This window comes from Spiroplasma endosymbiont of Virgichneumon dumeticola (genome assembly GCF_964264745.1).
In the GTDB taxonomy this organism is placed as follows: Bacteria; Bacillota_I; Bacilli_A; order Mycoplasmatales; family VBWQ01; genus Spiroplasma_E.
Genome location: NZ_OZ183478.1, coordinates 692,057 through 749,727, shown reverse-complemented (window position 1 = coordinate 749,727; position 57,671 = coordinate 692,057). Strand labels below are relative to the sequence as shown.

86 protein-coding genes and 1 pseudogene (2 of these 87 running past the window's edge) are annotated in these 57,671 nt (G+C 25.7%); 37 read left to right on the top strand and 50 right to left on the bottom strand.

All coding sequences use genetic code 4. The features are described 5' to 3' along the window. From ptsP to ACFEL4_RS04840, 4 genes are all read left to right on the top strand, one after another. Positions 1–574 carry the final stretch of a phosphoenolpyruvate--protein phosphotransferase gene (gene ptsP, locus ACFEL4_RS04855; protein WP_375318365.1) on the top strand. It extends 1,148 nt beyond the left edge of the window, so 574 of the gene's 1,722 nt are visible here — the last part of the coding sequence; its start codon lies beyond the left edge, outside the window; the stop codon is at positions 572–574. Positions 575–581: 7 nt separating this feature from the next. Beyond that, positions 582–863, top strand: coding sequence for a hypothetical protein (locus ACFEL4_RS04850; protein WP_375318336.1), 282 nt, complete (start codon positions 582–584; stop codon positions 861–863). A 59-nt stretch (positions 864–922) separates the two neighbouring features. Beyond that, on the top strand, positions 923–1,441 hold the full coding sequence (locus ACFEL4_RS04845; RefSeq protein WP_375318335.1) for a PTS sugar transporter subunit IIA: 519 nt from the start codon (positions 923–925) through the stop codon (positions 1,439–1,441). A 170-nt stretch (positions 1,442–1,611) separates the two neighbouring features. After that, complete coding sequence (locus tag ACFEL4_RS04840) at positions 1,612–2,574, top strand: alpha/beta hydrolase (RefSeq protein ID WP_375318334.1); 963 nt, start codon at positions 1,612–1,614, stop codon at positions 2,572–2,574. 201 nt (positions 2,575–2,775) lie between these two features. Here the strand turns inward: ACFEL4_RS04840 and ACFEL4_RS04835 are convergent, their stop codons facing one another. Then, the gene (locus ACFEL4_RS04835; RefSeq protein ID WP_375318333.1) at positions 2,776–3,918 is read right to left on the bottom strand and encodes an Mbov_0401 family ICE element transposase-like protein; all 1,143 of its coding nucleotides are present in this window, start codon (positions 3,916–3,918) and stop codon (positions 2,776–2,778) included. Between the two features lie 125 nt (positions 3,919–4,043). On the opposite strand from ACFEL4_RS04835, the gene ACFEL4_RS04830 reads away from it, so the two are divergent. The 12 genes from ACFEL4_RS04830 (at position 4,044) to ACFEL4_RS04775 (ending at position 16,944) form a co-directional block, all read left to right on the top strand. Further along, positions 4,044–4,427, top strand: a complete 384-nt coding sequence (locus ACFEL4_RS04830) for a hypothetical protein (RefSeq protein WP_375318332.1) — start codon at positions 4,044–4,046, stop codon at positions 4,425–4,427. A gap of 138 nt (positions 4,428–4,565) precedes the next feature. Beyond that, positions 4,566–5,096, top strand: coding sequence for a hypothetical protein (locus tag ACFEL4_RS04825; RefSeq protein ID WP_375316879.1), 531 nt, complete (start codon positions 4,566–4,568; stop codon positions 5,094–5,096). A gap of 12 nt (positions 5,097–5,108) precedes the next feature. Next, on the top strand, positions 5,109–6,428 hold the full coding sequence (locus ACFEL4_RS04820; RefSeq protein ID WP_375318331.1) for a hypothetical protein: 1,320 nt from the start codon (positions 5,109–5,111) through the stop codon (positions 6,426–6,428). 2 nt (positions 6,429–6,430) lie between these two features. Beyond that, positions 6,431–6,712, top strand: a complete 282-nt coding sequence (locus tag ACFEL4_RS04815; RefSeq protein WP_375316881.1) for a hypothetical protein — start codon at positions 6,431–6,433, stop codon at positions 6,710–6,712. Further along, positions 6,681–7,502, top strand: a complete 822-nt coding sequence (locus ACFEL4_RS04810; RefSeq protein ID WP_375318330.1) for a hypothetical protein — start codon at positions 6,681–6,683, stop codon at positions 7,500–7,502. The genes ACFEL4_RS04815 and ACFEL4_RS04810 overlap by 32 nt, the downstream gene beginning before the upstream one ends. Beyond that, the gene (locus tag ACFEL4_RS04805) at positions 7,502–8,407 is read left to right on the top strand and encodes a hypothetical protein (protein WP_375317700.1); all 906 of its coding nucleotides are present in this window, start codon (positions 7,502–7,504) and stop codon (positions 8,405–8,407) included. The genes ACFEL4_RS04810 and ACFEL4_RS04805 overlap by 1 nt, the downstream gene beginning before the upstream one ends. Next, complete coding sequence (locus tag ACFEL4_RS04800) at positions 8,408–8,932, top strand: hypothetical protein (RefSeq protein ID WP_375316884.1); 525 nt, start codon at positions 8,408–8,410, stop codon at positions 8,930–8,932. It begins immediately after the preceding gene. A gap of 3 nt (positions 8,933–8,935) precedes the next feature. Next, the gene (locus ACFEL4_RS04795) at positions 8,936–9,277 is read left to right on the top strand and encodes a hypothetical protein (protein ID WP_375318329.1); all 342 of its coding nucleotides are present in this window, start codon (positions 8,936–8,938) and stop codon (positions 9,275–9,277) included. 41 nt (positions 9,278–9,318) lie between these two features. After that, positions 9,319–11,229, top strand: coding sequence for a hypothetical protein (locus tag ACFEL4_RS04790; protein WP_375318328.1), 1,911 nt, complete (start codon positions 9,319–9,321; stop codon positions 11,227–11,229). Between the two features lie 346 nt (positions 11,230–11,575). After that, on the top strand, positions 11,576–12,706 hold the full coding sequence (locus tag ACFEL4_RS04785) for a hypothetical protein (RefSeq protein WP_375318327.1): 1,131 nt from the start codon (positions 11,576–11,578) through the stop codon (positions 12,704–12,706). A 1-nt stretch (position 12,707) separates the two neighbouring features. Beyond that, positions 12,708–14,063: a hypothetical protein gene (locus ACFEL4_RS04780; protein WP_375318326.1), complete on the top strand. Its 1,356-nt coding sequence runs from the start codon at positions 12,708–12,710 to the stop codon at positions 14,061–14,063. Continuing rightward, a complete protein-coding gene (locus tag ACFEL4_RS04775; protein ID WP_375318325.1) occupies positions 14,017–16,944 on the top strand; it encodes a hypothetical protein in 2,928 nt (975 codons plus the stop codon). The genes ACFEL4_RS04780 and ACFEL4_RS04775 overlap by 47 nt, the downstream gene beginning before the upstream one ends. Before the next feature lie 560 nt (positions 16,945–17,504). On the opposite strand, the gene ACFEL4_RS04770 is transcribed toward ACFEL4_RS04775, so the two are convergent. The 30 genes from ACFEL4_RS04770 to ACFEL4_RS04625 form a co-directional block, all read right to left on the bottom strand. Continuing rightward, on the bottom strand, positions 17,505–17,735 hold the full coding sequence (locus ACFEL4_RS04770) for a hypothetical protein (protein ID WP_375318324.1): 231 nt from the start codon (positions 17,733–17,735) through the stop codon (positions 17,505–17,507). 152 nt (positions 17,736–17,887) lie between these two features. Then, a complete protein-coding gene (locus ACFEL4_RS04765) occupies positions 17,888–18,100 on the bottom strand; it encodes a hypothetical protein (RefSeq protein ID WP_375318323.1) in 213 nt (70 codons plus the stop codon). Between the two features lie 115 nt (positions 18,101–18,215). Next, positions 18,216–18,356 (bottom strand): hypothetical protein, encoded by a 141-nt coding sequence (locus tag ACFEL4_RS04760; protein WP_375318322.1) that lies wholly within the window; start codon positions 18,354–18,356, stop codon positions 18,216–18,218. Between the two features lie 3 nt (positions 18,357–18,359). After that, positions 18,360–18,641 (bottom strand): hypothetical protein, encoded by a 282-nt coding sequence (locus ACFEL4_RS04755; RefSeq protein WP_375318321.1) that lies wholly within the window; start codon positions 18,639–18,641, stop codon positions 18,360–18,362. A 3-nt stretch (positions 18,642–18,644) separates the two neighbouring features. Then, positions 18,645–18,923, bottom strand: a complete 279-nt coding sequence (locus tag ACFEL4_RS04750) for a hypothetical protein (RefSeq protein ID WP_375318218.1) — start codon at positions 18,921–18,923, stop codon at positions 18,645–18,647. Between the two features lie 10 nt (positions 18,924–18,933). Continuing rightward, positions 18,934–19,134 carry a hypothetical protein gene (locus tag ACFEL4_RS04745; RefSeq protein ID WP_375318320.1) on the bottom strand — a complete coding sequence of 67 codons (201 nt, stop codon included), beginning with the start codon at positions 19,132–19,134 and terminating at the stop codon, positions 18,934–18,936. An 11-nt stretch (positions 19,135–19,145) separates the two neighbouring features. Further along, entirely contained in the window at positions 19,146–19,307 is a 162-nt protein-coding gene (locus tag ACFEL4_RS04740; RefSeq protein WP_375316897.1) for a hypothetical protein, read from the bottom strand. Then, positions 19,307–19,882 (bottom strand): hypothetical protein, encoded by a 576-nt coding sequence (locus ACFEL4_RS04735; RefSeq protein WP_375318319.1) that lies wholly within the window; start codon positions 19,880–19,882, stop codon positions 19,307–19,309. Before ACFEL4_RS04735 ends, ACFEL4_RS04740 begins: the two co-directional genes overlap by 1 nt. Next, on the bottom strand, positions 19,875–20,009 hold the full coding sequence (locus ACFEL4_RS04730; protein ID WP_375316899.1) for a hypothetical protein: 135 nt from the start codon (positions 20,007–20,009) through the stop codon (positions 19,875–19,877). Before ACFEL4_RS04730 ends, ACFEL4_RS04735 begins: the two co-directional genes overlap by 8 nt. Beyond that, a complete protein-coding gene (locus ACFEL4_RS04725) occupies positions 20,002–20,799 on the bottom strand; it encodes a recombinase RecT (RefSeq protein WP_375318318.1) in 798 nt (265 codons plus the stop codon). The genes ACFEL4_RS04730 and ACFEL4_RS04725 overlap by 8 nt, the downstream gene beginning before the upstream one ends. Beyond that, on the bottom strand, positions 20,777–21,448 hold the full coding sequence (locus ACFEL4_RS04720; RefSeq protein ID WP_375318317.1) for a PD-(D/E)XK nuclease family protein: 672 nt from the start codon (positions 21,446–21,448) through the stop codon (positions 20,777–20,779). Before ACFEL4_RS04720 ends, ACFEL4_RS04725 begins: the two co-directional genes overlap by 23 nt. Beyond that, positions 21,426–21,596: a hypothetical protein gene (locus tag ACFEL4_RS04715; protein WP_375316903.1), complete on the bottom strand. Its 171-nt coding sequence runs from the start codon at positions 21,594–21,596 to the stop codon at positions 21,426–21,428. Before ACFEL4_RS04715 ends, ACFEL4_RS04720 begins: the two co-directional genes overlap by 23 nt. Before the next feature lie 89 nt (positions 21,597–21,685). Further along, a complete protein-coding gene (locus ACFEL4_RS04710) occupies positions 21,686–21,910 on the bottom strand; it encodes a hypothetical protein (RefSeq protein ID WP_375318316.1) in 225 nt (74 codons plus the stop codon). A gap of 20 nt (positions 21,911–21,930) precedes the next feature. After that, positions 21,931–22,122, bottom strand: a complete 192-nt coding sequence (locus ACFEL4_RS04705; protein ID WP_375316822.1) for a hypothetical protein — start codon at positions 22,120–22,122, stop codon at positions 21,931–21,933. An 11-nt stretch (positions 22,123–22,133) separates the two neighbouring features. Then, positions 22,134–22,307: a hypothetical protein gene (locus ACFEL4_RS04700; protein WP_375316906.1), complete on the bottom strand. Its 174-nt coding sequence runs from the start codon at positions 22,305–22,307 to the stop codon at positions 22,134–22,136. Next, positions 22,297–22,452 carry a hypothetical protein gene (locus ACFEL4_RS04695; protein ID WP_375318315.1) on the bottom strand — a complete coding sequence of 52 codons (156 nt, stop codon included), beginning with the start codon at positions 22,450–22,452 and terminating at the stop codon, positions 22,297–22,299. Before ACFEL4_RS04695 ends, ACFEL4_RS04700 begins: the two co-directional genes overlap by 11 nt. Next, positions 22,445–22,963 carry a hypothetical protein gene (locus tag ACFEL4_RS04690; RefSeq protein WP_375318314.1) on the bottom strand — a complete coding sequence of 173 codons (519 nt, stop codon included), beginning with the start codon at positions 22,961–22,963 and terminating at the stop codon, positions 22,445–22,447. Before ACFEL4_RS04690 ends, ACFEL4_RS04695 begins: the two co-directional genes overlap by 8 nt. Positions 22,964–23,553: 590 nt before the next feature. Further along, positions 23,554–23,943 (bottom strand): IS1595 family transposase, encoded by a 390-nt coding sequence (locus tag ACFEL4_RS04685; protein WP_375316929.1) that lies wholly within the window; start codon positions 23,941–23,943, stop codon positions 23,554–23,556. After that, complete coding sequence (locus tag ACFEL4_RS04680) at positions 23,838–24,374, bottom strand: hypothetical protein (RefSeq protein ID WP_375318313.1); 537 nt, start codon at positions 24,372–24,374, stop codon at positions 23,838–23,840. The genes ACFEL4_RS04685 and ACFEL4_RS04680 overlap by 106 nt, the downstream gene beginning before the upstream one ends. A 132-nt stretch (positions 24,375–24,506) precedes the next feature. Next, entirely contained in the window at positions 24,507–24,665 is a 159-nt protein-coding gene (locus ACFEL4_RS04675) for a hypothetical protein (RefSeq protein ID WP_375318364.1), read from the bottom strand. A gap of 43 nt (positions 24,666–24,708) precedes the next feature. Next, on the bottom strand, positions 24,709–25,566 hold the full coding sequence (locus ACFEL4_RS04670) for an IS256 family transposase (RefSeq protein ID WP_375318363.1): 858 nt from the start codon (positions 25,564–25,566) through the stop codon (positions 24,709–24,711). Further along, positions 25,494–25,700: a hypothetical protein gene (locus tag ACFEL4_RS04665; protein WP_375318312.1), complete on the bottom strand. Its 207-nt coding sequence runs from the start codon at positions 25,698–25,700 to the stop codon at positions 25,494–25,496. Before ACFEL4_RS04665 ends, ACFEL4_RS04670 begins: the two co-directional genes overlap by 73 nt. A gap of 297 nt (positions 25,701–25,997) precedes the next feature. Continuing rightward, positions 25,998–26,387 (bottom strand): IS1595 family transposase, encoded by a 390-nt coding sequence (locus tag ACFEL4_RS04660; RefSeq protein WP_375318311.1) that lies wholly within the window; start codon positions 26,385–26,387, stop codon positions 25,998–26,000. After that, on the bottom strand, positions 26,282–26,818 hold the full coding sequence (locus tag ACFEL4_RS04655) for a hypothetical protein (protein ID WP_375318310.1): 537 nt from the start codon (positions 26,816–26,818) through the stop codon (positions 26,282–26,284). The genes ACFEL4_RS04660 and ACFEL4_RS04655 overlap by 106 nt, the downstream gene beginning before the upstream one ends. Continuing rightward, the gene (locus ACFEL4_RS04650; protein ID WP_375318309.1) at positions 26,796–26,978 is read right to left on the bottom strand and encodes a hypothetical protein; all 183 of its coding nucleotides are present in this window, start codon (positions 26,976–26,978) and stop codon (positions 26,796–26,798) included. The genes ACFEL4_RS04655 and ACFEL4_RS04650 overlap by 23 nt, the downstream gene beginning before the upstream one ends. Positions 26,979–27,067: 89 nt before the next feature. Further along, positions 27,068–28,444, bottom strand: coding sequence for an ABC transporter ATP-binding protein (locus ACFEL4_RS04645; protein ID WP_375318308.1), 1,377 nt, complete (start codon positions 28,442–28,444; stop codon positions 27,068–27,070). Continuing rightward, entirely contained in the window at positions 28,425–28,697 is a 273-nt protein-coding gene (locus tag ACFEL4_RS04640) for a hypothetical protein (protein WP_375318307.1), read from the bottom strand. Before ACFEL4_RS04640 ends, ACFEL4_RS04645 begins: the two co-directional genes overlap by 20 nt. A gap of 5 nt (positions 28,698–28,702) precedes the next feature. Then, positions 28,703–29,800, bottom strand: a complete 1,098-nt coding sequence (locus tag ACFEL4_RS04635) for a nicotinate-nucleotide adenylyltransferase (RefSeq protein WP_375318306.1) — start codon at positions 29,798–29,800, stop codon at positions 28,703–28,705. Between the two features lies 1 nt (position 29,801). After that, entirely contained in the window at positions 29,802–30,698 is an 897-nt protein-coding gene (locus ACFEL4_RS04630) for a deoxyribonuclease IV (protein WP_375318305.1), read from the bottom strand. A gap of 18 nt (positions 30,699–30,716) precedes the next feature. After that, positions 30,717–32,078 (bottom strand): DEAD/DEAH box helicase, encoded by a 1,362-nt coding sequence (locus ACFEL4_RS04625; protein ID WP_375318304.1) that lies wholly within the window; start codon positions 32,076–32,078, stop codon positions 30,717–30,719. Positions 32,079–32,886: 808 nt separating this feature from the next. Between ACFEL4_RS04625 and ACFEL4_RS04620 the strand changes: the two genes are divergently transcribed. From ACFEL4_RS04620 to glpK, 11 genes are all read left to right on the top strand, one after another. Continuing rightward, a complete protein-coding gene (locus ACFEL4_RS04620) occupies positions 32,887–33,423 on the top strand; it encodes a hypothetical protein (protein ID WP_375318303.1) in 537 nt (178 codons plus the stop codon). Beyond that, positions 33,318–33,707 carry an IS1595 family transposase gene (locus ACFEL4_RS04615; protein ID WP_375318302.1) on the top strand — a complete coding sequence of 130 codons (390 nt, stop codon included), beginning with the start codon at positions 33,318–33,320 and terminating at the stop codon, positions 33,705–33,707. The genes ACFEL4_RS04620 and ACFEL4_RS04615 overlap by 106 nt, the downstream gene beginning before the upstream one ends. Positions 33,708–33,813: 106 nt before the next feature. Beyond that, a complete protein-coding gene (locus tag ACFEL4_RS04610; protein ID WP_375318301.1) occupies positions 33,814–34,059 on the top strand; it encodes a hypothetical protein in 246 nt (81 codons plus the stop codon). Between the two features lie 664 nt (positions 34,060–34,723). Beyond that, a complete protein-coding gene (locus ACFEL4_RS04605) occupies positions 34,724–34,918 on the top strand; it encodes an ATP-binding cassette domain-containing protein (protein ID WP_375318300.1) in 195 nt (64 codons plus the stop codon). 38 nt (positions 34,919–34,956) lie between these two features. Further along, positions 34,957–35,574 (top strand): ATP-binding cassette domain-containing protein, encoded by a 618-nt coding sequence (locus tag ACFEL4_RS04600; protein WP_375318299.1) that lies wholly within the window; start codon positions 34,957–34,959, stop codon positions 35,572–35,574. A 353-nt stretch (positions 35,575–35,927) separates the two neighbouring features. Next, on the top strand, positions 35,928–36,131 hold the full coding sequence (locus ACFEL4_RS04595; RefSeq protein WP_375317022.1) for a hypothetical protein: 204 nt from the start codon (positions 35,928–35,930) through the stop codon (positions 36,129–36,131). Beyond that, positions 36,062–36,463, top strand: coding sequence for a hypothetical protein (locus tag ACFEL4_RS04590; RefSeq protein WP_375318298.1), 402 nt, complete (start codon positions 36,062–36,064; stop codon positions 36,461–36,463). Before ACFEL4_RS04595 ends, ACFEL4_RS04590 begins: the two co-directional genes overlap by 70 nt. Further along, the gene (locus ACFEL4_RS04585; RefSeq protein ID WP_375318297.1) at positions 36,358–36,741 is read left to right on the top strand and encodes an IS1595 family transposase; all 384 of its coding nucleotides are present in this window, start codon (positions 36,358–36,360) and stop codon (positions 36,739–36,741) included. The genes ACFEL4_RS04590 and ACFEL4_RS04585 overlap by 106 nt, the downstream gene beginning before the upstream one ends. A 301-nt stretch (positions 36,742–37,042) precedes the next feature. Then, positions 37,043–38,149 carry a type 2 glycerol-3-phosphate oxidase gene (gene glpO / locus ACFEL4_RS04580; RefSeq protein WP_308149582.1) on the top strand — a complete coding sequence of 369 codons (1,107 nt, stop codon included), beginning with the start codon at positions 37,043–37,045 and terminating at the stop codon, positions 38,147–38,149. A gap of 27 nt (positions 38,150–38,176) precedes the next feature. Next, on the top strand, positions 38,177–38,929 hold the full coding sequence (locus tag ACFEL4_RS04575; protein ID WP_375318296.1) for an MIP/aquaporin family protein: 753 nt from the start codon (positions 38,177–38,179) through the stop codon (positions 38,927–38,929). Positions 38,930–38,950: 21 nt separating this feature from the next. After that, positions 38,951–40,519 (top strand): glycerol kinase GlpK, encoded by a 1,569-nt coding sequence (gene glpK / locus ACFEL4_RS04570; protein WP_375318362.1) that lies wholly within the window; start codon positions 38,951–38,953, stop codon positions 40,517–40,519. A gap of 52 nt (positions 40,520–40,571) precedes the next feature. On the opposite strand, the gene ACFEL4_RS04565 is transcribed toward glpK, so the two are convergent. Next, a complete protein-coding gene (locus ACFEL4_RS04565; protein ID WP_375318295.1) occupies positions 40,572–40,751 on the bottom strand; it encodes a hypothetical protein in 180 nt (59 codons plus the stop codon). A 65-nt stretch (positions 40,752–40,816) separates the two neighbouring features. Here ACFEL4_RS04565 and ACFEL4_RS04560 point away from each other — a divergent pair, with 65 nt between their 5' ends. Then, positions 40,817–40,954 (top strand): hypothetical protein, encoded by a 138-nt coding sequence (locus ACFEL4_RS04560; RefSeq protein WP_375318294.1) that lies wholly within the window; start codon positions 40,817–40,819, stop codon positions 40,952–40,954. Next, complete coding sequence (locus ACFEL4_RS04555) at positions 40,891–41,571, top strand: IS1595 family transposase (RefSeq protein WP_375318293.1); 681 nt, start codon at positions 40,891–40,893, stop codon at positions 41,569–41,571. Before ACFEL4_RS04560 ends, ACFEL4_RS04555 begins: the two co-directional genes overlap by 64 nt. 658 nt (positions 41,572–42,229) lie before the next feature. Here ACFEL4_RS04555 and ACFEL4_RS04550 read toward each other — a convergent pair. Together ACFEL4_RS04550 and ACFEL4_RS04545 are read right to left on the bottom strand one after the other, a co-directional pair. After that, positions 42,230–42,562 (bottom strand): annotated as a pseudogene (locus ACFEL4_RS04550) (YbjQ family protein). 80 nt (positions 42,563–42,642) lie between these two features. After that, entirely contained in the window at positions 42,643–43,695 is a 1,053-nt protein-coding gene (locus ACFEL4_RS04545) for a hypothetical protein (RefSeq protein ID WP_375318292.1), read from the bottom strand. 88 nt (positions 43,696–43,783) lie between these two features. Between ACFEL4_RS04545 and ACFEL4_RS04540 the strand changes: the two genes are divergently transcribed. Then, on the top strand, positions 43,784–44,605 hold the full coding sequence (locus tag ACFEL4_RS04540; protein WP_375318291.1) for an IS1595 family transposase: 822 nt from the start codon (positions 43,784–43,786) through the stop codon (positions 44,603–44,605). Positions 44,606–44,804: 199 nt separating this feature from the next. Here ACFEL4_RS04540 and ACFEL4_RS04535 read toward each other — a convergent pair whose 3' ends face one another. From ACFEL4_RS04535 to ACFEL4_RS04520, 4 genes are all read right to left on the bottom strand, one after another. Next, positions 44,805–45,467, bottom strand: coding sequence for a lysophospholipid acyltransferase family protein (locus ACFEL4_RS04535; RefSeq protein WP_375318290.1), 663 nt, complete (start codon positions 45,465–45,467; stop codon positions 44,805–44,807). Positions 45,468–45,533: 66 nt separating this feature from the next. After that, positions 45,534–46,025, bottom strand: coding sequence for a dihydrofolate reductase (locus ACFEL4_RS04530; protein WP_308150119.1), 492 nt, complete (start codon positions 46,023–46,025; stop codon positions 45,534–45,536). After that, positions 46,025–46,894 carry a thymidylate synthase gene (thyA, locus tag ACFEL4_RS04525; RefSeq protein ID WP_308150120.1) on the bottom strand — a complete coding sequence of 290 codons (870 nt, stop codon included), beginning with the start codon at positions 46,892–46,894 and terminating at the stop codon, positions 46,025–46,027. The genes ACFEL4_RS04530 and thyA overlap by 1 nt, the downstream gene beginning before the upstream one ends. Positions 46,895–47,155: 261 nt before the next feature. Next, positions 47,156–47,338, bottom strand: coding sequence for a hypothetical protein (locus ACFEL4_RS04520; protein WP_375318289.1), 183 nt, complete (start codon positions 47,336–47,338; stop codon positions 47,156–47,158). Here ACFEL4_RS04520 and ACFEL4_RS04515 point away from each other — a divergent pair. The 4 genes from ACFEL4_RS04515 (at position 47,319) to ACFEL4_RS04500 (ending at position 49,107) form a co-directional block, all read left to right on the top strand. Further along, complete coding sequence (locus ACFEL4_RS04515) at positions 47,319–47,510, top strand: hypothetical protein (protein ID WP_375318288.1); 192 nt, start codon at positions 47,319–47,321, stop codon at positions 47,508–47,510. The two genes, ACFEL4_RS04520 and ACFEL4_RS04515, sit on opposite strands and share 20 nt — an antisense overlap. An 87-nt stretch (positions 47,511–47,597) precedes the next feature. Further along, positions 47,598–47,855 (top strand): hypothetical protein, encoded by a 258-nt coding sequence (locus tag ACFEL4_RS04510; RefSeq protein ID WP_375318287.1) that lies wholly within the window; start codon positions 47,598–47,600, stop codon positions 47,853–47,855. Beyond that, complete coding sequence (locus ACFEL4_RS04505) at positions 47,750–48,139, top strand: IS1595 family transposase (RefSeq protein ID WP_375318286.1); 390 nt, start codon at positions 47,750–47,752, stop codon at positions 48,137–48,139. Before ACFEL4_RS04510 ends, ACFEL4_RS04505 begins: the two co-directional genes overlap by 106 nt. Before the next feature lie 218 nt (positions 48,140–48,357). Further along, positions 48,358–49,107, top strand: coding sequence for an ABC transporter permease (locus tag ACFEL4_RS04500; RefSeq protein WP_375318285.1), 750 nt, complete (start codon positions 48,358–48,360; stop codon positions 49,105–49,107). A gap of 272 nt (positions 49,108–49,379) precedes the next feature. Here the strand turns inward: ACFEL4_RS04500 and ACFEL4_RS04495 are convergent, their stop codons facing one another. Then, positions 49,380–50,507 carry a hypothetical protein gene (locus ACFEL4_RS04495; protein ID WP_375318284.1) on the bottom strand — a complete coding sequence of 376 codons (1,128 nt, stop codon included), beginning with the start codon at positions 50,505–50,507 and terminating at the stop codon, positions 49,380–49,382. Here ACFEL4_RS04495 and ACFEL4_RS04490 point away from each other — a divergent pair. From ACFEL4_RS04490 to ACFEL4_RS04480, 3 genes are all read left to right on the top strand, one after another. After that, positions 50,488–51,024 (top strand): hypothetical protein, encoded by a 537-nt coding sequence (locus tag ACFEL4_RS04490; RefSeq protein ID WP_375318283.1) that lies wholly within the window; start codon positions 50,488–50,490, stop codon positions 51,022–51,024. The two genes, ACFEL4_RS04495 and ACFEL4_RS04490, sit on opposite strands and share 20 nt — an antisense overlap. Further along, positions 50,919–51,308: an IS1595 family transposase gene (locus ACFEL4_RS04485; RefSeq protein ID WP_375317056.1), complete on the top strand. Its 390-nt coding sequence runs from the start codon at positions 50,919–50,921 to the stop codon at positions 51,306–51,308. Before ACFEL4_RS04490 ends, ACFEL4_RS04485 begins: the two co-directional genes overlap by 106 nt. Before the next feature lie 245 nt (positions 51,309–51,553). Then, complete coding sequence (locus ACFEL4_RS04480) at positions 51,554–51,874, top strand: SemiSWEET family sugar transporter (protein WP_375318282.1); 321 nt, start codon at positions 51,554–51,556, stop codon at positions 51,872–51,874. Here ACFEL4_RS04480 and ACFEL4_RS04475 read toward each other — a convergent pair. From ACFEL4_RS04475 to ACFEL4_RS04425, 11 genes are all read right to left on the bottom strand, one after another. After that, the gene (locus ACFEL4_RS04475) at positions 51,837–52,610 is read right to left on the bottom strand and encodes an alpha/beta hydrolase-fold protein (RefSeq protein WP_375318281.1); all 774 of its coding nucleotides are present in this window, start codon (positions 52,608–52,610) and stop codon (positions 51,837–51,839) included. The genes ACFEL4_RS04480 and ACFEL4_RS04475 overlap by 38 nt on opposite strands. A gap of 125 nt (positions 52,611–52,735) precedes the next feature. Then, complete coding sequence (locus ACFEL4_RS04470) at positions 52,736–53,125, bottom strand: IS1595 family transposase (RefSeq protein WP_375318280.1); 390 nt, start codon at positions 53,123–53,125, stop codon at positions 52,736–52,738. After that, entirely contained in the window at positions 53,020–53,427 is a 408-nt protein-coding gene (locus ACFEL4_RS04465) for a hypothetical protein (protein WP_375318279.1), read from the bottom strand. The genes ACFEL4_RS04470 and ACFEL4_RS04465 overlap by 106 nt, the downstream gene beginning before the upstream one ends. Continuing rightward, positions 53,352–53,555: a hypothetical protein gene (locus ACFEL4_RS04460; RefSeq protein WP_375318278.1), complete on the bottom strand. Its 204-nt coding sequence runs from the start codon at positions 53,553–53,555 to the stop codon at positions 53,352–53,354. Before ACFEL4_RS04460 ends, ACFEL4_RS04465 begins: the two co-directional genes overlap by 76 nt. Before the next feature lie 487 nt (positions 53,556–54,042). Further along, the gene (locus ACFEL4_RS04455; protein WP_375318277.1) at positions 54,043–54,645 is read right to left on the bottom strand and encodes a hypothetical protein; all 603 of its coding nucleotides are present in this window, start codon (positions 54,643–54,645) and stop codon (positions 54,043–54,045) included. 234 nt (positions 54,646–54,879) lie between these two features. Further along, positions 54,880–55,284 (bottom strand): transcription antitermination factor NusB, encoded by a 405-nt coding sequence (gene nusB, locus ACFEL4_RS04450; RefSeq protein ID WP_375318276.1) that lies wholly within the window; start codon positions 55,282–55,284, stop codon positions 54,880–54,882. After that, the gene (locus ACFEL4_RS04445; RefSeq protein ID WP_375318275.1) at positions 55,284–55,598 is read right to left on the bottom strand and encodes a hypothetical protein; all 315 of its coding nucleotides are present in this window, start codon (positions 55,596–55,598) and stop codon (positions 55,284–55,286) included. Before ACFEL4_RS04445 ends, nusB begins: the two co-directional genes overlap by 1 nt. 16 nt (positions 55,599–55,614) lie before the next feature. Continuing rightward, entirely contained in the window at positions 55,615–56,181 is a 567-nt protein-coding gene (efp, locus tag ACFEL4_RS04440) for an elongation factor P (protein ID WP_375318274.1), read from the bottom strand. A 2-nt stretch (positions 56,182–56,183) separates the two neighbouring features. Continuing rightward, entirely contained in the window at positions 56,184–57,260 is a 1,077-nt protein-coding gene (locus ACFEL4_RS04435) for a M24 family metallopeptidase (RefSeq protein WP_375318273.1), read from the bottom strand. A gap of 85 nt (positions 57,261–57,345) precedes the next feature. Then, on the bottom strand, positions 57,346–57,495 hold the full coding sequence (rpmG, locus tag ACFEL4_RS04430) for a 50S ribosomal protein L33 (protein WP_308149806.1): 150 nt from the start codon (positions 57,493–57,495) through the stop codon (positions 57,346–57,348). Between the two features lie 164 nt (positions 57,496–57,659). After that, positions 57,660–57,671, bottom strand: the final stretch of a protein-coding gene (locus ACFEL4_RS04425) for a LemA family protein (RefSeq protein ID WP_308149807.1). Its footprint extends 597 nt past the window's final position; 12 of the gene's 609 nt are visible here — the last part of the coding sequence; its start codon lies off the right edge, out of view; the stop codon is at positions 57,660–57,662.

The following is a 57,671-nucleotide window of genomic DNA, read 5'->3' as shown; positions in this document are numbered from 1 at the left end:
CTTTGGTAAATTAGCTATTATGTTTCCAATGATTGCCACAGTTAAAGAGTTCAAAGCAGCCAAGGCATTAACTTTAGAATGTAAAGATGAATTAAAAAAAGCTAAGATTGCTGTTAGCGATGATATTAAAATTGGAATGATGATTGAAATTCCGGTTGCTGCTATTAATGCTGAAACATTCGCTAAATACGCTGATTTCTTTTCAATTGGTACAAATGATTTAATTCAATATAGTATTGCAGCTGACCGTATGTCAGAAAAAGTATCATATTTGTACCAACCATATCACCCTGCTATTTTACGTTTAATTAAAATGACAATTGATGGTGGTCATAAATATAATTGTCCTGTTGCCATGTGTGGTGAAATGGCTGGTGACCAAATTGCTGTCCCATTATTAGTAGGATTAGGGTTAGACGAATTTTCAATGTCAGCATCTAGTGTTTTAGAAACAAGAAAGATTATTAGTACTTTAAATAAAAAGGATATGGAACAATTAGTTGCCAAAGCCTTAGAATGTGAAACGAACGATGAAGTTAAATCATTAGTTGAAAAAATGTTAAAAACAAAATAAAAAGGATATGTATAAAATGTATTGAAATTTTCAAGCAGTAGAAACACCTCAAACTACAACAACTGTTGGATTTATTGTGTGAATAACTTCATCAGTAGTGCTAGGAATGATTTTTTTAGGGATTCATTTATGATGAAGTAAACGACCAAATAATCAAAAGTATTTGAAGATTAGCAAAGAAGAAGGTATTTTAGTATTCATTAAACGTAAAATTTTTTTAATGATTGCCTTTATGTTTTTAGTTTCGTTAATAAGTTCCATTATGGCATTAATTAGTTGGTTAAATTAATAAAAGTTATGCTAGAATTATAAAGTATACATATATTGTAATTAAAGAGGAGAATAAAAATGCGAAAATGATTTTCAAAAAATACGGGTCAAAGTAAGAAATTAGAAATTTATGCCCCAGTTTCTGGAAAAATTATTAATCTTAGTGAAGTGCAAGATCCTGTTTTTTCCCAAGAAATGTTAGGAACTGGTTTTGCCATTATTCCTCATTATAAAGAAAAAGCAGGAATTAGTTTTGTTGCACCATTTAGTGGAGTTTTAGCAACTGTTTTCAGTACAGGTCATGCCTATGGTATTAAAGATGATACTACTGGTATTGAATGTTTAGTTCATATTGGCATTGATACAGTTGAATTAGCAGGTAAAGGTTTTGACATTAAAGTTAAGCAAGGCAATAGAATTAATCAAAATGATGTTATGGTGATTGCAAATTTACAAGAAATCAAAGAAAAAGGTAAAAAAGAAGTTGTTACACCAATTTTATTTACTACTGAAACAATGTTAGACTATAAAGTTAATGTGTTAGTTAAAGGTGAAGTAACACAAGGACAATTAATTGCTGAGATTGTTAAAAAATAATAATTTTATAAAGAATAAATGCATCTAATAATTATCTAGATGCATTTTAAAACACTTTTTTAATTAAATATACTAGAATTGCTTTAGTTTGAATAAATTATTAATTAATTTGATAAAATATTAATAAGCAGTTTTATTCTTGTGCTATTTTTGGAGGTTATTAAATTATTATGGATAATTTTTGGCAACAGTATTGATGAACAGTAGTCATTGGTATTTTAGCAGTCTTACTATTAATTTATATTATTTATCGCATTTATCAAATTTTTCATATTGACTATTATTGAGAACGAAATCTCCATTTTCCTCAATGAAGTAATGAAGGAATCATAACCCGTGATAATTATTTTTTACATACTGAATTTAAATTTGTTGATAATAGTAAGTATATTATTATTGGTGTTCATGGCATGGGTGCTTCGTTAACTGATTTTAAAACATCAACTAAATATTTTACTAAAAATTGCATTTCTTTTTTAAGTTTTGATCAACGTGGTTTTGGCGAAAATGAAAAATGAAAATATCATACATTAGGAACAACTATTAATGATATTAAAGATATTATTAGTGTTTTAAATGAACGATATCCTGATAAAAAGATTATCTTAATGGGTGAGTCATTAGGTTCTGCTTTAACAGCATTAGCTGCTAAGAAATTAACTAAAATGATTGATGGTGCAATATTAACGAATTTTGTTACTAAAAAACAAGTACTTAAATTAAAACCATCATTGGTTTGTCAATCGTTATGAGGTTTTCTGTTTCATAAGCATCATAATTTACCGATTACTTTTGAAATGGAAGAAATATCAACTAATCCTAAATATATTAAAAATGGTAAAATGCGAGCAATGACTAATATGAAATTTACTTTGTTATTTTCCTTGCAAGCACAAAAGTTAAGTAAAAATGTTCCTAAAAATCTTAATAGTGCTAAATGTCCAGTTTTAATTGTGCAATCAGGTAAAGATGCATTTGCTGATTTCAATAAGATTAAAATTAATAATAAACATTGGCGAGATGGGATTACTTATAATTTCTACGAAAATGGCAAGCATGCAATTTTAAATGAGTCTAATATTATTGAAATTTTAGATGATGTTAAGAAGTGAATTGATTCTTCAAATGTTTAGCCATAAAACTTGTTAGGGTGAATAAAGTTAATAGTTATAATTTAATTTTCTTTAAATAAAAGACAACATTAAACTATTTAATTGTTGCTATAATTATATCATATTTTGTTAAATAAACAAAGTATTTTAATGTTTTATTTTATTATTTTATAACAAAAATTCCTAACTATTTAGGTAAAGATTTATTAAGTTTTTAAAATATTAAAGTAAAAGATTTAATTTATTAATTTTTGCTGAATTAATTAAAAGCATATTATTAAGTACTTTATCATTATAAATTTTAGCACCATAACCTTTTAATGATTTCACTAAATGTGAAACATCACTTTCAGCACAAACTCCTTGATTTCAATTTTCTTTTTGATTAATAATACCTTCTTTATTATTTTTAAAATATTTATATATTTTTTCATCAATATTATTTACTTTTAAAAAATCTAATAATAAATAATATTTACCATTAATAAATAAGTTATATGCATTTGTTAATTTTTTATTATCTACTTTTCTATTAAAAATAAAACCTTTTTTTAGTGCTTTAAAAACATGGTGTCTATCAATTACATAAGGAATGTTTTCTTTTTTAGCAGAAGTTTTAATTCAAGGTGCACCATCACCAATAAATACTAAACTACTTTTATTATAAATAAATTGTAAATCAAGAAATTCATAAATTTTATCAATTAATTCTTGTCTTTTAATTCTTTGACCATTTTTAGTTTTCATATAAGTTATTTTTTTATCTTTTAAAACATTTCTACTTTTAGTAGATTTTTCTAAATCTGTACCTTTATTTGCACTAATTGTACGAATACGATTTTTTTGTTTTTTATTATTAAATAATGAAGAAATAAAACAATCATCCATATTTACAAATAATTTTTCATTTGGTAATACTATCTTTTTCTCTTTTATTTTTTCAACACCTATTACTGCATTTTTCATTACATTAGTCATATATGTTTTAGAAAATTTAGCATTTTTTACTATATCTTGTACATCAGATTGTCTTTTACCATTACCTGAATTTTTTATTATTATATGTTCTAAATTAGTTAAGGTTCTTTTTCTTTTTTTAATTTTTATATAATTATCTAAAGGATAATAATATTCATTAGTTTCTAATATTAAATAACATCTACGATAAAAATTATCTATTTTACCATATTGAGTATTTGGACTTCTTGGAGCAGTTTTAACATATTTATATTTACTTTTATCATATTTATTTTTATGTCAAAAATCATCATATGCTAATCATATATTTCTGAAATAATTAATATCATTTTTATTAATTTCTTTATCACATTCTTCATAATCAAGTTCATCAGTAAGAAAATTCATAATATTTAATTCCTTTCTTAATTTATGAATTTGATTATAATAGTAATTAAAAAGAAAATGTTGTAATAATATTTCTGATACTAATGATATAATTAATATAAGAAATAATAAATTAAGGTGATAATATGCCAGCACAAAGAAAATATTTAGGAAATTATAAAGAAAAGATACAAGAATATTTAAGAACAAATAAAGATAATTTAAAAAAATGTACTAAACAAGAATTAAATTATATTTTAAATATTGATAATAAATATATATTTGATTGCCGAAGAAGGTCGACAAAATGGCAAAAAGATTTTATAGATGAATATGATAAGGCGTGCCTTAAAATAGGAATTGCGCGATTAAAAAATGTTACACAAGTATCTCAATATGAATGAGCTTATTTAAGGACTAATCATAGAGATATGTTTGATGATTTAATAGATAATCAAGATATAGAAGCAAATAATAGTAATATAATTATTAATATTATTGAACCAAGAAAAATAGAAAATAATGACTAGAAACCTATAATAAATATAGGTTTTTTTCTTTATTTTAAAGGTTAAAAATGATATAATATATTAAAGTGAATATGTTAAATAACATATATTAAAGTGATTTATTAATATAATAAAAATTCATAAAGGGAGATTAAAGGTATGAGTAATTTTACTTTTGATGAAAAAGAGAATTATAGTTTAGATGATGTTAAAGGTTTACTAAAACAACATAGAAATGTAGTATATGCTGAAAGTAAAAAAGATATTGAACCTAAATTAAGTGAATATGAAACTAAATTAAAAGAATATGAAAATAAAGTTAATAGTTATGAAGAGCAACAATTATTTTCTAATATTAAAGATACTAAAAAAGTAAATTTAATTAAAAATTTAATGAGTACTGATAATTATAAATCTTTATCTAAACAAGAAGCATTTAATAAAATAAATGAAGATTATAAAGAATTTCTTATTGATAAAACATCAGAATCTATTAAACAAGAAAATAAACCTAATTCAAATGATTTTAATCCTAAAACTCTTTTAGATTTACATACAAATAGTATTAATCCAGAAGAATTAGAAAGAAAATTAAATGAAAAAGCTAAAACTACAGGTATTACTGACCCTAACGAATTAGAAAAACTTGTAAATTTAGCAAGAGGAACTGCACTTAAATCTATTAAATAGAAAGAGGATAAAATGGCAATTCCAAAAATTCCAGAAGCATTTATTATTGGTGGTAATTCCCCTACTGAAAATGCTGTTTTAAGTGTACTTGAAGCCCAAGTTCGTGGTGAATTAACTGCTGAATTAAGTACTTTATTTATGAGAAATACTGTTACTGCTGACCAAATAGCAAATATTAGTGGTGTAGCAATGGCAATATATAGAGCAACTGTTCGTGTATTATGAGGCTCAACATGAGATGAATTTACAGGTACTAAAAGACAAAAAGGAACAGTTAAAACAACAACATTAATTATTAATAAAGAATTAACAATTGATTTTAATATTCCAGAATTTGATATTGAAAGATTTATGACTTCACCAGCAAATGTAGCAACTCAAATTGTTTCAAATTGAACAAGTTCATTTATGAGAAATTTAAGAGAAAATTTTGAATTAATATTTTTACAAGGTACAAAAGATTATGCAATTGCTAAATCATTAGTATTACCTTTAAATTTAAATAATATGACAAAAGAACAAGCATTAAATGCTTATTATACAATTGGAGAAAGAAATAATAAATTAATTAAAAAAGTAGATGATATTACAGTTGGTATTAATAAAGCAGATTTAACGGGTGCTTGTGGTATTGATAGTAGTTTTAATTTAGCAAAAGCATTTACATTATTAAATTATGGTCAAATTGCAGCTAATACTTTAGCAACTGGTAAAAGATATACAAATCAAATTATGGGTATGGAATTTTATGAAAGTTTTTATTTAGAACAAGATTTTATTCATGATACTGTTTCTGGTATGCATTTAGAAAAAGATTATAAATTATTAGATTTATTTGGTGTAGTTTATAACCGCTATATGTGAGGTATGCCTATTTCATTTACTAAAGTAAGAAATAAATTAGATAATGCAACAGATAATATTCGTATTATTGGGAAAGCATTATATGCATTACCAAGTGCAATTAGACCAGATTTAATGTATATTATTCAAGAAAAAATGCCAACAGTTGATGAAATTAAAACAGCAAGAGCAAAAAATTATAAAGTTGATGCAACTAATGTTAATGCAACTTATCAATCAACAGATTATGATAATATGAATATTTTAGATTTACAAAATATAATTTATTATAAAAATTTAGGAAAAATTACTATGGCTGGTGCAATACCTACTAATGATGAATTAGAAACTATAATAGTAAATATTGGTAATAATGGTTATGAAAAAGGTAAAGCAACATTTAGTAATATTACAGCAACAAGTTCTACTATGACTGGTAATAATAAAGAATATTATGGAACAGTAAAATTAGAATTTACTAAAAAATAATTATGGAATATATTTATAAATATTTTGATGAAAAAGCACATATTACTATTTATTCAGCCAAACCAGAAGATTTAACTACAAGTAATGATATAAGAGCAATTTTATTAGATGAATATCCTAAATTAAGAAATGATTATTTTATAGTAAGTGATGTTCATGATAATTTTGCTATATGTGTTGGAGATAATATAAATTGTCAAGGAACAGTTAGAATTCAAGTTAAAAAACAAACTAATTTAAAGGATGTTAAAAATGCCACATGTTGAGAATATACAATCAAATAATTATACTTTAACTAAATTAATAAGAACTGGTATAAGTCCAATTTCAGCAATGATTGGAACTAGTGCTTATTATGGTCAATTAATAGGTAATCCAATATTAGGTTCAATTAATAGTTTATTATTTGGTAAAAAATTAGGTTTAGATATTTGAAATTTAAATCAAAGACCTTCTGCTAAAACTAAACTAATTAATAGTTCTAAAAAAATATTATTAGGTTTAGGAATAATTGGGTTAGCAAATTATAGTAAATTTACTAACTCTTCTATTAATCCAAATCCAACTGAAAATCCAATAACTACAACAACAGTAGACCCATTTCCAGATAATGTATTATTAGTTAATAATGATAATCATTTAATGGATTGAGATACTTATATTTCATTAAATGCTTATGGTATTTCAAATCTTATGGCAGGAATTACTGAATTAATACCTAATAGATTTGAAACTATTCGTAAATTAGCAAATATGGCAAATGGTGGATGTTTGATTTCAAGTGGTGTTGCAATGGGTATTAATAATGATTTTAATAATGCTTATGCAGTACCTACCATAGTTGCTGGTGCTTCTGAAATTATCCATAATTTACTACCTATTGAAACTACACATCATAACCAAGAAATGCAAGAAACACCATTTAATAATGAAACTGCAAGATTAATTAATGATAATAGATTTACTATTAATAGTGAAACATCTAGTCAATATGGTAGTGATAATATGAGTGAAGTACCATTAAATCATGATAATGCTTCATTAAATTGAGATTATAACCATATGAGTTTATAATGTTACCTTTAATTATTAGACTTATATACTCAGCATTAGCAAGTGATGATATTCGTGTATTAATTGTTAGTTTATTAAAAAATTATAGTAAAGATACAGGATTAAAAGCAGTTTTAGATAGTGAAAATGTTAGTGAAGAAGAACTTGACCAACCATATTCAACTTTTAATCCAAATATTGCTAAAAAATTATTATCTATATTAAAATCTAATGAATTAACTATTTTAAAAAATGAATTAAATAAATTATTTGTTAATCCTGCTAAAAAAATTAATAATTTATTAAAAGATAATACTAAAGATTTAAATGATAAAGATATAGAAGAAACTAATAATAAAGATGAAAAAGGTTGAGTAGTATTATCTAGTTCATGATTAAAAAAAGGTAATTTTTATAAATCTAATAAATCATTAAAATTAGGTTTATTACAAGTATTAATACAAAGTGATACAAGTAAAAATAAACGTTGATATGGACCATATACTTATCCTAATGTAAGTGAAGAAACTTGAAACTTAATGAAAGTTCAAAAAGGTAAAAATGGTAGTGGTGCTGGAACAATATTTTGAAGATATTTTTTAAGGGGTTTTTTACCTTCACAGATACGTAAATATGTTAAGAAACAACTTAAAGAACAGAAAGGTATTAGTAAAGGTAAACAACGTTATAATGTGCTTAAATCAACGAATATTAATGTATTAAAAACAACTGCATTTATTAATAGATTAGAACGTGGATTTTTTAAACTTAAAGAATTTAAAACTTTACCAAAAACTGAATTAGGTAGTAGAGCATGAAGAGTAGAAAGAAAAGAATATTTAACTTTTCATAAAACTAATAATTTAAATAAAAATATTGGCATTTCTATTTATAAAAATAAAAGTAAATATAAAACATGAAAGTAGGTGGTAATTATTATTGAATTAGATAAACCAATTAAACCAATTGGTATATGAAATACTATTAATCCAATATCAAAAGATAATAAAGAATATAAAAGATTAAATAAAATTTGATTTAATAAAAATAGTACTCATATTGATAAAATAAAAATTTTAATATCAAATATTTTAAAAATAACTAGTCATATTATTGGTATATTAATAACATTATTTTTTACAATAACACCATGATTAATACCTAAAATACCAATAGAAATGGGAATAGGTAATTATACTACTCAATATAATTTTAGTTGACCAGATCATGTAGCATTAACTTTATTTCCAATGTTTAGTCATATAGGATTAAATGTTATTACTAAATTAGGTAATTATGGAAAATTAATTAAATATGGATTAATTACTATACCAATTATTATTACAAGTCCTTATTTAATTTATCAATATCAACAAATTAAAAAACATAAAAAAGAATGTAATTTATGTAAACAACATTCAAATAAAATTCAAATAGAAAAGGTGGAATAAAAAATGAATTTAACAGTATATTTATTAAGTGGAATTATAGGAGGAGCAGTTACTAGTGGTATTATTATTGCTTTTGTATTATCTATTATTTCAAAAAAAATTAAAAAAAATAAACAAGATATAGTTGCAAAAGAACTTAAATTTAATAAATTAATTGAATATATTATTTTAAATACTAAACAATTAAATGATAAATTACAATTAACAGAAACTCCTATTGCACAAAAATTAGATGCTTTTGATGTTGATGAAAAAGATTTTGAAGATTTTATTATTGCTCAAAAAGCAAAACGTCAAGAATTAACAAATAAAGATAAGAAAAAAGTAACTAAAATTAAAATTTAAAGGGTTTAAATACCCTTTATTTTTACATTAAGGAGTAAATTATGGCTATTAAAGACCCAATTTTATTTATAACAGTTGAAGAATTTAAAAATTCTAAATATTTTAATGAATTATTATTTGATAAAGTTACTACTCCAGATAATGAAATTTGATTTGCAATATCTGTAGCTAGTAGTAATATTGATTATTTAAGTGGTTTTACTATTAGTAAAAAATGACCAGAAATAACACCAACAGATTTTACAGATAATATTCAAACAGCAACTACTAATTATGTTAGATTTTTATTAACTAAAGATGTAGATTATTTACGTGGTCAAGGTTCAATTAGTCAAGGTGGATTAACTTATAGTGAAACTAATCCAGATGACCCTTATTTTATCCCACCAGAAGTATTTAATTATTTAAGAAAAATTAAAGAATATCCAAATATTAAAGGTTTTGATTTAAAAGGAATAGAACCACAAAAAAATAATTATTTTAATAAATTTATTTCAAATTGTGGTGAAGATAGTCCTTTAAATGAATATATTCCTTATACTAATTTAGAATCATCAGATACTAGAACTAAAATCACTATTACTCATCCACAAAATAGATCAAGACCGGTTATTAATATTGATACTAGAGGTATTAATACATCTACTACAGTACCTGAATTTAAAAGTCCAAAAGAAACTATTGATATTAAATATGATAAAGAAACTCATATAGTTAATAGTGATGTTAGTGATAAAGTAATTTATTTTGATGACCTTGATGATAGAAAAAATGCTATTGAAATTTTAAAACATACTTTAGTACCTAATTTTATATATAAATGAGTTGCTTATAAAAATTTTGATCCTTTTACAGAAGATTACTCAAGTTATTTAAATGGAACTTTAATTCCTAAAAAATATGCAGATGATAAATTACAAAATAAGTTAATTGCTGGTAATAATATAACTATTGATAAAGAAACTAATACTATTAGTGCTACTGGTGGTAGTTCAGTTGATGAAAATAGAATATTTAATAATAAAAATGATAAAGATAATACAACAAGATTAGTTAATGATGTTATAAATGTTGGAAATAGAACATTAATTTATAAAAATAAAAGTGGTCCTTCAGTAACAGATGATAATGATATTCCAAATAAAAAATATGTTGATGAAAAAATAAAATCTTTAAATGTTATTAAATGAAAAAATATTGGTACAAAAGAAAGTAACATTAAAATTAATTATGATTTTAAAGTAAATACTTTATATAGAGTTGGTTATTGTTGAAAAAATGTAGAAAAAAGTCCAATTATATATATGCAATTTTTATGACAAGGTGAAGGTGCTGTATTAGCTAGTTTTTTTAAAGGTATTTCTGGAAAAAGAATTACTGAAGCTTATGTTGATTTAGTAGTTATTTCAAATGCTATTGCAATGGATAGATTTAATGATGATGAAGGTAAAATATATTCATTAGAAGAAGAAATAAAAGAAAATACTTATAAAATCACTAGTAATACATTAGATATTACTTCACCAAGTATAATTAATATAGATAAACCAATTAAAATTAATTCAAAAAGTTTAGAAACTAATGAAATAGAAGACAATTGTTGAGATATTGAATTAAAAGATAATCCAACACCAAATCCTAACCCAAGTGTTCCACAATGAAAAGAAGTAGCAGTTAGTACTGATTTAGTAACAATTAATTATAATTTAAAAAATAAAAATTATTATCGAGTATTCTATAATGGACGTACTAGAGATTTAATTACTAATATTGGGAAAGGTACACATGAAATAAAAGAATTTTATTATCAAGATAATAAAGATTCTTTTATATTAGGTATTTTTAATATGATGTTATCTGTAATGCCTATGTATATTAAAAATAATGGAGTTAGTTTATATGCTGGAGCACCGTGATGTAATTTATGAAAATTAGAAGAATTACAGGAATAATATTATGAATAAAGAATTTACTTATCTTAATTAAATTAGTTATTGATTATTAAATAAAAGTGATTTTACTCATAGTGAATATAATCTTAGTGGTTCACGATATAGTAGTAAAACATATAGTATTGCAGAAGAATTAGCAATATTAATAGCTATTTCAATTAAAGTTAATAAATCAATTGCTATATATTGTTTTAGAAAATTAAATAAAGATATTAATGATTTAGTAAAAGAAATATATAATGCTTTAATAACAATAGGTTTAAATGATTATAAAGATTTTACTTTAAAATACCCTAATAAGCAAGCAGACTTTCGTTTTAAAAGCTCTAAATCATTTATAAGAGTAATGGGTGTATATAGTAATTCAAATGATAGAATACCTTTAAAAGGACTTTCTCGTAGTGAAATAAAAGGTTTTGATTTAGCAATTGAATGATGTGAAGAAGCAAATGAATTTACTCAGCAAGAATTTCAAGCAATAACATTTGCATTAGGTAATGCTAAAAAAAGAATAAAAATAAAAAGTTGTAATCCAGATAATATTTATCAATATTATATTGAATATATGAATAAAATTGTACCTTTTAATTTAGAAATAATGAAAGAAAAAAATGAACAAATTAAATCAATATTTGATAATAATATTTTTAAATTATTTCATTATAGTAATTGAAAAGTAAATGCTCATAATCTTACATTAGATATGATTAATGATTTAGAAGAATTAAAAGTATTAGATCCAATTAAAGCACAATCTTGATATTATGGTGTACCAAGTATTCTTACTGGTGCTATATTTGCAAGATATCTTGATAAAGTTGGTACTAAATTAGATTTTCAAGTACAAAGATTATCAGGTGGATTAGATATAGGTATGGCAACAAGTCCAAGTGGTCATCCTACATCTGCTTCATTATGATTTATTGGTGAAAATGATAATGGTAGAAGAGCACATAAAGAAAGTGAATTTTATCATAGTAATGTAACAATGCAATATAAAGATACTGATACTTTAGCAAATGATATTATTAATTATTATTTAAATGAAAGTAAACGTTATATAGCAATGTTATTTGGTTTTACTTGTTATGTTGATTATGGTAATGGTGGATTAGTATTTATTGATGTTTTAAAAAGTTGAGTTAAAAAACGTAATATAACATGATTAAAATTTATAGCAGTAGATAAATCAACTTTATATTTAAATGATAGAATTGATTTTACAACAATTTGTATGCTTAAAAATATTATTAGTTTTAATTGAGAAAGATGTCCAGAAACTAAAAGACAATATAATTTAATGCAATGATTATCTAAAGTAAAAATAGATACTAATAATAATCAACCAAAAATGTTAGATTTACATGATGATACTTGAGATAGTGATATGTATGCTTTAATGCATGAAATGAAGTGATTAATTAATGGTATTAATAATAAATTATTAATTAATAAAAATAATTTTGGTGGTGATTAATATGGTAAATACAATGGAATATTTAAGTTGTGATAAATCAAAATGATATATTGATATACCAATGATTATTGCTCAAAAATCAACTAAATTATGATTAGGTAAAGGTTTTTTATTTAATTCAAGTAAAAAAGAAATATTAGATTATCTTAATGAAATGAATTTAAAAGATAAATGATTAGAAAAATTTTATAAATTTGGTTTACAAAATAGTTTAATGGGTAAAGTATTTATTATGATTATAATTAATGAAGATAATAGTAAATCCCTTAAAATATTACCTAATAGTTTTTGTGGTAGAGTTGCTAAATATAATGAACAAGAACAATCAGCAGAATTTTATTTTATTAATGAACAAGCAGATAGTGCTACTTTAACATGAGTAACAATACAAAATGGAAAAGTTAAATATGAAACATATAAAGATAATAATAAAGATATTATTTTAGGTTCTACAAGAACTAAATTAAAACCAAATATAACACCATTAAAAACTTATGAAATTAAAAATCCATTTAATTATATACCTATTTTTGAAATAACTAATTTACCAATTATTAATTTATATGGTAATGCAACTACTTTAAATGCATATCCAGATTGTACAGCAGTATGAGATTTAATATATGATTTAAATCGTGTTATTAGACAAAAAAGATTAGAAAGAGAATTAAATGTTACTACTTTATTTGCTTCATTAGATAATGAAACAGCAAAAGAAATGCAAGAAAATGGTAATATTATTGAAAATCCTAAAAAAGATATGTTTGTTAATGTTGGTAGTGCAGGGTATGATAAAAATGGTAATGGTGGTATGCAAATTATTCAAGGTGACCCTAAATTTAGTGAATATTGATTAGATTATAATGGTACTGCTAAAGCAATATTTAATGGTGCTGGATATGATTATGATGAACATGGTAATGATGTTTATACAAATAAAACACAAAGTATGTTTAATAATAAATTTGATATGGAAACAACAGAAATTAAAATAGCATTTTATAGTGCTTATTTTTATCGTATATTTGATTTACTTCTTATTAGTAAAAATTTATGAAATGGTATTGGTGAAAGACCTTATTCATTTAAATTTATACCTATAGCAATGACTGACCAAATAGTACAAGACCAAATTATTAATTCAAGATTAAATAATGGTACCATGACAGTAACTGAAGCTATTGGTGAATATGATAATATTGACCAACTTATGGCTGAAAATAAATTAGAAAATATTATTATAGAAAATAAAAAATTAAATAAAGAATTAGGAGATAATGAAAATGAGCAATCATCAACGAATTCAATTAATGAAACACGCACATCTACATCTAAAGAGACAACAAGCAATAATTAAACGTTTAAGTCATTGAAAAATATTTCCATTTATAATTAATAATGGAGCAATACCTTTAACTGAAACTGGTTATAAACCTATAAATAGTAAAATTAGTGATTTTGGTCAATATGAATTAATACTTTCTGGTAATACTCCAGTTGTATGTATTTGAAAAAAAAGTACTAATATATATCAAAAAAATAAAGGTATAACAGACCCAGTAACACATAAAACAACAGGTCAAAATCAATATTATACTAAACAATATAAAATTGGTGATTATTGAAATGCTTATTTAATTGATGATACTAGTGGTGTAGATTTTGGTGGTTTACCTAATAATAGTTTATTTAAAACAATTTCTACTACAAGACAATATACATTAGTTATGTTTGAAGAACAAATTACAGTAGATGATTATTTACAATTTTTTTGTGTATTTAATGATAAAAATGAAAATATTGGTGGTAATACAGGTAAAAATCAAGATAGACAATTATTATATATTTCAAATGTAACTAATTATTATAGTCCTTATAATGGTGAATTTAGTATGCAAGTATTAACTTTTAGTTCAGTTAATGATAGAGCAGTAGCAAGTGGTCAAAATACACTTGATTATGTACAATATGCAAGCCCTGGTAGTGGTTATGCTTTCCCTACTATTCAAGAAGGAGAAGTAACGTTAAATCGTACTTTAATGCGTGATATTGGAGTTAGATATAGTCATAGACAATCTTATGGTTTAGAATTATTATCTAGTTGTTATTATTATGGTAGACCTATAATACAAGGTCAAGCACCTAATCAAATTGATAATAATGAAATATTTGAACAAAAAGTATTTGCAAGTAGAAGATTATTTATTGCTGGTAATAATGACCATTCAAGTACATCAGTTAAAAAAAATGGTGGTTTAATTGCTGGTATAAATGATAAAATAACTACTAATAGTCATCCAGAAACTACATTTTATAATATTATGGATGCAAAACCTACTGGATTTACTAATTTTAAAGATTGAAAAGAATGATTATCAACTAGTTTAAATTTACAAGCAAATTTATTTGTTACAAAAGATTTTAAAGGTATGTTAGCATTTGATAAAACAAAAGCAACTAATAGTAATGGTAGTGCAATTGGAGAAGCTAAATTCTTTTGAGATAGTGAATGAAATATTAATAATATCTCTGGTAGCTATAATGTTGATATGTCTAATAATTTTAAATATAAAGACCCAGATACTAATTTAATTATTGGTTCACCAACTGTAGATTATTCAAAAATAAGTCAAAAATATATGTCAGCAATATTAAATTTTAATTCAGTAGTATTTAGTAGTTTAATACAAATGCCTTATGATAGTGTACAATGATTACCATTTGCTTTAAGTGATATACCATTAATTGGTAAATTATTAAATGTTTTAAGTTTAGGTATTCCAATTGGTTTTATTATTAATCAAAATAATCAACAATATAAAAAAATGTTATATTTTAATGGTTTTATGTCTGCATTTTTTACAAATAATTTAGAAAATATTATTGGTAATGGTGGTTTAATTCCATTAAATGCTTTTGCTAATGAAAATGATTTTGCTATTGGTAAATTATTAGGTGCAAATGTTAGTACAACTGCTATGACTATGAAATTAAGTGATAGAATATCAGTATATCCATGAGACCCTACAACAGGTCATAAATTAGAAACAAAAGAACAAATAAGTACAGTTGATTTATCACAAAAGAAAAATAATAAAGTTTATATTTTAGCAGAAGATACAGAGTTTTTAGATATAGCTTCACCATTAACTAATGAAGATACAGATTGTCAATGAAATCCTACCCCTAATGGGGTTAGTGATGGTTCTAATTATGCTTATATTATTGATACAATTGTAACTCAATCATTACATCAAGGTGAAGAAAGACATACATTTTATAGTGATAATCCATTTACTTATCAAGGTGATTATAATGAACTTTCAGTTGCACAATTTAGATATAAAAATAAAGGTGCTTTAACTGGTAATGCTTTTAATTGAACTACTTTATATAAATTAAATCATGATGAATATCAAGAAACTGAAGAAACTACATTTAGTTATCCAGCAGAAATATTACCACCAAGTCCACAAAATATAGCGAAACAAATAGTTATTAATTTAAACTTAAGCGTAAGTAAATTAGCATATATTCCTACTATATCTTTAAATAATTTTAATAATATTGAAAATCCTACTAATAATACTACAGAGTGATTAAATAATAATCAACCTATTAGTGAAACAAAGAATATTGATTTAAATACATTATTAGACCAAACATTATTAATTAATAGTATTAATGATTTAAATAGATTTTATAAATCAATTTCAATTTATTATGATTATGAAATAGAAACCAAAAATTATACACAAAACCCTATAGACCGTGTTAATAGAAATAGCACAAAAGAAACATTCGTTAATTCTAAATCAATTATTAGCCAAATTCAAGAAATTAATATTTTAGATATACTTTTTTCTAAAAAACATGAAGAATATTTAACAAAAAGTTTTTGAAACACACAACTAGTAACTAATAATTATAATATTGGTTGAGCAAATACTTATTATAATTTTTATAAACCTCATTATGTTTTAAATTCATATAATTTAGAATATAGAGAAGATTTTAAAGATGTTAATACGAATTTTCAAAGTAATATAATTACATTTGAAATTGTTAATTCAAATAATGTTTTAATTTGAGATATTTTTTTAAATGCTTCGTTAGGAAAAGTAGAAGGTGGATATTATCAAAAAAATCCATTCGAAGGTATTCAATATGCTACTGCCTGAAGAGAAACAACTAAAGTTAGTGCTAATATTTCAAAAATTATATTAAATCCTAGATAATGATTGGTATAATTATTATTAAGAATTTAAAGGAGATTTTATAAATGCCCACATTAGACATAGTATTAATTGCAGTTATTATATTATTATTTATTCCTATGTATTTATTATTTATTTTATTTGGCTATATTTATTGTAAACAAAATAATGCATGGGGAATATTATTATTTTTTATATCATTAAATATAATTGGCCTCTTAATTGGATGTTTTATTTTAAATAAAAATAATCAAGATAATAAGATTAATTATGAATTTAAAAAATTTCAAAAATTAAATAAATATTTCATTGATAAAAATACTATTCCCCCACAATCTTAAATATTAATGTATAATTTAAGTAATCTATTAGATTAGACAATAGATTAATTTAAGGTTAAAAGTTATCTTTATGATAACTTTTTATTTTCCAAAATTTATTTTAAAATCTATAAAAGTAATATATAATAAAAACACTTACATAAGTAAGTGTTAAATTCATTGTCTCATTAGGTTGGCACCTAATTAAAAAGTTACCTTAATTGGTAACTTTTTAATGCTAATGTTTAGTCTGTATAAACTTTATATTTGAGGAAATTTACGGTTTCAAAATTTATATATATTTTTGAAATTAATATTATTGATTTTAGATTTATTTTTTTCGAATTCAAAATTATTAACTGTTTTTGTTCTCTCTTGTTCTTTTTTTCCCACTTTTTCTAAATCATTTTTAAATTGTTTTTGTCACTTTTGAATTTCTTCTTGTTCTAATTTTCTTATTTGTTTTGCTTTCTCATTTACTGATTTTAACATTTTTTCTTCCTTTCAAAATAAAAAAATATATTAAATTTATATTTTTATCATAAATTATTAATAAAAATTATTAAGTTATATCATAAAATATTTAATAATGTGAGAATATTAGATTTTTAAAAAAAATTTTTTCTGGAAATTTTCTGGAAAAACTAAGATAATTTTCGTAAAACTTTATTTAAAGGATGTATATTTAATTCTTTTTCTTTCTTAGCCTCTTTTTCTAGGTCTTTTCTTCATGTTTTTAAGTTTTTTTCTCTTTCTTTTTCTTGTTTTAATATTTCTTTTTTTGTTTTTTCAAAGTTTTTTTCTTGTTTTTCAGCAATTTTTTTATTTTGTTCATATAAATTATTTTTTTTTGACATTTTTTCTCCTTTCAAAATAAAAACTCATTTACTTTAAAATAAAGCAATGAGTTAAAAAACTTATATTAAGTTTATATTATTTTTATATCATAAATATTTACTAAATATGTATAATTTAATTAGTTATTTTTTCATAAATTAAATATTCAATACCAATTATTATTAAACTAGCAACTATTTCATATCATATTGGTACATTCATTAATTCTCATCTACTTAAATAAAATCAATGTGTAAATCAATCTCATTTAGTCATTATTTACTCCTTATTTTCAGTATTAAGATATTCAATTACTTCATCTATTCTTTTATTTGTCATTTTTATTCTTTTATCCATTATTTTAAATATTTTTTTATGCATACCCAACATTTTATGAAAATGTTTATCTTGCATATCTATTATTTTTCTTAAATGTTTTACATTAATTTCTTGCATTTCTAAAATATGTTTTTCTTTTATTTTAATTATTAAAAATAAATTAATAATTAAAATTGTACTTATAATAATTCATATTATTAATCCATATTCATATCAATTCATTATTTACTCCTTATTATAATTTAATCTTTCTTCTTTTGTTTTTGGAAAATGATTATAATTACACAGTTCTTGATTATCTAATTCAATAAAAACTTTAATTTCTTCTGGATATTGTTTATATGATAATACTTTTCAATCTGCTAATTCATAACCTAATAAAGTACGGTCATCATCTAATTCACTACTTCCACCATTTCATGAAAAATATATTTCTGTATTTTTTGTATATATTTTAAAAACATTATATTTATCACTATATTTTAAAAAGTCTCATAAATTCATTATTTACTCCTTAATTTTTAATTTTATTATCATAATATTCTTTTATTTCTTTTACTTTATTATTAAAATCTAATTGATGTTTTTTACACATTTTAAAAAATTGAATAGAAGTATTTTCTAAATCTGTAGATTGTAATTTAATTAATACTTTTTTATTACATTCTTTAACAATACATTTTAATAATACTTTTTCTTGTTTTTGTTTTTGCATTATTTAACTTCCTAACTAATAAATACTTTTAATGTTTGTTCATTATCTTGTAAATCATATTCAATTTTATTAATATTTTTATTACCATTTTTATGTTCTTTACTATAAATTACAATTTGTCTTTCATATTTATTTATTAATTCAAATCTTGTTACTTTTTTTAAATCTTTCATTATTTATTCTCCTTATTTAAATAATATCAACCAATTAATAAACTTTCTGCTTCATCATGATTTGATATTGTTATATTTCAACCTTGTTTAATTATTAATTCATTTGCTAAATGTATTGAAGTATTTTTTATTCATATAAAGTTTTTTTCAAATTGACTAAATGATTTTTTTACATATCATTTTTTTCATTCACTTGGACTTATTAACATATCTTTTGTTAATAATTTATTAAATTTTCCAGCAATAAAACCTCTTAAATGTTCTTGAGTTTCATAACCAATACCATTTTTACTATGAAAAGTACCACGTTCAATAATTAAATCAAAATTATTTTTAGAATTAGTTAATTCATTTTTTAATTCTAAAGTACCATATATAACATAATGCATATCTCTATAAAAATTATCAATAGAATTTTTTTTAAAACTACAACTTCCTATTCATATTGGTTTTCATATATCTATATTATTACAACTACAATTACCAAAACATTTACAATGTTGATAAATATATTCTCATAATGTAAACCCAGTATTTTTCATACTTGGGTCTACTGATAATAAGTAGTTATTCATTATCAAATTCTCCATTTTCTATTTTTTCTAATAAGATATTTAATTCATCAAATAATGATGTATAAGCACAATTCAAATTTTCATCAATAATTTCATTTAATAATTTAAGTAATTTTTCTTTATTCATTACTAAATTCCAACTTATCTAAATTATCTATATTATTTTGTATTTGTTCATAATTAATATTTATTTCTTCTTTTGTTTCTTCAATTTCTTTTAATTTAATTTCTTTATTATCATTATTTGGATTATCAACATACATTATATTTTCATTATCTAATACTATTGCTTGATCAATTTGCATTGCTCTATCAACAATATTTTGATTTTCTAATTTAATACTAGGGTCTTTATTAATATCTCTAATAATTGCTTTAATAACTGTTTTAAGTGCCATAGCATTAAAACTAGTAGTTCATGGACTATTACCATTTGCTTTACTATATTTTTTTCTATGTTCTTCACATTCTTGTTTAGTCATACCTTTAATAAATCTAATTGGTTTATTAAAAGAATTTTTAATAAAAATCATACCATAATAACCAATAATTATTTTATTTTCAAATATTTTACTAGGTTCTAATTCTCAACGTTGAGTTTCTTTATTAAAAATATGTTTATCAGTAATAATTTCTCGTTGAAAATCAATAACACAATTTGAACGTTGTAATAAAGTTAAAAAACCATCTTCTTGAATTTGTACTTGTAATTCATTTCCATAAGGAATTAAAGCAATTTCTTTTTTAATTGGATTATTTGAAAGGTCTAATTCAAATATAGTTGCTAAAGTATTAATAACTGATTGTGGATTTAAAGTAGATAATTTTTTATCATTTAATTTTGTTAATTCATAATAGTTAGTAAATTGTTGTATTTTTGATTTATTTATATTTTTAGGTAAAGTTAAATTTGCCATATTTATCTTCCTTTCAAAGGGCAATTGCCATTTCTCATTCATGTAATAATTCATCTGTTATTTCTACTAATATTTTTTCTACTTTATCTTTTTGAATTCAATAAATATAATGTATATTTGATAAATTAAAACCATTATTTTTTAATATTCAATAATAAGCAGTTAATTGTAATATTGATTTTTCTTTATTTTCTTTATACATATTTGATAATGTTTTAAAATCAATTATTGTATATAAATTATTTTCTTCATAAATTAAATCAGGTGTTCCAGCAACAATATCATAAGTAAATACTTGTTCACATATATATTTAGTATTTACTTTAAATTCTTGTAAATTATTTAATAAATTTTCACAATATTGTAAATAATTTTCATTAAATAAATGTTTAATATTATTTAATAATTTATCTTTTATATTATTAATATTAATATTTTTAAAATATAATTCTGCTACTTTATGAACAGTTTCTCCTCTTAATCTAGCATTTTCTAATCTATCAAAAGGTACATTTTCATAAGGATTTTTATTACTATATAAATAATATTGAATAATTTTAGATACTGATATTTTTTCTTGTTTATTTAAAAAATATTGATGTGTATCTTTTTTAAAAATTAAATTATTATTTTGATTGTTTAATTGCATTTTTAATTAAATTCCTTACAAAATTAGTAATTGACATATTATTATTTTCTAAGCAAAGTTTTTTTAATTCATAATGTTCTTCTTTAGTTAATCTAACAAAAATTTGTTTATTAATTAAATCTTCTATTTTTTTCTTATGTGCTGGCATTAAAATCACCATCCTCTATATCTTTTAATAAATCTTTAATATTAATATATTCTTTCACTGTAAGTTGTAATTCTAAATAATTTCTTAATTTATCCATTATTATTCACTCCTTTAATATCTAATTCCATTACTAATATTTCATAATTTGTAATAAATGCTTGTTGAGTAACTATTCTTTCAAAAGTATTATCATTTAATATAGGATGTTTATAATTTTTATGAAAATTAATAGCATTTTCAATTTTAGTAAATACTTTATATTTTATTTCATCAGTATAATTAACTTTATATTTTAATAAATAAGCATATTGCATTATCTTTTCTCCTTTCTTAATTATTTTAAAAATAACAATCAATCTTTAACTAATTGTGGCATTTCATTAATTATTTTTTTATAATCATTAATTGCTTCTTCTAATATGTTAATTTCAGTAAATTTAAAACAATTCTCAATATGTAAATCAAAATCTCTATCAATTTTGATATCATGTTTTCTATATTTTTCATTAAATTCATTTCTAGTCATTTTATTTCTCCTTAAAAATTTTCTAATTGTAATTCATTAATATAATAGTTATATAAACTATCAGAATTATCACTTGTTAAATGTATATCTTCTTCAATCATTTCATTAATATCTTTATTACAATAATAAGAATTATCTATTTCACTAATTCAAATATATTTTTCATTATGAATATTACATTTCATTATTTTCACCCATTAATTTATAAAAACATTTATTACAAGTTCTATTAGCAACTGAAGATTGTTTATGACAAATATCACAACTATGAGTAATAATATTATTTAAATAAGTTTTTTTATATTCAAGGTTTTCTTTTCAATTAAACATTAGAATTAATTCCTTTCTTAATAAAATTATTTTTTTCTTTTAATTTTTCTCAAAAATTATTTTCAATTGGTAAACTTGCTTTTAATTTTTTTAATTTTAAAAGTAATTTATAACCTTTAATATTTTCTAATTTTTTATTTGTTTTATTTTTTAAATCATATTCATAAATAGTAAATTCATAATTTCTTTTAATACTTATTCTAATTTCATTTTTATCTTTACTTTTATGAATAAATTTTTTATTAATTCAAACTCCAATAATATTAGAATTATTTTCATTTAATAATTTAATAAAACTTGCTGAAGTAGTTTCATTAATAATTGCTATCTTTGATAAAAAAATAGAAGTAAAATTAGTTCTTGTTTTTTCTAATAATTCATTTATTTCTTGATTTGATAAATCTATCTTATATTTTTCATTTTGAGTAATAATATTATCTTTATCAAAATCTAAAAGTAAATTAGTAATTTCTTCTTGTGATAAATCTTTTTTAATATTTTCTTTAAACATAAAATATAATCCTTTCTTTAATTTAAGTCTTATTTAAAAGAAGTCTTAAAAGAGAAAACTTCTTTTCTCTTTCTTTTTGAAAAAAGAGGGGGTGTGGGGGAGAAAAAACTTTTTCTTTCTCTTTTCTTAAAAAGAACACACTAAAAATTACTATTAGTTATATCTGCACTATAGCCTTTAATAATTTTTTATTTAGTTATGTAATAATTAATTACTTTCATAAAGTACAGATTTATCAAAATAATTAATTATAATTGTTTAACAATTAAAAATGAGAGTATTATCTCTCATTTAAGTTCTTATTAAATCTAACCATTAACTTGATACGCCCAACTTGTTATTTGTTTAAACAACTAACAAGTTTTAAATATTAAGTAAATAAAAGATAATGTTTTAACTTAAAGTAGTAGTTAAAAAATAACTTTCATATGTTAATGTGTCCATAACAATACTTTTATTAAGATTAATTGCGCCTAAGTTTAAATAATTAGTAGGAAAATTTTTAAGGCTTTTCTCCCTTTATGTACTATTTTTAAATTTTATCACATAAATGCTGAGAAAAGCCTATCTACGGACTTCTCCCCACATTTTTAAATTAAACATAGCATTACAGTTTCAAAACTAGGTATGTTATTGAATTTATATGCAGCTTCTTTTGCATATAAATGAATATGATGTTTTGCAACTTTGATATGTGTTTTAAATGTTCTTCGTATATGTTTTCATACTGACTCAATTTGGTTGGTATTTACACCAGTTTTTGAAACATAGCCATCTTGATGGTTAACTGTTTCATGCTTAGTGAAAACCGATTTCAAATCGCGATATCCTTTTCAAGAATCAGTATGTACATCACACTTTGAAGAAATGTGGTTTATTGCAAACTGCAAAAGATTTTTACTGTTTGCGTTTTTCAATACTTTCACAATCAGATTGTTGGTTGTTTTTTCATAAATACCAACAATCAAGGTTTTGTTCAACAAGGATCTTCCTTGTTTTTTAAACCCATATGTGAAAGATACATTTCATCCATTTGCACTATGCCCTCAACAATGAATTGAGGTTCTTGTTTAGCAATGGCACTTCGGATTTTATGACCCATTCTTCAAGCTGTTTTCAAGGTCACTCCCAATGCTTTTGCAACATCAGTTGATGGAATTCCATGTTTGGTGTTTATTCATCTAAAGATGAGATAAAACCAAGATATTAAAGGTGTTTGTGACTTTGAAAATATAGTGCCCGTGAGAATACTGAATGTTTGATGACATTTCAAACATCTCATTTTTCTTAAATTAGAAGTATTCAAATTAAAACTAGAACACCTAATACATTTGCTTTGTTTCAAACTTGCTATATATGCAAGACATTTTTTTTCAGTTTGAAAAGTATTATTGAACTCACTCAATTTCATTGTTTCCTCCACAAGTACATGTGGGGAGAAGTCCGTTATTTTTTTCTAAATAATCACAACAAAAAGTCATTTTAAAGAAATGCAGTTATTTATAAAGAATAAAATTTTAATAAAAAGTAGTTAAGCAATAATTTAAGCCTTTTCAATTTTAAAATTATTATATTCGTCCATATTAATATGAACACGATTTATCATTCATTTTTCATTAAATTCCATTAAAATTGAACCTATTATTCGATATACACTATCAACTCCATGAAATATGGTAACAACACCTTCTCTTCTTCGAATTTCACGGTTTAGGCGTTCAATGTGATTACTAGTTCTTAATTTTTTATGGTAATAACAGTGGAAAGCTTAAAATTGCTAAAGCATCATCAAATCCATTTTCAAGAATTCGTAATGCCGAGTCTAAAAGATGGGAATAATTATCTTTCATTTCTTTAAGAATCATTCTAGCCATTTTAATACTACTAGCGTTGAAAATGGCATTAACATCTCTTTCGACTTTTTCTCTATCCTTTTTAGGTGTTTTATCCAAGATATTACGCATAAAATGTGCTTGATATCTTTGTAATTTCACGCCTTGAAAATGTTTTTGAACTGCTTTAACTAACCCTTTATGGGCATCAGAAACAACTAAATCAAGACCAGTTAAGTTACGTTCTTTCAATGAAGAAAAGAATTCACTTCATGTAGTTTCTGATTCTGAATCACCAACCATCATTCCTAAAATATCTCTATGACCTTGGTCATTTATACCTAGGGCTATAAAAAATGCTTTAGAGATTACTTGATTATTTTCTCGAACCTTAACATGTACTCCATCAATAATTATAAAAGGATAGGAATTTGCGCTTAAATCACGGTTTTTTCATGTGCCTATTACTTCAGTTAATTCTTTACAAATATTAGAGACAGTAGATTTAGAATAATTAATACCGCACAATTCTCTTGTTATGTTATCAACTTTCCTTGTTGATACACCGTCAATTACCATTTGCATCATGGTAGATAATAATGCTTGTTCTGAACGTTTAAACTTTTCGAAAATTTCAGTTTCAAAAGATTTATTACGATGTCTAGGGACATTTAAATTCAAAATTCCATTTACAGATTTTAAATCACGATGATAATAACCGTTACGGCAATCTGTTCTTGCTTCATTTCGTTCATAATTATTAGCACCAATTTGATCATCTGATTGATTTTTAAAAGTTTATTTAAAAATAATTCAATAAGCAATCTTATGCCTTCATTTTTAGTCTCTTTTGAAAGAAATTTTTTAATTATTTCAGAATCTATTGTAAAATTTAATGGAGTCATATATTTCTCATCCTATCTAGTTTTTATTTTCAAACTAATTATATTTGATAAGGAGGGGTATATGGCTCATTTTTTATTACTTTTTTAAATTTACACACAATCTTAGACTTAACCAATTAGACGCTAATAAATTTTTTATTAATTTTCAATATTATATTATGATTTTATATGGCATTCTTTTATTTATTTTTGTTTTAATGAACGCAATTAAATTAGGCTTTTCTCCCTTTATGTACTATTTTTAAATTTTATCACATAAAGGGAGAAAAGCCTATCTACGGACTTCTCCCCACATTTTTAAATTAAACATAGCATTACAGTTTCAAAACTAGGTATGTTATTGAATTTATATGCAGCTTCTTTTACATATAAATGAATATGATGTTTTGCAACTTTGATATGTGTTTTAAATGTTCTTCGTATATGTTTTCATACTGACTCAATTTGGTTGGTATTTACACCAGTTTTTGAAACATAGCCATCTTGATGGTTAACTGTTTCATGCTTAGTGAAAACCGATTTCAAATCGCGATATCCTTTTCAAGAATCAGTATGTACATCACACTTTGAAGAAATGTGGTTTATTGCAAACTGCCAAAGATTTTTACTGTTTGCGTTTTTCAATACTTTCACAATCAGATTGTTGGTTGTTTTTTCATAAATACCAACAATCAAGGTTTTGTTCAACAAGGATCTTCCTTGTTTTTTAAACCCATATGTGAAAGATACATTTCATCCATTTGCACTATGCCCTCAACAATGAATTGAGGTTCTTGTTTAGCAATGGCACTTCGGATTTTATGACCCATTCTTCAAGCTGTTTTCAAGGTCACTCCCAATGCTTTTGCAACATCAGTTGATGGAATTCCATGTTTGGTGTTTATTCATCTAAAGATGAGATAAAACCAAGATATTAAAGGTGTTTGTGACTTTGAAAATATAGTGCCCGTGAGAATACTGAATGTTTGATGACATTTCAAACATCTCATTTTTCTTAAATTAGAAGTATTCAAATTAAAACTAGAACACCTAATACATTTGCTTTGTTTCAAACTTGCTATATATGCAAGACATTGTTTTTCAGTTTGAAAAGTATTATTGAACTCATTCAATTTCATTGTTTCCTCCACAAGTACATGTGGGGAGAAGTCCGTTTTTTAATTCATCAAAAGTGCCAATTCGCACTAATCCTTTTCCTTTTTCTAATACTAAGATTTTATCAACAGTTTTAATGGTTGATAAACGGTGAGCAATAACAATACTTGTCCGACCAATCATCAACTTATTAAATTGAGCTTGAATTTCTTTTTCAACAATGTTATCAAGCGCACTTGTGGCTTCATCTAAGATTAGTAATTCAGGATTTTTTAAAAGATACGGGCAATGGCAACTCTTTGTTTTTGACCACCAGATAAGTTAATACCACGTTCTCCTAAAATAGTATTATAACCATTAGGTAGTTCTTGAATATAGTCATGAAGATTAGCCTTTGTTGCTGGTGCTTTGATTTCATCTAATGTTGCACCTTGCTTGGTATAACTAATGTTTTCAGCAAAGGTACCATATAAAATTTGTGGATCTTGTTCAATATAACCAATGTGATGTAAATATTGTGCTAAATCAACATCACGTAAGTCAGTATCTTTGTTAATTAAAATCCGACCTTGAGCAGGATCATAATAACGTAATAATAATTTTGAAATAGTAGTTTTTCCAACTCCTGTAGCACCAACAATGGCATAACTTTTTACTTTTTCAAATGTGAAATTAAAGTTTTCTAATATTCATGCTTCTTTATCATCATAACGGAAGTTAACATTTTCAAAAATAATATCATTAGTAATTTCATTAACTGCTAAAGCATTATCTTTCGTTTTAATTTTTGGTTCAACTTCTAAAATTTCGTTAACTCGGATAATTGAAGTTGATGTTTTAGCAAGGTTACCAAGTAAGACAATACTTTGAATAACAGGGAAAATTAAAGTATTAACAGCTAAGATAAAAGGAATTAAAGTTGTGGGTTGTAACATTCCTTTATTAACGAAAATAAATCCTGCTACTAATCCAACAATATTAATACCTGTTAGTAGGGTAATTAGTAATGCTCTAGTAAAACTATCAAAGGTAATAGTTTTCTTAACAGCTTGATAGTATTTAAGATGTTCATTGAAAAATCTTTCATTTTCTGTTTTTTCGGTAGCATTACTTTTGATTAAGGTAATGGTGCTTAAACGGTCGGTAATATCAGCATTAACATAAGTATATACTTTTCGTCATTTGTAGTTTAAGTAACGAATAATTTGAACATTTAATATTGATACTACTAAGATTAATAAGACAATTCCTAAAACAATTAATGATAACTGTCAGTTTAAAGAGAAAATAACATAAATTGAGCAGAAAAAGGTAACAACAGAACTAAGAATAGTTAAAGGAATTGATTGCATGTTTTCACCAATCACACCTGTATCACTAATAAGTTTAGTTAGAGTGTCGCCAATGTTACGGTCTTCATAATATGACATATCTAATTCTAATAAATGTTTTAAAACTTTATTACGATATTCAATTTCTACTTTAACACCAATCATACTTCCTGTTAAGTTACGAATATACATAAATAATCCTGAACCAATTTGTAAACTAATAAGAATGTAAGCTAAATTTAGAATGTTGCTTAAATTAGTAAAACCATCAGGTTTTGCTAAAAAGTTATTGGTAATTTTAGGGATGATTACTGACACTGCAGCTGATGTTACAGTTGCGAGCATGGCAATCATATAAAGTATTTAAAACAGTTAACATGAAGCCACTTTTTTTAATACGTAGCTCACTAAAACCTGAAATTCCTTTTTTAGATTTATCCCGTTTTTTCTGTTTTTTATTTTCTGCAGTTTGGTTATTGTTAAGACTTGCTACTACTGATTTATTTTCTGGTTGCACATTAATTTCATCACCATTTATCATTTTCGATTTTTTGTTATTTTTTTCTGCCATCATTGTTACTCCTTATTGATTCATAATTCATAAATTGTTAAAAATTTTTTATTTAGTGGTTGATTTTTTGATTCCAAATAAGTTTTTAAGGTTTTTAAATAAAATTTAAAGGCTAAAGTTAAATCTTTAAATGCTAGTGTTCGTAATTGTTCGACATGAGGTGATGAACGCTCGATAGAAATTTTATCAGCTAATAACACTATTAAATCTAATTCTGTCATCATAATAGCACCAGTAGTATGTTTAGCAATCGCATTTATAATAGAGTCATTAGTAACTAGATAATGATTTTTTAAATATAATGCTGCTACATAACCGTGTCAAACTGGAAACGGTTCTCGTAGTATATCTTTATTATATTTCGTTAAATACCTTGTCATTTTGCCTTTACTTCACTGTTTACAAAGGTCATGATAATTACCAGCAATTTGGGCGTGAATAGGATTAATTTTATAGTGAATAGCCAATTTTCGTGCCATTTCACCAACATTAAAACAATGTTGTGTTCGTTTTTCATCTAAATTAAATTGCAACCTAGTATTATTGTATAATAAATTATCATTAATATAATTATTTACCCTACTATCAAGTTGATTTATAACTTCGCCATTCCTGATTTTGGCAGAACTAATGTCACTACTTGGACTAACAACTAAGTTACGACATTGATATTTTTTCATTAAATCTAAAGTTTTCCGAAAATGGGGACGATTAACAACAACAATTTTTACTAAATTAATTAATTGCTCAATGCCCTGCCACTGGTTTAAAGTGTATAAATTATCAGAACCAATGATAAAATAGAATTTATAGTTACAATAAGTGTTAGTAAAATAAGTAACAGTATTAATAGTATAACTAGGTGCACTATTTGTCAATTCATATTCGTTAAGTTTTAATCATGGATAATCGTTAATGACTAAGTTAATCATTGCTACTCGTTGCTCATTAGTTGCGCTAACACTATCTTTTAAGGGATTTTGTTTGGTTGGTAAAATTCATACTTCATCTAATTGTAATTTTTGATAAGCAGTTTTGGCAATATTTAAATGCTGATTATGAAACGGGTCAAAGGTACCACCCAAAATACCAATTTTTTTCATGTTATTTTTCCTCTAATGCTAATAAGATGTCTTTATTATATTGTTTAGTTATAATCATTTTGATTTCATGCAAGTATGGTGGTTGGCCATTAATTCATGGTGTTTCTAAAATTTTAACTTTGTTAATTAACTTAGGATGATAAATGATATTAATTAAAGTTTCAAAACCTAAATAACCCATTCCTAAATTGGCATGCCGGTCTTTATGACTATCAAGTGGATTTTTAGAATCATTAATGTGCATAACAAATAATTTTTCTAAGCCAATTAGATTATCAAACTTATTAATAACCTCATCTAAATTATTATTTAAATCATAACCTGCATCAGATAAATGACAAGTGTCTCAACAAACACCAATTAAATTAGGTTGTTTAACATTATTAATAATGTATTGTAATTGTTCAAAATTAATTCCTACTTCACTACCTTTACCTGACATCGTTTCTAAAGCAATTTTTAAAGTTTGATTAGGTAAACAAGCAGCGTCTAGTCCTTTCACAATTTGTTCTAAAGCAACTTGCGGTAATGCTCCCACAGCAGCACCTGGATGTAAAACTAAGGTTTTAATGCCAATGTCTTGGCATCGGATAATCTCAGTACGTAAGAAATCAACTGCCAATTGAAAAGTACTAGGTTTGACACTATTACCTAAGTTAATAATATATGGGGCATGAACAATAACGTTATCAATACTAATATTATTAGTTTTTAACGCTTGTTGAAATTCAGTAATGAATAAATCTTTGGTTGGTTTACGAATGGTATTTTGTGGTGCCCCTGTGTAAATCATAAAAGCATTGGCACCATAACTAAGCGCTTCTTGAAGTGCTCCTAGTAAATATTTAGGTGCTTTCATCGCAACGTGGCAACCAATAATTAATTCTTTTACTTTCATTAATTTATCCAACTTTCGTTATTTAGATTCTTCAAATAATTTTTTTCTACGGGCAATGGCTTCCGTTTTTTTTATTTTTTTAATTGATGCTTTAATGTGCTGGCGTCTAGTTTCTTTTTTAACTGCTTCTAAATCACGGTTTAATTTTTTCTTATAGCCGGGCGTGACTTTTTTGTTGGCTTTAAATTTATTAATAATGTATTGTTCTTCTTTGTTAGGTTGGTTTTTTTTGCCTTTGCGAATAATAGTTTCATTAGTAATTTCTACTACTAATTTATTATCTTTAATTTTATAGTATTCTAAGGGAACGTGTAAATTTTTTAATTTACGGAGTGCTGAGTTATCATTTTTGTCATAGAAGACATAAGAAATACCAGAGTATTTACCACGTCCAGTTCTTCCAGCACGGTGAAAATAATACTCCATATTATTAGTTGGTAATTGTAAAGAAATAACATGTGATACTCCTTCAATATCAATGCCACGTGCTGCGATGTCAGAACAAATAACGTATTGATAATCAAAGTTTTTAATTCGTTTGAAAGTTTGTGCTCGTTCACGAGCTGGTAATCTACCATGTAATAGTGCTACTTTTTTATCTAGTTTAATTAAAATATCACCAATGGTCTTAATTTCATCTTTATTGTTAACAAAAATTAAGCATAGATATGGATCAAACATCGACAGTAAAAATTGTAATTGTTTTTTAACATCTTGATGATGGCGATTAATAAAAACATGACGAATTTGTTGAGATTTATTGGCAATAGTAATAGTTGTTGTATTAGTCATATATTTTTTTAATCAACTAGCAAGTTGTGGTAAAATCGTTGCTGAAAAAGTCATGATTTGTACTTGTTGGTGAATTTTAGAAATTAAAAAGTCTAAATCATCCATGAAACCCATTTCAAAGAGCATATCGCATTCATCAATTACTAAAACTTTAGTAGTAGTAATTGCTAACATATTTAATTCATATATTTTTTTTAATCTAGTTGGAGTACCAATGACAATTTGTGGTTGATTATGGGTTAAATTATTACTTTGGCGATTAATATCTTTTCCACCAACTAAACAAGCAATAGTAATATCTTGGTCTTTAATTAACGCTTTACAAAAGTTAAATGTTTGCTGAGCGAGTTCTCTGGTTGGAGCAATAATAACTGCTTGGGTAGCTTTAATGGTAGTGTCACATTTGTTTAAAATCGGAATTAAAAAAGCGTGGGTTTTACCACTGCCAGTTGGACTTTGAATAATTAAATTTTGGTTATTTAGAGCAAGTGGGATAATTTCTGTTTGCACTTGTGTGGGAGTGATAAGTTTTTCTTTTTGTAAATTAGCAATTAATCATGGTTGTAAATTGAATTGTTGAAATGACATTGGTTCACCTTTTTCTTTAATACTAATATTTTATCTTATTTTTGAGATAAAAATGTAAAAATTTACCTGTGAAGTGAAGAAAATTATTGTTGGTCGTAAGAAATGATTGAAAACTAATGTCGGAATTTTCCCAAATTGTAATCTCAAGTGCGAAAATTTAAATTAGGATTACGTCGCTTTTAACTTTATTTTGGTTATGTAGATGGTAGTAAATTATTTAAAAACATGCCAACATATTTACAAATCAGACTTCATAAACCTTTTGATTGAATAATGCGCTAGATTTCTGGCAAAACAAAATATTTTAATGCCGAAAAAGATTACCCTCAAAAGCCTAATGAATTAATGAAATTTTTTATTGGTTATTCACATTTAACTAATGCTATTAATGTTATTTATAGTAACAGGTTTAATAAAACTACTTCATATTTTAATAATGAATTAACAACAACAGAAAAAAATCTAATAATATTAATGGTAATGCTTTTTCTATGAGTACTAACCAATATGGTTATACAGAATTTGAAATTACTAGATCTAATCATGATGTCTGACCTACTATTTAAATAATAATTGCTATAAAATGAGAACTATTCTAAGTTCACTCTAGGAATTTAAAATAATAAAAGTTAGTATATAACTATCCAAATATTAGTTTTAAAAAACAAAGTAATTAATGATAGACTTATAATATGAAAATATTTTTTAAAAATCAATTAAAGATGATTTGAAAAAAGTGATTTAGTTTCATTGGAATTTTTATATTAATTTTTCGGACTTCTCCCCACATGTACTTGTGGAGGAAACAATGAAATTGAATGAGTTCAATAATACTTTTCAAACTGAAAAACAATGTCTTGCATATATAGCAAGTTTGAAACAAAGCAAATGTATTAGGTGTTCTAGTTTTAATTTGAATACTTCTAATTTAAGAAAAATGAGATGTGTGAAATGTCATCAAACATTCAGTATTCTCACGGGCACTATATTTTCAAAGTCACAAACACCTTTAATATCTTGGTTTTATCTCATCTTTAGATGAATAAACACCAAACATGGAATTCCATCAACTGATGTTGCAAAAGAATTGGGAGTGACCTTGAAAACAGCTTGAAGAATGGGTCATAAAATCCGAAGTGCCATTGCTAAACAAGAACCTCAATTCATTGTTGAGGGCATAGTGCAAATGGATGAAATGTATCTTTCACATATGGGTTTAAAAAACAAGGAAGATCCTTGTTGAACAAAACCTTGATTGTTGGTATTTATGAAAAAACAACCAACAATCTGATTGTGAAAGTATTGAAAAACGCAAACAGTAAAAATCTTTTGCAGTTTGCAATAAACCACATTTCTTCAAAGTGTGATGTACATACTGATTCTTGAAAAGGATATCGCGATTTGAAATCGGTTTTCACTAAGCATGAAACAGTTAACCATCAAGATGGCTATGTTTCAAAAACTGGTGTAAATACCAACCAAATTGAGTCAGTATGAAAACATATACGAAGAACATTTAAAACACATATCAAAGTTGAAAAACATCATATTCATTTATATGCAAAAGAAGCTGCATATAAATTCAATAACATACCTAGTTTTGAAACTGTAATGCTATGTTTAATTTAAAAATGTGGGGAGAAGTCCGTAGATAGGCTTTTCTCAGCATTTATGTGATAAAATTTAAAAATAGTACATAAAGGGAGAAAAGCCTAATCGAATTACCTCATTGATTATGATTCCTTATGTTATTAGTTTTATAAGTACTTTTATTTTTTCGGTAATCATAATTTATTTTCTGCTCCAAGTTACTTTACAATTATTATTTCAAATCGCTGGGGTTTTGTTATTATTTAATTTTTCAGCAATTTTGCTTTTATTTTTTTTCTTGAGTGTGACGTTTTTAACGGGTTTCTCATATGTTTTAGGTCATCGTCAAATTAATAATAGTCGTTTTAATGATGTTATTATGGAAAATTAGATAAAAAATTTGACTGTACCATTAAATTTTACAACTTAGGTAACAAATAGTATTATATTAATAATAATTTGTTAGTGGAAACATTACAAATAATCATGAAACTAAGAACCTAGAAAATGAATATACATATCAAACAAAAACTTTATTTGGAAAATTACCTAGCAGTAACTTACTTTTGAAAGTACAAAACGAAAGTTTTCTAGGAATTATAATATTAAAGGTTCAACGGCAGGCTGACCTATAGGAACAATTACTGCTTTGAAATTCTATCCACAAAGTTAATACATCCAATATAAAAACAGTCATACTATAAAATATGGTTCTTTTAATATTACTTTAAATAAAATACAATTTTGAAAAAAAAGTAGGAAAAAAATAAAAAAGGTATCAATACAACCTAAAATTTGATTTTATTAAATTTTTTATTTTTTATATAGCAAAGTACAACATGGTAGATTTTTGATGAGGTATTAATCCATAGTGCGATAGGGTATAAAGAAACTATTTAGTAGATGAGGGTAATTAACGCACTAATTAGAAAAATGAATTTATATGTTTCGTTTATAAATGTGAATTGCTATCATCATTCATATTTTAAGTTCCTATTTCAACAAATGTTATAATTAACAAATAAAAATATAACTAAGTAAGGAGTAAAAATCTTATGTCAGATGTTATGATTAGTGTTAAAAACTACAATATTAAATTTAAAAGATTTAAAATTCCACAAGCTGATTTTACAGTTTATAAAGGTACCATTCATGCCTTAGTTGGTCAATCAGGTAGTGGTCAATCATTATTATTAAATCAATTATCGGTGCTTTTCCTAGTAGTTGTTATAAAGGTGAAATTAATATAGATGGTCATCTTGCTGGTAGTGCCAAATCTAAATTAGGAATGGGTTATTCTTTAAACTTAGAAAACTTTCCACAAGGATTAAGTGCTTACAACTTTTTAAAATATTTAGGTAAAACAACAGGTATTAATAATGATAATTTAGTAGTTAACTTAGAAAAATTATTAAAATCTTTTAATTTATGAGAACATCGCCATAAGAAATTAAATTCTTATTCTTCAGGAATGAAAAATCGCACTATGTTAATTCAAGCATTAGTTCATGATCCACAATTAATTATCTTAGATGAACCAGGAGCGAATTTAGATTCAGAATCACGAAAGTATTTTACTAATGTCTTAAAACAATTAAAAGCGGAAGGGAAAACTATTTTCTTAACTACGCATATGATTAATGAGGTGAAAGATATTGTTGATAACTGTACCATTATTGATTTGGGAAACTTAATTTATAGTGGACCAGTCGCTAAGTTTGATGTTGGTAAAATTTTTATTTTGAATACTAATAACAATATTTCTACTATTGAACTATTAAAAAAATACAATTATCCATTTAAATATTTAGAAGCGATTGATGAAATTTTAATTAGATTGGATGATAAAGCAAAAATTGATAATCTTAATTTAATTATTATAAAAAATCAGTTATCAGTTTATTAATTATATGAAAAAGAATTAGATTTAAAATATTTAAAAGAGTTTTTGTAAGAATAAATGAAACAGTTTTTGCTTTCTGAAATCAATATCATTTTCCTTATACTAATCATTAGAGTTCTTGTTAAATTAAGTTTAACTACTTCTAAATTATGAATAGTAGCAATCAAAGAAAGTTATACTTAATATAATGCGTATTATTACCAATAAATTTCAATTATTCTCAACCCCTAATTTTTAATTATTGAATGTTGTTTACAATGAGATTTAAAAGGATTTAGTCCCCATAATACTAAATTATCATGTCCTGAAATAATTAATATTCGGACTTCTCCCCACATGTACTTGTGGAGGAAACAATGAAATTGAATGAGTTCAATAATACTTTTCAAACTGAAAAACAATGTCTTGCATATATAGCAAGTTTGAAACAAAGCAAATGTATTAGGTGTTCTAGTTTTAATTTGAATACTTCTAATTTAAGAAAAATGAGATGTTTGAAATGTCATCAAAATTCAGTATTCTCACGGGCACTATATTTTCAAAGTCACAAACACCTTTAATATCTTGGTTTTATCTCATCTTTAGATGAATAAACACCAAACATGGAATTCCATCAACTGATGTTGCAAAAGCATTGGGAGTGACCTTGAAAACAGCTTGAAGAATGGGTCATAAAATCCGAAGTGCCATTGCTAAACAAGAACCTCAATTCATTGTTGAGGGCATAGTGCAAATGGATGAAATGTATCTTTCACATATGGGTTTAAAAAACAAGGAAGATCCTTGTTGAACAAAACCTTGATTGTTGGTATTTATGAAAAAACAACCAACAATCTGATTGTGAAAGTATTGAAAAACGCAAACAGTAAAAATCTTTTGCAGTTTGCAATAAACCACATTTCTTCAAAGTGTGATGTACATACTGATTCTTGAAAAGGATATCGCGATTTGAAATCGGTTTTCACTAAGCATGAAACAGTTAACCATCAAGATGGCTATGTTTCAAAAACTGGTGTAAATACCAACCAAATTGAGTCAGTATGAAAACATATACGAATAACATTTAAAACACATATCAAAGTTGCAAAACATCATATTCATTTATATGCAAAAGAAGCTGCATATAAATTCAATAACATACCTAGTTTTGAAACTGTAATGCTATGTTAATTTAAAAATGTGGGGAGAAGTCCGTAGATAGGCTTTTCTCAGCATTTATGTGATAAAATTTAAAAATAGTACATAAAGGGAGAAAAGCCTTAATATTTTGTCAGTTATTAAATAAAAAAGTAAATTATAGCAACAGTTATAGAATCAAGAAGAATAGAAATTAAAGGTTAAATCCATTTTATGTGTAAATTTATTTTATCATAATTAAAAATTAGTAAACTTATCTCACCAATGACTAAAATGCACTATACTTAATGTAGATAATAAAATTATTCTTAATAGTTGAAAGAAGGGGTAAACAATGACATTTGATTTTGATGTAATTACCATTGGTGCTGGTGTAATTGGTGTTGCTATTAGTGATGAGTTGGCTAAAAACAAATACAAAGTAGCAATTCTTGAAAGAAATCCACGTGTTGCCCAAGAAACATCAGAAGGTAATTCAGGTATTATCCACGGTGGATTTGATCCAACACCAGGTAAACTCAATGCCACTTTAAATTTACAAGGACGTAAAATTTATGAAAAATCTTGATTTAAAGAACTTGATTTTCCATGAACTAAAATTGACTCGTTAGTATTGGCATTTAATAAAGAAGAAATGTCAGAAGTGGGAAAATTGTATAAAAGAGGACTAACCAATGGTGTTAGTGAAAATGAATTAAAAGTTTTAACAAAAGAACAAGTTATGAAGTTAGAACCTAATGTTAACTCCAATATTGTTGGAGCACTATTATGCACAGCATCTTATGTTGTTGATCCTGTGTTATTAACACAAAGTTTAGTTAAGCGTGCACTTAAATATAAAGCACAATTATTTTTAAACCATGAAGTAATTAGCATCAAATCATTAACGTCAGGATTTAAAATTAGTTGTCGTACTAATAACAAAGAACTTAGTTTTACTTGTCAATATGTAATTAATGCTGCTGGCCACTATGCTGATGAAATGGCCAATATGATTGATTGTCATGATTTTACTTTAAAAACTAGAAGAGGTCAATATTGTATTCTTGAAAAAACGGAACGTAATATTATTAATAACCATGTCTTATTTATGGTTCCTACCATTCATGGTAAAGGAGTAATTGTTGCTCCTATGACTGATGGTCATATTTTAGTAGGACCAACTGCTATTGATAATGTGGCAAAAAACGAAACGCGAATCATTACTGTTGATGATATTAAGTATATCAATAAGATTGGATTACGTTTAATCCCATCATTAAAAATGAATAAAACTTGTAAAGTAATTAGTGGTTCACGACCAATTTCTGTTGAAACTGATGATTTTGTGATTGCTAGTGCTAGTAATAATAAAAACTTTATTAATGTGACAGGAATTAAATCACCTGGTTTAAGTGCAGCTCCAGCCATTGCTTTACTAGTTGCTGAATTATTAAAATAACAAATTGTTTAAAAGGAGGTAATAACTATGTCAGAAGTTGCACAAGTAATTATTGGTGAATTATTTGGTACATTTATATTAATTTTATTAGGAAATTGTGTCGTAGCTAACACATTATTAAAAAATTCTAAGGGAGAAAATAGTGGTTGAATTGTTATTTGTGTGGGATGAGGATTTGCTGTAGCAATTGCAGCTATGCTAAGTCAAATTTCAAAAGCACATTTAAACCCAGCAGTAACGATTGGACTATGAGTGGCAGGGAAAAAATTAGCATTTGTCGATTGTAACTATGCGTATATTCCAATATACATTGTTGCTCAAATTCTAGGAGCTATGTTAGGACAAATTGTTGTTTACTTAGCATATTTCAAAGAATATAACAATACTGAAGACACAAATCGTATTTTAGCAACGTTTTCAACATCACCAGCTCATCGTAGTTACATTTGAAATACAGTAACAGAAGTAATTGGCACATTTATCTTAGTAATGATTGTTGGTGGTACATTCTCAATTAAAAACTTAGTGCCAACAAGCGGTGGTTTTGCTGGTTCTTGCACGGTAGGAATCGGGGTAATGGTAATTGGACTAGCAATTGGTGGACCAACAGGTTTTGCTATTAACCCCGCCCGTGATTTAGGGCCAAGAATTATTCATGCCATTTTACCAATGAAACACAAAGGAAAAAACGATTGAAAATATGCACCAGTACCCGTTGTCGGGCCATTACTTGGGGGAATCCTTGCTGGTGGTTTAATCCAATTAATAATGGTATTATAACCACAACGAAAGGAAGCAAAGATCATGGCTGAAAAATACATTATGACTTTAGATGAGGGTACTTCTAGTTGTCGTACTTTAATTATTAATCAAAAAGGGCAAATTGTTGGTAGTCATCGAATTGAAATTCCCCAGCACTATCCTCCACAATCAGGATGGGTTGAACATGACCCGATTGGTATCTGAAATAACCAGTTAACGACTATGGTGCAATCATTAAGTAAAAGTGGTATTAGCTCAAACGAAATTAAAGCCATTGGTATTACTAACCAACGAGAAACTACTGTTGTTTGAAACTTAGAAACAGGCTTACCGATTTACAATGCTATTGTTTGACAAGACCGTAGAACCGCTACTTATTGTGATGAATTAACTAAAAAAGGATGAAAAGATAAAATTCATCAAAAAACAGGATTACTAATTGATGCTTATTTTTCAGGAACTAAAATTAAATGAATTTTAGACAATGTCAAAGATGCACGAGAACTTGCCAAAAATGGTAAGTTAGCATTCGGAACCATTGATAGTTGATTAATTTACAAAATGACAGTAGGTACACATAACAATCAAGTGCAAGCTAAACATGTTATTGATATTACTAACGCTTCACGAACAATGTTATTTAACATTAATACTAAACAATGGGATAAAGAACTTTTAGCATTATTTGATATTCCTGAGATAATGTTGCCGGAAGTTATTCCTAGTTCTGGTGAAATTGGCAAAACTTATAAAGGAATGTTATCAAAAAACGATGATACTGAAATTATGATTGCTGCTGCTATTGGTGACCAACAAGCAGCATTGTTTGGCCAACTATGTTTAAAAGCAGGTGAAGTTAAAAACACTTATGGTACAGGATGTTTCATTTTAATGAATATTGGTGATAAACCTTTGTTATCAAAACAAGGGTTGTTAACGACCGTTGCTTATCAACTAACAGGACAAGAACCAGTTTATGCCTTAGAAGGTTCAGTATTTATAGCAGGCGCTGCTGTTCAGTTTTTACGTGACCAATTACGGATGTTATATCGTTCTGATGAAAGTTTATGATACTCACAAATTGTTGATCCTAAAGATGAACAACGTGTTTATGTCGTGCCAGCATTTGTGGGTTTAGGAGCACCATATTGAGATTCAACAGCTCGTGGTGCGATTTTTGGTTTAGAATGTGGAACCAAACGCGAACATATTGTTAAAGCAACTATTGAATCATTAGCATATCAATCACAAGATGTGATTATGGCTATGCAAGAAGATATTGCTCTTAATAAGGGTTTAAAAAACTTAACCATTAAAATTAAAGTTGATGGGGGAGCAAGTAATAATTCATATATTATGCAATTTCAAAGTGATATTAGTCGTACGATTTTAATTAAACCGCAAAATACAGAAACAACAGCCATGGGTGCTGCTTATTTAGCAGGATTAGCTGTTGGGTTTTGAAAGAGTATTGATGAGATTAAGAAGAATTATGTTGTTGAAAAAGAGTATAATCCGATTATGAAACCAGAAGATGCTAAAATTTTGTATAAGGGATGACAAAAAGCAATTAAACGTACGCGTGGTTGAACTACAGCGATTAAATAAATTAGTAAAAACTTGAGAATTTAGTAAGTTCATAAGTGAGGAAATTATGAACTTATTTAACTGATGCTGAACTCTTAATAGAATATGATTTTTTGTTTTCTTGGTCAAAAAAATTAGTGACTTCTACTAGATTAATAAATGAGTATGTTTTCAACTTTTCTGGAGCAGGATTTTCATCCTTGCATAAATTTTCTTTCGGACTTCTCCCCACATGTACTTGTGGAGGAAACAATGAAATTGAATGAGTTCAATAATACTTTTTAAACTGAAAAACAATGTCTTGCATATATAGCAAGTTTGAAACAAAGCAAATGTATTAGGTGTTCTAGTTTTAATTTGAATACTTCTAATTTAAGAATACTGAATGTTTGATGACATTTCAAACATTCAGTATTCTCACGGGCACTATATTTTCAAAGTCACAAACACCTTTAATATCTTGGTTTTATCTCATCTTTAGATGAATAAACACCAAACATGGAATTCCATCAACTGATGTTGCAAAAGAATTGGGAGTGACCTTGAAAACAGCTTGAAGAATGGGTCATAAAATCCGAAGTGCCATTGCTAAACAAGAACCTCAATTCATTGTTGAGGGCATAGTGCAAATGGATGAAATGTATCTTTCACATATGGGTTTTAAAAAACAAGGAAGATCCTTGTTGAACAAAACCTTGATTGTTGGTATTTATGAAAAAACAACCAACAATCTGATTGTGAAAGTATTGAAAAACGCAAACAGTAAAAATCTTTTGCAGTTTGCAATAAACCACATTTCTTCAAAGTGTGATGTACATACTGATTCTTGAAAAGGATATCGCGATTTGAAATCGGTTTTCACTAAGCATGAAACAGTTAACCATCAAGATGGCTATGTTTCAAAAACTGGTGTAAATACCAACCAAATTGAGTCAGTATGAAAACATATACGAAGAACATTTAAAATACATATCAAAGTTGCAAAACATCATATTCATTTATATGCAAAAGAAGCTGCATATAAATTCAATAACATACCTAGTTTTGAAACTGTAATGCTATGTTTAATTTAAAAATGTGGGGAGAAGTCCGTAGATAGGCTTTTCTCAGCATTTATGTGATAAAATTTAAAAATAGTACATAAAGGGAGAAAAGCCTTTTCTTTAATTTTGGTAAAATATTTTTCTTTTTTATCTACTTGTCTTAAAAGTTTTTTTGCAAATCATTTATGTCATCTTTATATTTTATTTGCGTTTTTGTTGTAAAAAATTATTGAAGCAATCTTTCAAAAGATAGTAATTTTTTTAAACTCTATTTTAGAATGTAATATGTTGCTATTTTGGATGTCATTTAATTGTTTTTTTATTTTTACAATTCAGTGGGAATAGTAACTTCTTCTTTTGTAAGCAACTTTTCATGTTGTAGAAACTCTCCTTTAAAAATAAAGAAACCTGTGTATTTTTCATCTTTATATGCTTGTTGTATTTTTTGAAAAGAATTATCAATTATTTTGTAAAATATTGAAATTTGTAATGTTATCGTTATTTCCTATAGTTAATAAGTAGTTAATCTTGTCTATGTTAAAACTTTTTTCAAATTTCAATATTTTTTTCATGTAATCAAGCAAGATTATAATTTGAATTTTTGCTTAATTCATCATGTGCATCAGTAATTGCTTTTTTGATGCTAGGAAGATTGTCAATGCAAACGTAACGATTTTAATATTAAAAATTAATCCCACTCACAATAGACAGCAGTACCATAAATAACGATATCTAACATGCCTTCAAATAATTCATTAGTTTCAAAACGAATAGCAAGAATGCAATTAGCACCAATGCTTTGTGCTTGAACTAATAATTAACTTAGTAGTTCATTTCTAATATCACTAGTTAATTTTGTTAAACCACTAATCTCTCCACCGAACATGCTTTTGAAACCAGAACTGATATTACTAAAAGCATTTCTACTTTTGACTTTATTAACAATTAAGAATTCTTTGTAAGTAACACTTTTAGCTCCAATAGGTTCATTGGAACTGTATACTTGAATTTGATTATTCATAAGTTTGTTTCTCCTTTATAAATCATTAAAATAATAACATTAAGTAATTATAAATGTAATTATTTTAAAATGCTACTTTTTTAAATTGTAGCACTTCTCTCTCTAATCGTTTCTTTGCTTGCTTTTAAATTTGAATAAGAATTGCATTTTTTAATATTTTCTTTAATAGGAATAGTTTTTCTATCATTGATTTGAGTTACTACTTCTGTAAAATCTGCATTATCGGTAATACTATTATTTTTAGTACAATTCTTGAATAAGGAAAACAGAGGCAATTCGTCTCCATTAACTATACAATTAACTAATGAATAAAGCAATGAATCCAAATTATACAATAAAAGATAAGGTGAATCAGTTAATAATTTCTTAATGTTAATATCAGCACGGTTATTAAATGATTCATTAAGTCATGTAAATGTTGTTGAAATTAAAAAAGATAAAGGTAGTGTTAGTAGTAAAGATTTGTGACTAACTTTTTTAGTTTCAACATCTAATAATTTTGCTTCCTCTCCACTATCGCTAGATGTTGAAATATTTTCTAGTTCTTCTTGTTTAATACTATCTGATTCTATATCTTGACTTTTACTATCATTTAAATCATTAATTTCATTTTTATTAGTTTCAAATTTTTTAATATTTTCTTTTAATATTTCAATTATTTTTTCTTCAAAAATTTCAATTGCTATTGTAAAAAATAAATCAGTAACAGTACTTTCTAAAATATCTAAATCAAAAAAAGTTTCAAATTTATTATTAGATAATTTATCTAATAATACTGAGCAATAACTTTGAAAAATACTGGTGGCAGTATATCCAAACATTGATATCCCAAATTGTAAATTAGTAACCTCAGTTTGATAATGTTGATTACTTTTACTATAGATTCAAGATTTTATATTGCTAATTCATTGAAATTTTTTTGATTCTAAAAACGTTTCCGACATAGTAATTCCTACACTATACTTACAACTGGTTTTAAAGTTATTTCAACTTCATTTTGTTTGTGCTACTCTCATACTAATTAACGATTGTAATATAGTCTGAGCAAAACTAGACATTGCAAACACACCCGTCTTTTTTAATTGTTCTATCATTTCTTCAATCATAGTGTTATTTTCTATTTCTATAGGCATTATAATCACTTCTTTCTTTTTAACTTTAATTTATAAACATTGTTTTTAAATAACGGACTTCTCCCCACATGTACTTGTGGAGGAAACAATGAAATTTAATGAGTTCAATAATACTTTTCAAAATGAAAAACAATGTCTTGCATATATAGCAAGTTTGAAACAAAGCAAATGTATTAGGTGTTCTAGTTTTAATTTGAATACTTCTAATTTAAGAAAAATGAGATGTTTGAAATGTCATCAAACATTCAGTATTCTCACGGGCACTATATTTTCAAAGTCACAAACACCTTTAATATCTTGGTTTTATCTCATCTTTAGATGAATAAACACCAAACATGGAATTCCATCAACTGATGTTGCAAAAGAATTGGGAGTGACCTTGAAAACAGCTTGAAGAATGGGTCATAAAATCCGAAGTGCCATTGCTAAACAAGAACCTCAATTCATTGTTGAGGGCATAGTGCAAATGGATGAAATGTATCTTTCACATATGGGTTTTAAAAAACAAGGAAGATCCTTGTTGAACAAAACCTTGATTGTTGGTATTTATGAAAAAACAACCAACAATCTGATTGTGAAAGTATTGAAAAACGCAAACAGTAAAAATCTTTTGCAGTTTGCAATAAACCACATTTCTTCAAAGTGTGATGTACATACTGATTCTTGAAAAGGATATCGCGATTTGAAATCGGTTTTCACTAAGCATGAAACAGTTAACCATCAAGATGGCTATGTTTCAAAAACTGGTGTAAATACCAACCAAATTGAGTCAGTATGAAAACATATACGAAGAACATTTAAAACACATATCAAAGTTGCAAAACATCATATTCATTTATATGCAAAAGAAGCTGCATATAAATTCAATAACATACCTAGTTTTGAAACTGTAATGCTATGTTTAATTTAAAAATGTGGGGAGAAGTCCGTAGATAGGCTTTTCTCAGCATTTATGTGATAAAATTTAAAATAGTACATAAAGGGAGAAAAGCCTTAAATAAAACGAACCTATTATCCATAAAAAATGAATAATAGGTTTCCAAGAAAATTATTAAATTAAAGTTTGAAAAATTTTAACACCTTTATAAGATAAAAGCAATTATTATTTTTTATTTATCATAAAATACTATACCATTTTTAATGATATTAAAGATTTGTTTTGATAAAACATCAGTTGATAAGTGGATAAAGTGACTTGGCTCAATTGGTTTATGGAAAACAAGTTGTACATGAACTTTTCCTTTATGTTTTTTATCAAAAATTTGATAAGAATTAATAATTGAAACTGGAATAATTGGGACATAAGCTTGGTATGCCATTTTTAAGGCACCTGCTTTAAATTCACCCATTTCTTGACCATGGCTTCTCGTTCCTTCAGGAAAAATCATCATAGTACGAGGAATTCTAATTAATTCTTTGGCTTCTTGAAAAGCAGTTACTGCTGTTCTGGGGTTATTACGGTCAATAAATAACACATCAATTAAGAAGATAAAACGTCGTGCTAAGCGACTTTTTTTAAGTTCTTCTTTGGCAATAAAACCTAGAGGAGCATGTAAGCTAAAATCATTAACTGATAATACTAGCAACGGATCAAAGTTAGATTGGTGATTAGCAACCATAACACAACCTTTACGTTTTGGTCATAAGTCAATATTATGAATAGTTAGTTTGATATTGTATAATCATTTGATATAGCGTACTCGCTTTTTTATTCATATATAGCGTTTTGCTTCTGATACTAAATTAGGGTCTTTTAGTACTTTTTTGGTCATTGAACCTGACTTAGTATACGTTTGTAATAAGTAGGGTCAAGTCAAAATGGCTTTTCATATGTTCATTTAAATTAATTCCTTTCTTTGATAAATCTTAGCTGTAAATTGGTCATAATCAGTTGTTTTAATTAACTTAAAATCTGAAAAATCTAAATTTGGAAAGATGATATTACCTGAGTAGGGGTGTTTGATGATTGAAATATATAAGTAATCAGCAAGTTTTCAAGCTTGTTCATAAATTGTTTTCCCACCTAACACACAGATATCTTCGATTTTATTACCTTTGTATGGTTGTAAATATGCTAATAAATTATCACTAAAGATAATATTATCAAGATTATGTCATTTTTGATAACGTTCTTGATGATGAGTTGCTACTATATTGTAGCGTTTTTTTAAAGGAGAACCAATGCTTTCAAATGTTTTGGCACCCATAATTACGGTTTTATTAATAGTAATGCTTTGAAAGTATTGCATTTCTGCTTTGATTTTTCATGGTAGGGAATTATCAGCACCAATAACTCCTTCTTCAGTCATAGCTCATACTAAATTTATCATTAGACAGCAACCTTACCAGTAATTAATGGATGTGGGTCATATCCTTCTAAAGTAAAATCACAATATTGGAAGTCAAATAAATTACTAATATTTTTGCTAATAACTAACTTTGGTAAAACTTTAGGTGCACGTTGTAATTGTTCATTAATTTGATTAATATGATTATTGTAAATATGAGCATCGCCTAAAGTATGAACAAAATCGCCTAATTCATAGCCACATACTTGTGCTAACATGATAGTTAATAAAGCATATGAAGCAATGTTAAAAGGAACACCTAAAAAAATATCAGCACTACGTTGGTATAGTTGGCAAGATAATTTCTTATCATCAGAAACATAAAATTGAATTAAAGTATGGCAAGGTGGTAAAGCCATGTTGTTAATTTCGCTAGGGTTTCACGCTGATAAAATATGCCTTCGTGAAAATGGATTATTTTTTAGGTTTGTGACAAGATTAGTTAATTGATCAACACCATTGAAATTACGTCATTGTTTACCATAGACTGGCCCTAAATCACCAAATTTAAGAGCAAAGTTATGGTTAGTTTTAATCTTTTCTATAAATTCTTGTAATGTTTCATTTTGATATGACTTACTTTTAACATAATTTTTATATGGTCATTCATTTCAAATGCGAACATTATTTTTTACTAAGTACTCAATATTAGTATCACCAGCAATAAATCACAATAGTTCATGAACAATAGCTGGGAAATGAACTTTTTTGGTAGTTAATAAAGGAAAACCTTGCGCTAAATCAAAGCGCATTTGGTAACCGAAAGTGGAAATGGTTCCTGTTCCTGTTCGATCATTTTTTTGGTAACCATATTTCATAATATGACGGCATAAACTTAAATATTGCTCCACTGTTATTACCCCTTTCAGAAATTAAATCACTTATATTTTAACAAAATAATATCATTTTCCCTAAATTATTATGAAAAATAATTAGAAATTATTTTATGATTTTAGTTAATAAATTAATGTTTATTAAATGGTACTGGTGCTATGAGAATAAAAATAACATTATGTTTTGATAACAAATTCTACTTTAAATGTTATAATTTAGTATCATTAAATTTTTAAGGTTATTTTAATGTTCATGATACACTTATAATGTAATAGTTTTTAAAAGAAAGGAAATTTAAATGTGAAAAAATTAAAAAAACTTCAAGCGCAACCAGACAATTCAGAAAAATCCATGAATGAAACTCAGCAACCAGTTGAAAAAACAGTTGTTAACGCTAATTTTTTAACGGACTTCTCCCCACATGTACTTGTGGAGGAAACAATGAAATTGAATGAGTTCAATAATACTTTTCAAACTGAAAAACAATGTCTTGCATATATAGCAAGTTTGAAACAAAGCAAATGTATTAGGTGTTCTAGTTTTAATTTGAATACTTCTAATTTAAGAAAAATGAGATGTTTGAAATGTCATCAAACATTCAGTATTCTCACGGGCACTATATTTTCAAAGTAACAAACACCTTTAATATCTTGGTTTTATCTCATCTTTAGATGAATAAACACCAAACATGGAATTCCATCAACTGATGTTGCAAAAGAATTGGGAGTGACCTTGAAAACAGCTTGAAGAATGGGTCATAAAATCCGAAGTGCCATTGCTAAACAAGAACCTCAATTCATTGTTGAGGGCATAGTGCAAATGGATGAAATGTATCTTTCACATATGGGTTTAAAAAACAAGGAAGATCCTTGTTGAACAAAACCTTGATTGTTGGTATTTATGAAAAAACAACCAACAATCTGATTGTGAAAGTATTGAAAAACGCAAACAGTAAAAATCTTTTGCAGTTTGCAATAAACCACATTTCTTCAAAGTGTGATGTACATACTGATTCTTGAAAAGGATATCGCGATTTGAAATCGGTTTTCACTAAGCATGAAACAGTTAACCATCAAGATGGCTATGTTTCAAAAACTGGTGTAAATACCAACCAAATTGAGTCAGTATGAAAACATATACGAAGAACATTTAAAACACATATCAAAGCTGCAAAACATCATATTCATTTATATGCAAAAGAAGCTGCATATAAATTCAATAAAATACCTAGTTTTGAAACTGTAATGCTATGTTTAATTTAAAAATGTGGGGAGAAGTCCGTAGATAGGCTTTTCTCAGCATTTATGTGATAAAATTTAAAAATAGTACATAAAGGGAGAAAAGCCTTAAAAAATATAAAAAACCAAGTGTTGCTGCTGAAAAAGAATTATTAAGTAATAAAAAAGGTCAAACTGACCCTAATAAAGTAGTTAATGCTTTAAGTACTAGTCCCAAAAAACAGCGATCGCTGTTAAAATTAATGTTTAAATATTACTTGAAAGGGTTCTTTGTTCCGTTTTTCTTAATTATTTATCCTATCTTAATTTTAGGAATTCAAAGTTTCTCTATTCAAAACGCTGGGTCTGATTTTATGGCAAGATTAGCATTAGTGCGACAAATGATTGCTGGAATCGCCATTGTTAATATTATTTCTGTTGGTATTTTTGTTATCCCCCAAACAATTATTGAATCTAAAACCTCTGTTTTATTAAAAAGAATTGGAGCAACTAATATTCATCCTTTGTTTTTTGTGAGCGCTGTTATAGTTATGGGATTAGTTATGTCAATTATTTCATTCTTATGAACATTACTATGAGGTGGAATTTATTTTGGTGGAACTTATGGTTGAGGAAATATTGCTTTGCCAAAGCAAATTATCATTTCTATTCCGTGAGTTTTAATTATCTTTGTTAGTGCCATTAGTATGGGATTAATGTTAGCATCATTATTTAAGACAATGACTTCATATTTTGCTGTCGCTAATGTATTATATTTACCGATTGCTTATTTGAGTGGTTCTATCTTACCAATTGATTTAATTATTGGAACTCCTGCCTTAAATGTAATTAGTTATTTCTCACCATTTAAATATTCAACTTTACCATACTTTAATTGTTGATCAGGAACATTTAAAATGACATGAGAAATGTATGTTTATGGGGTAGTTAGTTTAGTAATCCTTGCTGGTTTTATTGGCATTACTGCTAAAAAATTAAAATGACAAAGTTAATATAAAATATAATTGACTGGTATATATACCAGTCAATTTTTAATGTTTATATTTGGGCATTTTTTTAAATCTGGTGCCATATTAATACGATTCTTATAAATATAAAATAAAAATCTTTTTTAGTTACAAAGGTAGACCAAAAAAGATAAAAACAAATTTTTAAATTGTAGTAAATATTAATAACTTACTATAAATAAAATTATACGAGAAAAATAAGATAATTGAAATATAAAATATTCATAAATTATTAAGTGTGTTATAAACGTTCTTAATTAGTTTTTACTAACTAACTTAGAATTTAACTCTAAACTACTAATTCATGCATAAGAATACATAACAATGTTTAGTGTAAAATCAAGCATGGCAAGAACATCATTTAATAGTTCTTCTTCACTACTATTTTTAATAATCAAGTTAAGTAAGTTAGCATTACTACTATTAGGCGAACTAATATTCATATATGGATACATTAATGTTACTTGTGTTTCATTAACAAAAATATTTGGTAATGGTTTTTGCATAGTAGCTAAATCAATCATATTACTCATAATTTTTGGTACTAATAATTTTCTTAGTTTTATGGGGTCACTATAATCAAGTGCAAATAATTTTTCAAACTCTGATGATTCTAATTGATCACCACGATTAGAACCTATAATTCTTGAACCTAAAGTTTCGGGTTTAATAGTAGTTACAAAATCTTGGGGATTAATATGACAAGTAAAATATAAATAACGATTATATGTAGTACGGTTGGTTGTGGATTTTCCTGTTTTTTGAACACGAACAATTTTTTCAATCATTGTTCCACAATTAAAATCTTGATTATTAACATTACCAACTAAGACTTTTTCGGTTCACACACGATGATTCATACTACTACCAAATACTAAAAATTTTTGTGGAATAATCGTAAAATTATTACTAACATCTTTAATTTCTAATTGTTCAAAGGCATTATGAGCTGCCATTTTAATATATTTAGTATTATGCTTACGAAAAGCATTTTTAATTTTATTATTAAAAACTTGTCCAATAGAAAAAGATATAATGGCAATAATAATGATTGCAAAACCAGAAAAAATTAATCCAAAATATATTGTTTTTGAAGGTTCTTCTTTAAATATCATTGTACAAGTAATTCCAGTAATAAAAAGAATGATTCCGACAATCAAAATTATATATGACAATCATTTGTATTTATTACTAATAAAGAAACGTTTAAATGAAGTATTTAAAACATTTTGATAAATACTACTCACATCATCTTTAATAATTTTAAATTCTTCGTCATTAAAATTAACAATCTTTTTAACTTCTGACATAATTCCTCCTAATAAAAGTACGGACTTCTCTCCACATGTACTTGTGGAGGAAACAATGAAATTGAATGAGTTCAATAATACTTTTCAAACTGAAAAACAATGTCTTGCATATATAGCAAGTTTGAAACAAAGCAAATGTATTAGGTGTTCTAGTTTTAATTTGAATACTTCTAATTTAAGAAAAATGAGATGTTTGAAATGTCATCAAACATTCAGTATGCTCACGGGCACTATATTTTCAAAGTCACAAACACCTTTAATATCTTGGTTTTATCTCATCTTTAGATGAATAAACACCAAACATGGAATTCCATCAACTGATGTTGCAAAAGAATTGGGAGTGACCTTGAAAACAGCTTGAAGAATGGGTCATAAAATCCGAAGTGCCATTGCTAAACAAGAACCTCAATTCATTGTTGAGGGCATAGTGCAAATGGATGAAATGTATCTTTCACATATGGGTTTAAAAAACAAGGAAGATCCTTGTTGCACAAAACCTTGATTGTTGGTATTTATGAAAAAACAACCAACAATCTGATTGTGAAAGTATTGAAAAACGCAAACAGTAAAAATCTTTTGCAGTTTGCAATAAACCACATTTCTTCAAAGTGTGATGTACATACTGATTCTTGAAAAGGATATCGCGATTTGAAATCGGTTTTCACTAAGCATGAAACAGTTAACCATCAAGATGGCTATGTTTCAAAAACTGGTGTAAATACCAACCAAATTGAGTCAGTATGAAAACATATACGAAGAACATTTAAAACACATATCAAAGTTGCAAAACATCATATTCATTTATATGCAAAAGAAGCTGCATATAAATTCAATAACATACCTAGTTTTGAAACTGTAATGCTATGTTTAATTTAAAAATGTGGGGAGAAGTCCGTAGATAGGCTTTTCTCAGCATTTATGTGATAAAATTTAAAAATAGTACATAAAGGGAGAAAAGCCAAGTAAAATATAAGTTTTATAGTATAAAGTAATTATAACTAAAATTAATGTTTTTTTATTAAATATCGCTTGTTAATTAAGAAATTAACAAGTTTATTGTATGAAAAATTGGAAAATAAGAGATAATTAATTATATTAATATTAAAAACAGGAGGTAAAAAATGGAAACAACAATTACCATCCTATCATGGATGGGGGCAGTACTAACTAGTATTGTTTTAAAACCACAGAGTTATAAAATTATTAGAACGCGTGACACACAATCATTATCGTTATACATGTATATTATTTTTGAACTATCAGCAACAGTATGAATTACATTTGCCATACTTTCAAATCAACCAGCTATTATTGTTACTAATAGTATTGTAGCGGTTTTAGCAAGTATAATTTTGATTTTAAAAATTATTAATATTATTAAAAAAATGAAAAACCTTAATCTTGTTAAACGAAGATTAAGGGATTATTATTTAGGTAATTAATTCATCATTTAAAGCCATGACTACCATTATTGTCAATCATTATAGTAGTGATAATTTTATGCGATATTAGTAGTTGTTCTAAACAGATAGTATTACTTTCATAATTAGTACTGATTTTACCTTCAAAGAACTTGGGTTCTTTTTTACCAACTCATAACTTAATGGTTAGGGGTTGATTTTTATTTAGAGCTTTAATTGCTAAATCATTAAAAATTTGTTCATTAAATCAAATCGCAGGTGATAATAAAATCATAGTATTAAAAGTTAATGATGAACAATACAACATTTGTAAGCAAAAGTAGGCACCCATTGAGCAACCAAGAGCATTTAATGAAATTATTTTTATTTTAAATTTATTAGTAACGAAAGGTAAAACTTCATTTTCAATGAATGCTAAATAGTTTTCACCATTACCACCTAAACTATTAATATTACTACTAGTAAGGATGGGAAAATATTTTGTCATTAATGTTTTTACTTCACTATTAGTATACATTGCTAAATCATTAAATCTTGTCATATTATTAGTGCTGCTAATACCAATATACACACAATTGCTATTGTTGTTAGTTAGGATATTATGGTTATTTAATAATAAATCTTTACCATCAAATACTAAATAAGTGACATAACTTTTAGTTTCTTCAAAATTAGGTGGTAAGGCAATAATAATATCCTTATTCATGGTTAGTGTCTTGCTAGCATAACTAATAACTTGCAATTGATAATTATTCATAGTTACTCCTTTTAATTATTCAGTCTTTTTATTTTATTAATGGCTTTTCTCCCTTTATGTACTATTTTTAAATTTTATCACATAAATGCTGAGAAAATCCTATCTACGGACTTCTCCCCACATTTTTAAATTAAACATAGCATTACAGTTTCAAAACTAGGTATGTTATTGAATTTATATGCAGCTTCTTTTGTATATAAATGAATATGATGTTTTGCAACTTTGATATGTGTTTTAAATGTTCTTCGTATATGTTTTCATACTGACTCAATTTGGTTGGTATTTACACCAGTTTTTGAAACATAGCCATCTTGATGGTTAACTGTTTCATGCTTAGTGAAAACCGATTTCAAATCGCGATATCCTTTTCAAGAATCAGTATGTACATCACACTTTGAAGAAATGTGGTTTATTGCAAACTGCAAAAGATTTTTACTGTTTGCGTTTTTCAATACTTTCACAATCAGATTGTTGGTTGTTTTTTCATAAATACCAACAATCAAGGTTTTGTGCAACAAGGATCTTCCTTGTTTTTTAAACCCATATGTGAAAGATACATTTCATCCATTTGCACTATGCCCTCAACAATGAATTGAGGTTCTTGTTTAGCAATGGCACTTCGGATTTTATGACCCATTCTTCAAGCTGTTTTCAAGGTCACTCCCAATTCTTTTGCAACATCAGTTGATGGAATTCCATGTTTGGTGTTTATTCATCTAAAGATGAGATAAAACCAAGATATTAAAGGTGTTTGTGACTTTGAAAATATAGTGCCCGTGAGCATACTGAATGTTTGATGACATTTCAAACATCTCATTTTATTAAATTAGAAGTATTCAAATTAAAACTAGAACACCTAATACATTTGCTTTGTTTCAAACTTGCTATATATGCAAGACATTGTTTTTCAGTTTGAAAAGTATTATTGAACTCATTCAATTTCATTGTTTCCTCCACAAGTACATGTGGGGAGAAGTCCGTTATTAATTTATACGAAAGATATCCCCAAGCAGTAACGTTATTTAATAATTCTAAATAGAACCAATTTTCGTTATAGTTTGTTTTAAAATATGGGAAATTTGAAGATTCAAATTATTTTGATTTATAAAATAATTGTATTGGATTAAGATATGTTTTTTAATTTAATTGTGGTTTGTTGCACTAATTATTTGAAAAGGACAAACTATTTATTATTAATAGAATTATGAGTATCAGCAGTTTTAATTGTTAAACCTGTTCCATTTAATTTATCAGGTTTTGAACCATATCATTGATTAGAATAATTTAGTTTCATGCCCTTCATATCTATTTTAACTTTATAAACAAGATTTGGCATATAAAAATGTATCTAAAGAAAAATTGTATTTTCATACTAAATAATAACAAATAAAAATATATCTTACAATAAGCATATTAACCATGGGTTAAATAATTATTCATATTTTCCTAGTAAAGTATAATTCATAATTCTAATATACAAGTTAAAATGTGTTGGTTCTAAAGACATAGCACTATTAATTAAACTGTCTAAAATTAATAATTTAGTAGTAAATAATTGTTGATATGGAATAACACTTTTTAAATTAAAACTAGTAATATCGCGGTTTACTAAAGTTTTTCTAGTTTCTAAATCTAAAAGATAAAATAATATTAAAAATTTACCAAAATCATAATTATAAGAAACATTTTTTGGCTTGTTATTAAGATGAACAAATATTTGACCACTAATATGCATTAATTTTTTAATTGCTAGCAAATGATCAACTTTGTCAGTAGGTAATGGTTTATTGTTAAAAAAATCAGGTAATAAATCATTTTTTGTAGTTTCATTATATCACTGATTAATAATATCTTGTGAACCTATATGTAACAAGGTAGTTTTTACATGTTCATAATTTTCTAAATACTTTGTTTGACGTAAAAAAACGGGACTTAAAGCTGTAATAGTTAAAATAAAATTAGCAACAAGTTGTATATTTTCTTTGTAATTAATTTTATTTAATTCTAAATAAACGCTAATAATTTTCACGAACATTAAGTTTTTGTTACTATTAAAAACCAAATGATAAGCTGTTCGAAAAGAGTTACCCGGCAAAGTTGCTAATATTTTCTTAATTTCACGTTTAAAAAAATAGTTACTTTTTAAAAGCAACAAATGATTAATTAACCGATATTCAGGAACCATATTGTTTTTCCAATCCAAAATTTATAATTAAAGTTATTATTATACTAATATTATATCATTGATAGGGGATTTATAAATAGTGCACTACTTATTAATTTTATCTAAAACACCATTAATGTATTTATAAGCATCATTAGGACAGTAAGCTTTAGTAATATTAATTGCTTCATTAATAGCAATTTTTTTATCAATGTTAGTATGAATAATTTCGTAAGTAGCTAAAATTAAAATTGCTTTTTCAATAGCTTTTAAACTTTCAAAATGTCAATTAACTTTTAAATGTAAATTTATAATATCAATTAAATCATATTCATTTTTAATAATACCTTTTAAGATATTACATTGTTCGGTAATTAAACTAATACCTTCTTCTTCAAAAATGTATTGTTCAAATTCTTTTTCTGATTGACCATCAAGAAAATATAGATAAAGTGCTTTCATAAGACCAATCCGTTTTTCATGCTGGGTTAGGTTTTTATATTCTGACATTATTTTTTTACTTCTTCCTTGTTATTGGTAATAAATACCAAATGGGTATTTAATAATACTGAATTTAATACGGAGTTAACACGTTTTAAAATCATTTTATTAAGCTTACTTTTTAAACTTAATAAATCAGTATCACAAGCAACTGCTAATTTGATTTCAGCAATAATTGAATTATCTTCTAAAATTGAAGCATCAATATCAGCGAATTCAACTTGGTAGTTATCACTAGTTAATAATATATAAATTAATTTTTTAACAACTAATGAAGTTAATTTTAAAGTTCCACGTTTGTTTTCCTCAATAAGAATATCCATTTCTTTCTCCAATCTTTTAAGCACGAGATTTGTACTTACCGTCATCAGTACCTATTATAATTCTATCACCATTATTAATAAACATGGGGGCTTGTAATTGTCAACCCGTTTCAATAGTAATTGTTTTCGTAGTATTAGTTGCACTATTACCTTTGACACCTGGAGGAGCATCAGTAACCTCTACTTCAATTGATGCTGGTAAGTCAACACCAATAATTTCTGTTTGTTGATAAACTCGTAATTTTATTTCATTGCCTGGTATTAAAAAGTTTTTTTCTCATTGTAATCTTGATTTATTAACTCTGATTTCATTATAATCAGAATTATCCATAAAAATTGAATAGTCACCATCATCATAACTATAAATAGCTGGGCGTTTATCAATAACAGCAGGATAAACAGTATCACCGCCAGTAAAAGTAATACTAGTAATAGCACCTGTTCTTAAATTTTTAGCTTTTACTTTGACATGAGCTTGACCACGACCACTTTTTGAGTGCGCTGATTCAATAACTGTTAGAATATCATTTTTATTATTATGCAGAAATGTTGTACCAGGACGAAAGTCATTAACGTTAATCATAATTATTTATTTTCCTTTCAAACATTTATTTCTCGTAGTGATTTAGTTAGGATTTCGTATCCATCTTTAGTAACAAGAATATCATCTTCAATTCTTACACCACCAAGATTAGGAATATAAATACCAGGTTCGACAGTAATAACCATACCTGGAACTAAGATAGTAGGTTCATCTTTAATTACTCATGGTGCTTCATGAATTTCAATTCCTAATCCATGACCTGTTCCATGGGTAAAGTATTGACCGTAACCTTTTTCATTAATATAATCACGACAAATTTTATCAATTGCCCCAATAGCAATGCCTGGCTTAACAGCTTTAATACCTGCCATTTGTGCAGCTTTTACAATTTCATGAATTTCATTTAATTTAGGAACTATATTTCCAATAGCAAAGGTTCTAGTCATATCTGAACAAAATCCTTCATAAACACAACCAAAATCACAAGTAACTAGTTCGTTATTAGCAATAAGTTTATCACTTGCTTTACCATGGGGCATTGATCCACGAACACCTGAAGCAACAATAGTGTCAAATGATGCTTTAGTTGCACCATATTTAGTAAAGGTACGTAAAATAACATCTTCAACGTCTTTCTCACTAACACCAGGTTTAATAAAACTTAAGACTTCATTAAAAGCTAAATCACCAATAGCACATGCTTTAGCAATTCTTTTAACTTCTGCTTCATCTTTAATAGCACGTAAATCATGAACATATACAGGTTTAAAAGTAATATTAGGCATGGCTTTTTCTCATGATTCTAATTGAGCATACGTAATGTATTCAGCTTCAAAACCAATCGTTTTAATTTTTTGTTCACTAGAAATGGTAGTTAAACTAACAAAAGGGTTAGTGAAATCTTGACAATTAACATTTTTGGCTTTTAGTTTACTTTCAGTAATATAGCGACCATCAAGTAGTAACGTAGCGTTTGTTTTGTCAATTAATAAGTAACCCAGAGTAGAAATAAAGTCACTATATCAAAAGCGATTTTCTGGAGCATAGAATAGCATAGCATCAATTTTTTGCTCACTTAAAATTTTTTTTATGGTTTCATGTTTACTAGAACTATTCATCTTTAATTCATTCCTTTTTATAAATTTAGTTTATTTATTATACATATATTGTACTCTAACTTAAAGAAAAGAAATAAGGTTTTACTTATTTCTTTTCTTTGTGCAATGTATGTTGATTACAACGTGAACAATATTTTTTAGTTTCTAATTTTTCAGTTTGAGTTTTTTTATTACGATCTGCAATGTAGTTTTCTTCTTTACATATGTCACATCTTAAAGTTAGGCCATCACGCATTAGGCACCTCCTGGAATAATAATTATTAATTTAAGTTATACACAATATACTATTATTGCATAATTAAGTAATAAGTGCAATCAAATCAATGATTGTTTCCAATATTTTTCCTTTGAATAAACTGAAAGACTAATTTTAGTCTTTTACTGAAAATGTTTTAATTATTAATTTAATGC